General features: G+C 60.5%; 50 protein-coding genes and 1 tRNA gene (1 of these 51 cut by a window edge). 20 read left to right on the forward strand and 31 right to left on the reverse strand.

Going from position 1 to position 56,833, the window contains the following annotated elements:
- The coding region (locus NKJ64_RS02185) for a transposase (RefSeq protein ID WP_352462031.1) at positions 1–170 on the forward strand (170 nt) is incomplete at its 5' end.
- A 123-nt stretch (positions 171–293) separates the two neighbouring features.
- Here the strand turns inward: NKJ64_RS02185 and NKJ64_RS02190 are convergent.
- The 9 genes from NKJ64_RS02190 to NKJ64_RS02230 all read right to left on the reverse strand — a co-directional run bounded on the left by NKJ64_RS02190 (position 294) and on the right by NKJ64_RS02230 (position 10,862).
- Complete coding sequence (locus NKJ64_RS02190; protein WP_348524295.1) at positions 294–1,589, reverse strand: HlyD family type I secretion periplasmic adaptor subunit; 1,296 nt, start codon at positions 1,587–1,589, stop codon at positions 294–296.
- 71 nt (positions 1,590–1,660) lie between these two features.
- Positions 1,661–3,373, reverse strand: coding sequence for a type I secretion system permease/ATPase (locus NKJ64_RS02195; protein ID WP_023825297.1), 1,713 nt, complete (start codon positions 3,371–3,373; stop codon positions 1,661–1,663).
- 334 nt (positions 3,374–3,707) lie between these two features.
- Positions 3,708–4,622, reverse strand: a complete 915-nt coding sequence (locus tag NKJ64_RS02200) for a class I SAM-dependent methyltransferase (RefSeq protein WP_245261275.1) — start codon at positions 4,620–4,622, stop codon at positions 3,708–3,710.
- A gap of 70 nt (positions 4,623–4,692) precedes the next feature.
- Positions 4,693–5,952, reverse strand: a complete 1,260-nt coding sequence (locus NKJ64_RS02205; protein WP_023825298.1) for a polysaccharide biosynthesis/export family protein — start codon at positions 5,950–5,952, stop codon at positions 4,693–4,695.
- Complete coding sequence (locus NKJ64_RS02210; protein ID WP_023825299.1) at positions 5,939–7,216, reverse strand: hypothetical protein; 1,278 nt, start codon at positions 7,214–7,216, stop codon at positions 5,939–5,941. Before NKJ64_RS02210 ends, NKJ64_RS02205 begins: the two co-directional genes overlap by 14 nt.
- Entirely contained in the window at positions 7,213–8,217 is a 1,005-nt protein-coding gene (locus NKJ64_RS02215; protein ID WP_023748029.1) for an SDR family NAD(P)-dependent oxidoreductase, read from the reverse strand. The genes NKJ64_RS02210 and NKJ64_RS02215 overlap by 4 nt, the downstream gene beginning before the upstream one ends.
- 44 nt (positions 8,218–8,261) lie before the next feature.
- The gene (locus NKJ64_RS02220; protein WP_023681043.1) at positions 8,262–8,936 is read right to left on the reverse strand and encodes a sugar transferase; all 675 of its coding nucleotides are present in this window, start codon (positions 8,934–8,936) and stop codon (positions 8,262–8,264) included.
- A complete protein-coding gene (locus NKJ64_RS02225; protein WP_023689783.1) occupies positions 8,933–10,084 on the reverse strand; it encodes a DegT/DnrJ/EryC1/StrS family aminotransferase in 1,152 nt (383 codons plus the stop codon). The genes NKJ64_RS02220 and NKJ64_RS02225 overlap by 4 nt, the downstream gene beginning before the upstream one ends.
- Before the next feature lie 49 nt (positions 10,085–10,133).
- Positions 10,134–10,862, reverse strand: a complete 729-nt coding sequence (locus NKJ64_RS02230; protein WP_023681041.1) for a nucleotidyltransferase family protein — start codon at positions 10,860–10,862, stop codon at positions 10,134–10,136.
- A gap of 633 nt (positions 10,863–11,495) precedes the next feature.
- Between NKJ64_RS02230 and NKJ64_RS02235 the strand changes: the two genes are divergently transcribed.
- Complete coding sequence (locus NKJ64_RS02235; RefSeq protein ID WP_023681040.1) at positions 11,496–12,173, forward strand: LuxR C-terminal-related transcriptional regulator; 678 nt, start codon at positions 11,496–11,498, stop codon at positions 12,171–12,173.
- Positions 12,174–12,274: 101 nt separating this feature from the next.
- On the opposite strand, the gene NKJ64_RS02240 is transcribed toward NKJ64_RS02235, so the two are convergent.
- On the reverse strand, positions 12,275–13,993 hold the full coding sequence (locus tag NKJ64_RS02240) for a PAS domain S-box protein (protein ID WP_352461901.1): 1,719 nt from the start codon (positions 13,991–13,993) through the stop codon (positions 12,275–12,277).
- 254 nt (positions 13,994–14,247) lie between these two features.
- On the opposite strand from NKJ64_RS02240, the gene NKJ64_RS02245 reads away from it, so the two are divergent.
- Together NKJ64_RS02245 and NKJ64_RS02250 are read left to right on the forward strand one after the other, a co-directional pair.
- Positions 14,248–14,925 (forward strand): helix-turn-helix transcriptional regulator, encoded by a 678-nt coding sequence (locus tag NKJ64_RS02245; RefSeq protein WP_023689781.1) that lies wholly within the window; start codon positions 14,248–14,250, stop codon positions 14,923–14,925.
- A 159-nt stretch (positions 14,926–15,084) separates the two neighbouring features.
- Positions 15,085–16,221: an NAD-dependent epimerase/dehydratase family protein gene (locus NKJ64_RS02250; protein WP_352461903.1), complete on the forward strand. Its 1,137-nt coding sequence runs from the start codon at positions 15,085–15,087 to the stop codon at positions 16,219–16,221.
- A 49-nt stretch (positions 16,222–16,270) separates the two neighbouring features.
- Here the strand turns inward: NKJ64_RS02250 and NKJ64_RS02255 are convergent, their stop codons facing one another.
- From NKJ64_RS02255 to NKJ64_RS02280, 6 genes are all read right to left on the reverse strand, one after another.
- Entirely contained in the window at positions 16,271–17,476 is a 1,206-nt protein-coding gene (locus NKJ64_RS02255) for an acyltransferase family protein (RefSeq protein WP_352461904.1), read from the reverse strand.
- A 215-nt stretch (positions 17,477–17,691) separates the two neighbouring features.
- Complete coding sequence (locus tag NKJ64_RS02260; RefSeq protein ID WP_031244362.1) at positions 17,692–19,860, reverse strand: polysaccharide biosynthesis C-terminal domain-containing protein; 2,169 nt, start codon at positions 19,858–19,860, stop codon at positions 17,692–17,694.
- 69 nt (positions 19,861–19,929) lie between these two features.
- Positions 19,930–22,131, reverse strand: coding sequence for a GumC family protein (locus NKJ64_RS02265; protein ID WP_023830094.1), 2,202 nt, complete (start codon positions 22,129–22,131; stop codon positions 19,930–19,932).
- 1 nt (position 22,132) lies between these two features.
- Positions 22,133–24,130 (reverse strand): asparagine synthase (glutamine-hydrolyzing), encoded by a 1,998-nt coding sequence (gene asnB, locus NKJ64_RS02270; RefSeq protein ID WP_023754517.1) that lies wholly within the window; start codon positions 24,128–24,130, stop codon positions 22,133–22,135.
- A 1-nt stretch (position 24,131) separates the two neighbouring features.
- Positions 24,132–25,391 carry an O-antigen ligase family protein gene (locus tag NKJ64_RS02275; RefSeq protein ID WP_023691498.1) on the reverse strand — a complete coding sequence of 420 codons (1,260 nt, stop codon included), beginning with the start codon at positions 25,389–25,391 and terminating at the stop codon, positions 24,132–24,134.
- On the reverse strand, positions 25,388–26,614 hold the full coding sequence (locus NKJ64_RS02280; protein WP_023727383.1) for a glycosyltransferase family 4 protein: 1,227 nt from the start codon (positions 26,612–26,614) through the stop codon (positions 25,388–25,390). Before NKJ64_RS02280 ends, NKJ64_RS02275 begins: the two co-directional genes overlap by 4 nt.
- 850 nt (positions 26,615–27,464) lie before the next feature.
- Here NKJ64_RS02280 and NKJ64_RS02285 point away from each other — a divergent pair.
- On the forward strand, positions 27,465–28,943 hold the full coding sequence (locus tag NKJ64_RS02285; RefSeq protein ID WP_023670890.1) for a M10 family metallopeptidase C-terminal domain-containing protein: 1,479 nt from the start codon (positions 27,465–27,467) through the stop codon (positions 28,941–28,943).
- Between the two features lie 87 nt (positions 28,944–29,030).
- The gene (locus tag NKJ64_RS02290) at positions 29,031–29,243 is read left to right on the forward strand and encodes a DUF768 domain-containing protein (protein ID WP_023670889.1); all 213 of its coding nucleotides are present in this window, start codon (positions 29,031–29,033) and stop codon (positions 29,241–29,243) included.
- Between the two features lie 79 nt (positions 29,244–29,322).
- Here NKJ64_RS02290 and NKJ64_RS02295 read toward each other — a convergent pair whose 3' ends face one another.
- Entirely contained in the window at positions 29,323–30,048 is a 726-nt protein-coding gene (locus tag NKJ64_RS02295; protein WP_023670888.1) for an AAA family ATPase, read from the reverse strand.
- A gap of 341 nt (positions 30,049–30,389) precedes the next feature.
- Here NKJ64_RS02295 and NKJ64_RS02300 point away from each other — a divergent pair, with 341 nt between their 5' ends.
- From NKJ64_RS02300 to NKJ64_RS02320, 5 genes are read left to right on the forward strand one after another with little or no spacing between them, the layout of a single operon-like run.
- On the forward strand, positions 30,390–33,140 hold the full coding sequence (locus tag NKJ64_RS02300) for a non-ribosomal peptide synthetase (protein WP_023815051.1): 2,751 nt from the start codon (positions 30,390–30,392) through the stop codon (positions 33,138–33,140).
- A complete protein-coding gene (gene nadE, locus NKJ64_RS02305) occupies positions 33,137–34,117 on the forward strand; it encodes an NAD(+) synthase (protein ID WP_280790677.1) in 981 nt (326 codons plus the stop codon). The genes NKJ64_RS02300 and nadE overlap by 4 nt, the downstream gene beginning before the upstream one ends.
- A gap of 6 nt (positions 34,118–34,123) precedes the next feature.
- Positions 34,124–36,151, forward strand: a complete 2,028-nt coding sequence (gene asnB, locus NKJ64_RS02310) for an asparagine synthase (glutamine-hydrolyzing) (RefSeq protein WP_352461905.1) — start codon at positions 34,124–34,126, stop codon at positions 36,149–36,151.
- Positions 36,141–37,697 (forward strand): class I adenylate-forming enzyme family protein, encoded by a 1,557-nt coding sequence (locus NKJ64_RS02315; RefSeq protein ID WP_352461906.1) that lies wholly within the window; start codon positions 36,141–36,143, stop codon positions 37,695–37,697. Before asnB (NKJ64_RS02310) ends, NKJ64_RS02315 begins: the two co-directional genes overlap by 11 nt.
- Positions 37,698–37,752: 55 nt before the next feature.
- The gene (locus NKJ64_RS02320) at positions 37,753–38,019 is read left to right on the forward strand and encodes an acyl carrier protein (protein WP_023670883.1); all 267 of its coding nucleotides are present in this window, start codon (positions 37,753–37,755) and stop codon (positions 38,017–38,019) included.
- 53 nt (positions 38,020–38,072) lie between these two features.
- Here the strand turns inward: NKJ64_RS02320 and NKJ64_RS02325 are convergent, their stop codons facing one another.
- The gene (locus NKJ64_RS02325; protein WP_023727390.1) at positions 38,073–38,765 is read right to left on the reverse strand and encodes a N5-glutamine methyltransferase family protein; all 693 of its coding nucleotides are present in this window, start codon (positions 38,763–38,765) and stop codon (positions 38,073–38,075) included.
- A 692-nt stretch (positions 38,766–39,457) separates the two neighbouring features.
- Between NKJ64_RS02325 and NKJ64_RS02330 the strand changes: the two genes are divergently transcribed.
- A complete protein-coding gene (locus tag NKJ64_RS02330; protein WP_023670881.1) occupies positions 39,458–39,829 on the forward strand; it encodes a response regulator in 372 nt (123 codons plus the stop codon).
- 749 nt (positions 39,830–40,578) lie between these two features.
- Here NKJ64_RS02330 and NKJ64_RS02335 read toward each other — a convergent pair.
- Together NKJ64_RS02335 and NKJ64_RS02340 are read right to left on the reverse strand one after the other, a co-directional pair.
- The gene (locus tag NKJ64_RS02335) at positions 40,579–40,764 is read right to left on the reverse strand and encodes a hypothetical protein (RefSeq protein ID WP_023697125.1); all 186 of its coding nucleotides are present in this window, start codon (positions 40,762–40,764) and stop codon (positions 40,579–40,581) included.
- Positions 40,765–41,402: 638 nt separating this feature from the next.
- The gene (locus NKJ64_RS02340; RefSeq protein ID WP_023670878.1) at positions 41,403–41,594 is read right to left on the reverse strand and encodes a hypothetical protein; all 192 of its coding nucleotides are present in this window, start codon (positions 41,592–41,594) and stop codon (positions 41,403–41,405) included.
- Between the two features lie 151 nt (positions 41,595–41,745).
- Between NKJ64_RS02340 and NKJ64_RS02345 the strand changes: the two genes are divergently transcribed.
- Entirely contained in the window at positions 41,746–42,069 is a 324-nt protein-coding gene (locus NKJ64_RS02345) for a tyrosine-type recombinase/integrase (RefSeq protein WP_023830102.1), read from the forward strand.
- Between the two features lie 45 nt (positions 42,070–42,114).
- On the opposite strand, the gene NKJ64_RS02350 is transcribed toward NKJ64_RS02345, so the two are convergent.
- A tRNA-Ile gene (locus tag NKJ64_RS02350) sits at positions 42,115–42,190 on the reverse strand.
- A 134-nt stretch (positions 42,191–42,324) separates the two neighbouring features.
- Here NKJ64_RS02350 and NKJ64_RS02355 point away from each other — a divergent pair.
- The gene (locus NKJ64_RS02355) at positions 42,325–43,035 is read left to right on the forward strand and encodes an SIMPL domain-containing protein (protein WP_352461908.1); all 711 of its coding nucleotides are present in this window, start codon (positions 42,325–42,327) and stop codon (positions 43,033–43,035) included.
- Positions 43,036–43,278: 243 nt separating this feature from the next.
- Here the strand turns inward: NKJ64_RS02355 and NKJ64_RS02360 are convergent, their stop codons facing one another.
- On the reverse strand, positions 43,279–43,623 hold the full coding sequence (locus NKJ64_RS02360) for a hypothetical protein (RefSeq protein WP_023672466.1): 345 nt from the start codon (positions 43,621–43,623) through the stop codon (positions 43,279–43,281).
- Between the two features lie 220 nt (positions 43,624–43,843).
- Complete coding sequence (locus NKJ64_RS02365; RefSeq protein ID WP_023672465.1) at positions 43,844–44,290, reverse strand: YcgN family cysteine cluster protein; 447 nt, start codon at positions 44,288–44,290, stop codon at positions 43,844–43,846.
- Between the two features lie 202 nt (positions 44,291–44,492).
- Here NKJ64_RS02365 and NKJ64_RS02370 point away from each other — a divergent pair, with 202 nt between their 5' ends.
- Positions 44,493–46,703 carry an OmpA family protein gene (locus NKJ64_RS02370; protein ID WP_352461909.1) on the forward strand — a complete coding sequence of 737 codons (2,211 nt, stop codon included), beginning with the start codon at positions 44,493–44,495 and terminating at the stop codon, positions 46,701–46,703.
- Between the two features lie 326 nt (positions 46,704–47,029).
- Complete coding sequence (locus tag NKJ64_RS02375; protein WP_023672463.1) at positions 47,030–47,545, forward strand: TIGR00645 family protein; 516 nt, start codon at positions 47,030–47,032, stop codon at positions 47,543–47,545.
- Between the two features lie 130 nt (positions 47,546–47,675).
- On the opposite strand, the gene NKJ64_RS02380 is transcribed toward NKJ64_RS02375, so the two are convergent.
- The 3 genes from NKJ64_RS02380 to NKJ64_RS02390 all read right to left on the reverse strand — a co-directional run bounded on the left by NKJ64_RS02380 (position 47,676) and on the right by NKJ64_RS02390 (position 50,250).
- Positions 47,676–48,542 carry an SDR family oxidoreductase gene (locus NKJ64_RS02380; RefSeq protein ID WP_023697090.1) on the reverse strand — a complete coding sequence of 289 codons (867 nt, stop codon included), beginning with the start codon at positions 48,540–48,542 and terminating at the stop codon, positions 47,676–47,678.
- Between the two features lie 119 nt (positions 48,543–48,661).
- Positions 48,662–49,369: a helix-turn-helix transcriptional regulator gene (locus NKJ64_RS02385; RefSeq protein ID WP_352446398.1), complete on the reverse strand. Its 708-nt coding sequence runs from the start codon at positions 49,367–49,369 to the stop codon at positions 48,662–48,664.
- Between the two features lie 8 nt (positions 49,370–49,377).
- On the reverse strand, positions 49,378–50,250 hold the full coding sequence (locus NKJ64_RS02390) for a S1C family serine protease (protein WP_352461910.1): 873 nt from the start codon (positions 50,248–50,250) through the stop codon (positions 49,378–49,380).
- A 169-nt stretch (positions 50,251–50,419) separates the two neighbouring features.
- Here NKJ64_RS02390 and NKJ64_RS02395 point away from each other — a divergent pair, with 169 nt between their 5' ends.
- Positions 50,420–51,370, forward strand: coding sequence for a S1C family serine protease (locus NKJ64_RS02395; RefSeq protein ID WP_352446394.1), 951 nt, complete (start codon positions 50,420–50,422; stop codon positions 51,368–51,370).
- A 4-nt stretch (positions 51,371–51,374) separates the two neighbouring features.
- Here NKJ64_RS02395 and NKJ64_RS02400 read toward each other — a convergent pair whose 3' ends face one another.
- Both NKJ64_RS02400 and NKJ64_RS02405 read right to left on the reverse strand, forming a co-directional pair.
- Positions 51,375–52,286: an arginase family protein gene (locus NKJ64_RS02400; RefSeq protein WP_023672458.1), complete on the reverse strand. Its 912-nt coding sequence runs from the start codon at positions 52,284–52,286 to the stop codon at positions 51,375–51,377.
- A 94-nt stretch (positions 52,287–52,380) separates the two neighbouring features.
- Positions 52,381–52,806: a VOC family protein gene (locus tag NKJ64_RS02405; RefSeq protein ID WP_023672457.1), complete on the reverse strand. Its 426-nt coding sequence runs from the start codon at positions 52,804–52,806 to the stop codon at positions 52,381–52,383.
- A 66-nt stretch (positions 52,807–52,872) separates the two neighbouring features.
- On the opposite strand from NKJ64_RS02405, the gene NKJ64_RS02410 reads away from it, so the two are divergent.
- The gene (locus NKJ64_RS02410; RefSeq protein ID WP_023701145.1) at positions 52,873–53,499 is read left to right on the forward strand and encodes a TetR/AcrR family transcriptional regulator; all 627 of its coding nucleotides are present in this window, start codon (positions 52,873–52,875) and stop codon (positions 53,497–53,499) included.
- Here the strand turns inward: NKJ64_RS02410 and NKJ64_RS02415 are convergent.
- Positions 53,432–54,388: a LysR family transcriptional regulator gene (locus NKJ64_RS02415; RefSeq protein ID WP_023683802.1), complete on the reverse strand. Its 957-nt coding sequence runs from the start codon at positions 54,386–54,388 to the stop codon at positions 53,432–53,434. The genes NKJ64_RS02410 and NKJ64_RS02415 overlap by 68 nt on opposite strands.
- Positions 54,389–54,497: 109 nt before the next feature.
- On the opposite strand from NKJ64_RS02415, the gene NKJ64_RS02420 reads away from it, so the two are divergent.
- On the forward strand, positions 54,498–55,133 hold the full coding sequence (locus NKJ64_RS02420) for an FMN-dependent NADH-azoreductase (RefSeq protein ID WP_023672454.1): 636 nt from the start codon (positions 54,498–54,500) through the stop codon (positions 55,131–55,133).
- 218 nt (positions 55,134–55,351) lie between these two features.
- On the forward strand, positions 55,352–55,930 hold the full coding sequence (locus NKJ64_RS02425) for a hypothetical protein (protein WP_245263542.1): 579 nt from the start codon (positions 55,352–55,354) through the stop codon (positions 55,928–55,930).
- 47 nt (positions 55,931–55,977) lie between these two features.
- Here the strand turns inward: NKJ64_RS02425 and greA are convergent, their stop codons facing one another.
- Both greA and NKJ64_RS02435 read right to left on the reverse strand, forming a co-directional pair.
- Positions 55,978–56,460 carry a transcription elongation factor GreA gene (gene greA / locus NKJ64_RS02430; protein WP_023683799.1) on the reverse strand — a complete coding sequence of 161 codons (483 nt, stop codon included), beginning with the start codon at positions 56,458–56,460 and terminating at the stop codon, positions 55,978–55,980.
- A 101-nt stretch (positions 56,461–56,561) separates the two neighbouring features.
- Positions 56,562–56,833, reverse strand: partial view of an HlyU family transcriptional regulator gene (locus tag NKJ64_RS02435; RefSeq protein ID WP_023701148.1) — the 3' portion only. The gene runs 22 nt beyond the window's last position; the window shows 272 of its 294 coding nt (coding positions 23–294); its start codon lies beyond the right edge, outside the window; it ends in the stop codon at positions 56,562–56,564.

Raw genomic sequence — 56,833 nt, forward strand, 5'->3', positions numbered from 1 at the left:
TCCGCCGGCGCACCTATGTCGTGCGCATCTTCCCCAACACCGAAAGCTGCCTGCGCCTGGTCAGGGCGTTGGCCGTCGAGACCAATGAAAACTGGATGGAGGCCAACCGATACATCAACATGGACGACCTGCGCGAGCACAAGAAGCTCGCTCTGCCCCAAGCCGCATGACCAGCATCATGGCTGCCCCATTTTGCAGAACTTGACGCACACAACGGCATCACGTCGCCTACCCTAATATGTCAGCAAGCACGCCTGCCGTGTTCCCGCGGTCGACCGCTCACAGCCGCCATGTCATTGCCGGAAAGCCCTCGACATCTGGTCGGTAAGCGGCTTCAGCAGATAAGACCAGACGCTGTGTTCGTCCGTACTTATGTGAACCTCCGCTGGCATACCGGGTTTGAGCACTTTGGCATCGGTCAGACAGGTGGACTTGTCTTCGACATTGATGCGCGCCGAGAAATAAGAAAGCTGGCGCTGTTGATCTTTTATCAGGTCCGCCGAGATGCGCTTGACAGACCCTTGGCAGGCAGGCGTGGTGCCGGCGTCGAAAGCCGGAAACCGGATCGAGACCCGCTGACCTGGACGAACGTCATCTATGCGCGACGGCGCAATCAGCGCGTCGACCACAAGGTTGCCGGTGTCAGGGACGATCATCATCAGAACTTCGCCCGCGGCAATCACGCCGCCGATCGTGTGAATGGAAGATTCCTGTACCGTTCCCGATTGCGGAGCGCGGATGGTGGTTTTGGCCAGTTCGTCTTGTGCCACAACCTTGCGCTCGCTGAGTTCGGTTTGCTTGGCTTCCGTTTCACGAAGTTCGCTCGTTACGTCACTACGCCTTTGTTCATCGAGCTGAAGAATCTGCAATTCGGTCTCGCTGATCCGGGCCTGCGCCTCGGCAACTGCCGCTGCGAGGCGCCCCGATTCTCCGTGCGCCCGGGTGGCATCCAGCCTGATGTTGCTAAGTCGCTCTTTGGACACCAGCTTCTTTGTAAAAAGCGCCTGTACATCGACAAGATCGCCATCCAGCAGGACCACGGATTGTTCTTCCGCGGTCTGTTGCGCCTTGAGGCCCTCAACTTGGCGTTCGAGTTGCTTTGAGCGGCTTTGCAATTGTGCCTTCTGCCCGTTGAGGGCCGTAGCGCGGCTTTCGAACAGCGTGCGCTCACCGTTCACCAGGGCAGCCAGTTCCGGCTCGCCCATTCGCGCTTGAAGGCTGAACGGAAGCTGCATCTCCGACAGGCCTTGCCGCTCTGCCTCCAGCCGCACAAGCCGAACCGTTGCCCGATCAAGATCCTTGCTAATTATCTGCAGATTGGCCCGTGTCAGTGTGTCGTCCAACCGTGCCATCACATCGCCGGCCCGTACATGATCCCCGTCTTGCGCGAAGATGCCACCTATCGTGCCGCCCGTCAGATGCTGCACCTTCTTTATGTTGCTCTCGACCACCACGGTCGCCGGCGCAATTACCGCGCCAGCAATCTTGGTCAGACCGAGCCAGAGCCCGCCGCCGGCAATTAACGTAACCGTGACCGCCGCCCCCAGGATCAGGTTGGCCCTGATTCCATCGCGCGTGCCCGAAATCATCGCGTTGCGCCGGCTCCCATTGCCGATCGGGGCCGATGGAGCCATCGTCGCCTCAGACAAAAAAATATCCCTCATGCATGACCGCTCACCCCTTTGTGCATCGCGACGGCCGCTGCCGGGCGTTCAACAGGCGCAGCAAAGGGGCGGATGACGTTGGCCAGGACCTCCTCGCGTGAGCCGAAGGCGTGAAGCATCCCATTGGACATTACGAGTACCCTGTCGATGTTGGTAAGGGCAGAAGGACGGTGCGCAACTACGATGACGATGCCTCCACGTCTGCGCACTGCCAGGATCGCGCCGGCCAAGGCGGTATCGCCATCGACGTCCAGATTTGAATTCGGCTCGTCCAGAACGACGAGAAACGGATCGCCGTAAAGTGCCCTGGCAAGCCCTACGAGTTGCCGCTGTCCAGCCGACAACGCTGTTCCTCCCTCGCCCATGCGAGTTTGAAAACCGTTCGGCAATCGCAGGATCATTTTGTCGACGCCCGCTGCCTTGGCAGCTGCAAGCACGCCCTTGGCGTCGCCCTTCCCGCCAAATCGCGAAATGTTATCGGCAACCGTTCCATCAAACAGTTCGACGTCCTGGGGCAGGTAGCCAATATGTGCGCCAAGACGTTCTTGGTCCCATTGGTCAAGCGAGGCGTCGTCCAGCCTCACCGTGCCGCGAAGTGGCTGCCAGACGCCCACCAGCGCGCGCACAAGCGTGCTTTTGCCAGAACCGCTCGGGCCGACAACGGCCATTCCCGTCCCTGCAGCCAGGCGGAAGCTGACATTGGCTACCGTCGGTTTTTGCTGGCCCGGTGGCGCTATGGTCAGGTCCTCGACCGCAAGCTCCGCTTGGGGGCGCGGAAGTTCCATATGTTCGTCCCGGTCAGGAAAAGCGGCCAGGGCCGTTGCCAGTTGCGAATAGCTTTGCCGGAACGCGGCGAAGCCTCGCCAGTTCGCGATAGCGGCGTCAACAGGAGCCAATGAGCGGCCCAGCAAGATGGAGGATGCGATGATCACGCCTGGCGAGGCTTCGCCTCCTATCACCAGGTAGGCACCCAGTCCAAGAACGCAGGACTGCAAGGCCAAACGCAGTGCCCTAGAGAGTGCCCCGGTGGCGCCGACGACGTCGGAAAGCTTCTCTTGGTGCCTCAGATATGCGTTATTGATCTCGCCCCAGCGGTGGGCAAGCCGTGCGGAAAGGCCCATCGCGCGTACGACCTCCGCGTTGCGGCGTCCGGATTCGGCGAGATTGCGCTGCGACACCAGCGTCTCGGACGCGCGTGTCACCGATGTGCGGCCAAGAACTTCCGCCATGACCGTGAGCAGCACGACAATGATCGCACCGCTTGTGGACAACACACCGAGCGCGGGATGCAGGAAATAGATGATCAGCAGGTAAAATGGAATCCACGGCGCGTCGAAGATGACAGTCGGCCCCATTCCGGAAAGGAAGCCGCGTAGCTGATCGAGATCACGGAGGGGCTGTATCCGGTTCGCATCCTGCCCGCCAATGAGCGGCAAGGACAGCGAGAGGCCGAACACCCTCTGCTTCAAATTCCTATGGACACGATTGCCCACTCGAACCAGCAGGCGCAGCCGCACGAAATCCAGCAGCCCGTAGACAGCGTAAAGACCCAGCATTCCGATGGTGAACCCGACAAGCGTCGGAACGCTCTGCGAAGGTAAAACGCGATCGTAAATTTGCAGCATATAGACCGAGCCGGTCAGGGCGAGAAGGTTTATGACTGCCGAGAAGATGCCGACGCCTACCAGGCCAGGCACGGTCCCAAGCATTGCGCCTCGCAGATCCGACGAACTCCTTCCACCAGGGTTCATGGGTTTCGACCTCCCGTGAGAGATCGTTGCGCAAGCTCACTGGCCCCACTGGGCACGGACAATCTCTTGCTGTTCAGGAGCGTATCCCCTTAGCCTTCTAATATTACGCCCCACTAACATGATTGGACTTTAGTCAAAATGTAGCAAAATCGTGGCGCTGACCAGAGAAACCCGGAACCCACATATTAAATCGGGGGAAAACTGCCGTTCCACCGTATTTAGACGGGGTTTCATGCCGGGCGAGCCACCCCAAGAAAACCGCTGCCTGCCGTTTTCGGGGCTTTCTCGGGATTTAGCGCTTCCTCGCAACAACCAGGAAGTGTTGCGCCAGCTGGCCAGGAACGCAAAGCCTTCTGCAGGCCTTCTCGACAGGCTGCATCATCATTTCACAGAACCCTGGCAACAGGTTTCCCGGCCGAGGCAGGTAACCGTACGGTATCGTCTGCTCGACCGTGAATCCCGAGGCAGTCAGGAGGGCCTTGAACCTCGCTGCGCTCAGCGTGTGGCGAATTGTGCGTCCAGACACTCGATTGAGCAGCCGGCACGCCAGGCCGACGGGCGACGTCGCATTCATGTGAACGTTGCACACAAGCCGCCCGCCATCTTTCAGGTGCTCATTGATCGCTTTCAGTGCATGCCATTTCAGTTCATCCTCTGCGTTCAGGAAAAAACGAAATGCGGTTACCACATCGAACGTCATACCCAACTGCTCCCTTGTCACGTCGACGTGACGCAAACTCACATTGGGCGGTACTTGAGCGCTGTCGAGCATAGTTCTGGAAACGTCGGCGCCAACCACCTCGCTGAAGAGGCCGGCGGCTACCTCGGCGATGCGACCTGTTCCGCATGCGAAATCGAGGCAGTTTCGGCTCGCTCCGCTCAAGGGGCGAAGAACGTCGAGGATCAGGGGCTTTTCGATGTTCTCCCAAAGCGCGCCATAATAGCCGGAACTGTGCGTTTTGTTGTAATGTAGGCCGTAGCCGGGCGCGCAATGGCTGGTCCTGTAGCCGTCCGACACCCAGCCGCCCTGCGCATTGCTCTCCTTGCTGGACGTAAATTCATGCCAATTTCCGGACTCACCGGCGCGCGACCTGGACCGCACAATTCGCGCTGACGGCATATGGGAAGGATAACTTGCAGACTGCGTCATCTGATCCGCGTTCGTTGAGGGTGTCAGGGTCGCTCCCTGGTTGAAAATGCGCCTCACCTTGGATCTCCGTTCAGTTGGGTTGCCCCCCCGATAGAACAGTAAGCTCCGCACGGACTGCGCTGACGCCCTATTGGACTGCCACACTTTGCAGTTCACTGCTGAATCTGGCTTCGAGAGTATCCCCCGGCAGCACAATCGCATCTTCGTCAACCAACAGCTTGCGCCATTCATTGCCGATCTTGCGCACGATGGTCACCTGGGCCCGTACCGTTTCGCCGGCAATCGGCAATGGCTGTGTGGATGCTCCGGTCGGCTGCAGCTTCTCGCTGGCGGCATGGAGCCTGGCGGTGACATCCGCCAGCCGGGCGTTGGTGTCCTTCAGATCCGTCAGCAGGCCAATCCTCCTTTGATTGTCGTTGCGTTCGTGCTGTCTGACAAAGTCCTCCTGCTGGCGCCGCGCCCTCATCAGTTCGACCGAGGTTTGAAGCGCGCCGCTTGAAGACAGAAGCAACGCGCGCCTGACATCCGCGAGCCGGGTGTTGGTCAGATTGCCTGCATCGAATGCCTTCGTCACTCGCGCCAAATCTTGCTCATCCGCCTTCACGCTCTCGCCCTCGACTCGTTCGCGTTTCTGCAAAACGCCAATTTGCTCGGCAGCGTCCGTCCGGCCCTTCTCCAGAAAATCCTGCTCTTGCCGGAAATCACTCAGCGCAACCTTTAGCGCCTCTGCTTCAGCCTGAGCCATCGCGGCTACAACGCTCGGCGAAAGAGGTGATCCCTGTGGTGTCTTCTTGTCGAAATCCGCCTGGCCCTGAAGCTCGGCGCGAATGCGGGCAGCGTGAAGGTATTCTTTCGTGTAATCTCCCCAGAGCATTTCGTAATCGCGCTTGAGATCAACCGGATCAGGCCCGGCCTGGCCCGCCCGTGATCGCAAAAAACTGAAGCCGCCGGAAACGGCGAGCGCCTGCCGTACAGTCATGAGCGGACGGTAGGCCTGTTGTCCCGGGGTGAGCACATCGCCCGTTACATAGATCGGGCGATAGTCCGCTATGATCGCTGTGACATCGTCGGGCTCGACAGTAACTGTCTGCTCCCGCCCATCAGTCAGACGCACGTGAAAAATCTTGCTTGGCAAGACCTCTTGCATGCGCCTTTGCAGTTGGGACGCCGTCAGGCCTGCGACCATGATCATCCCCGCCTCCGGAAGGGCGATATTGCCATCCATCTGGACTATGGCGCGCTGCGTCCGATCAGGGATCGGCGCTATTCCTATCTCGACCGTATCGCCAGGTGAGAGTTGATAGGGCTCGACCTCGCCTGCGCAAGCCATCGAGGTTAGCGACATCATCACGACTGCGCCAAGAACGTATCGTCTACTGAAGGTCATTTGCGACAATCTCCTTCCGGTCGAACACCGGCTTCAAAGGCCATTCAACACGAGTAACGAAATCGTATACCGGGCCACCGGGCACGCCCCAGTTGCTGGACCAGACCACCTGGGAGCCGTCTGGAGACGGAGAGGCATGCGTCTCGCTCCAGTAGTCGAAGGGCGCGTTGTGCGTGTCTGCGACACGGCGGACCTCTCCACTGCCGTCTAGACGCAGCGCAATGACTTGCTGAGCGTAAGGCGCCCAATCCGGGTGCTGCGATAGTTCGGCTGGCGTGCCGCCATAACTCAGAAACACCCAGCCGGGCCTGCCGAGCGACCTGAGTGACGCATGCATGGCCTCGCCATATTTCATCAGCGAGGTAGCCTTGCCATCAGCCAAGCGGCGCTTGATCACCTGATATTTGTCAGGATCCGATTTGCTGATCCCGACATAGATTTCGCTTCCGTCGGAATCGACCGTCATGTCGCCATGGCCTGGTCGATGGTGCTCCATCCACTTCTGGCGCAATATGCCGTCTATGGAGAAGACGAAACTCGCTTCAATTCCGTCCGGTGATTGCTGGGAACACACTATGTTGATTCCGAGTGGTGAGATCGAGCAGGAGCCGGTCGTTCCCGGGAATTCGGCAAGATCGATATCCGGGAATTTCCGCCGTTGCTTGAGATCGTAGCCAAAAACCACCGCTCGGCCGTCATTGTTCGTTGCACGCACCGCAATCCGGCTGCCGTCGCGGCTCGGATTGCCTTTGTTGGGTCCAAATTTGAGGTTGGAGTACGCTCCGGAGGCGAACACGACGTCCTCATGATCGGTACGTGGGGCCCATGTCGCAATCTGCCGGCCCCCGACGCAGATCATCAACTCGGGATCAGTGGGATGCCATTCGCATTCGGTCGCGCGGTTGCGGTGGAACAAAGGCAAGTAGGTTTGTCCGTCGAGAAAGCACAGGCCACCGCAGCCATTGGCGATCAGGAGCAGGCTCTGGTCGGCATTCCAAGCCTGTGCGCTTGAGTAACGGTGGGTGCAGTACTTCTTCCCGCATACACCCGCCCGGCCGAGAACGCCCGGTCTGGTGATCCGTGCGAAAACCATGCCAGACCAAGGATCCCTTGTTTGGCGCACATAGCCCGGCAGGTTGTTCACGACCGCTGTGGCCGCCACCTCCGCTGCCTTGCTTTGACGGCCGCCGGCAACGTAGATGTTGGGAGATATGGCACCGGCAGCCAGCAACAGCGCCAACGCATGACGGCCGCCCAGGGTCATGTCATGTAACCCACTTCGCGCCGTACCCGGCCTTCACTAAGGCGCTCGCGCCACCACGTGATTGTTCGCTCCAGCCCATCGCGCAGGCTGGTCTGTGTCCGCCATCCAGTCTCGCGTTCAAAGCGCGAGGAATCGGCGAGCAAGGCGCGAACTTCGGAATTTTGCGGCCTCAGGCGGCTTTCATCACGACGGACCGGCTTTTTGCAATCGGTCAACTCAAGAACAATGGCCAATACGTCCGAGACGGTCGCAGCGCGTTGGCTGCCAGCGTTGTAGGCGTGGCCGAACTCGAGCTGGGCGAGACCTGCGGTCAGGAACGCTGTCGCGGTGTCTTCGACATAGGTCAGGTCGCGGATCGGGCTGGTATCCCCTACCATGATTGCAGGACATTTCGGGTCGAGGACCTGCCGGATAATGGTCGGCACGATGGCGCGTTCACTCTGGCGCGGGCCATACGTGTTGAAGGGTCGCATGATGACCACAGGGACATCGAACGACCTGGCGTAGGACTCCGCCATCATGTCGGCGCCGATTTTGGATGCCGAATATGGTGACTGTCCCTGCAGGGGGTGTGTTTCGCCGATCGGCATGGTTTGGGCAGTTCCGTAGACCTCGCTCGTGGAGGTATGGATCACCCGCTCCGTCTCCCATAGGCGCGCCGCTTCGAGGACGTTCACCGTGCCTAGGATGTTGGTTTCCACATAGGACTGGGCAGCGGCGTAGGAATATGGAATCGCAATAAGCGCCGCCAGATGAAAAACCGCGACTTGGCCGCGCATGATCCGGTTAAGGAACGCACTGTCGCGGACGTCACCACGGACGAGCCTCAACTGGCTGCGGATGGTGTCCGGCAGATCGTCTAGCCATCCATGGCTGTCGAAGGAATTGTAAAGGGCAAGGGCTGTGACATCTGCCCCGTTGCGAACAAGCGCCTCCGTGACATGCGAACCGATGAATCCGTCCGCGCCGGTCACCAGGACTTTCTTTCCATTGTAGCTCATCACTGCGCATTCCCTTGGCTGTTTGGAACGCTTCCCTTGGATATTCAAACGTCGATCGGCGGTACCGGAACCCAACCGACCACTGCCAGCACTCCCCGCACCATCCACGCGAGGTCGGAGACGATGGTGCGTCGCGGATAATACGAGAGGTCCAGTGTTGCCTTGGCGGGGAACATGACTTCCCGGTAGAACACGATCGGATCTACGGATTGGGGGAAGTAATGCGCTTCGTGCCGAAAAACGACCTGGGCTGGTCCCAGCAGGCCTGGCTTGTATTGCAGCACGGCCCTAAGCTCGCCCCGGAAACAATCGGCGAAAGCCAGGCTCTCGGGTCGTGGACCGACGATCGCCATTTCGCCTTTGAGGACATTCCACAGCTGCGGTAATTCGTCCAGCTTCGTCGCTGCGAGAAAGCGGCCAACGGTGGTCATGCGTGTATCGCCCACGACCGTCAGCGCAAGGCCTTGAGAGCCGCAGTTCACACCGAATTTGCGAAATTTGTACATGCGGAAGGTTCGGCCGCCGGCCCCGATGCGGGTCTGAGCGAACAAGATCGAGCCACCGCCCTCGAGCAGAAGCGCTCCGGCGATCAGCAGCATCAATGGCGCCAATGCGACGGTAGCGATGCCCGCCACCGCAAGATCGATTGCGCGTCTCGCAAAGCCGTGATCAGGATTTGGAACGAACATCCGGTGAAAGGCAGGGTCTAACGCATTCATGCAGCAGTTCCTCTTTGGGCGCCTGCTTTGAGCGCGCCTGTTTTGAGCGCGGCTGCCAGGGCAGCCACGACTGATTCGGCGGCGGCGGAAGTGACCTGGGGGTGCAGCGGAATTGTGAGCTCTCGCTGAGCGAAATCCTCTGTGTGGGGCAAACTCACGCCGGGAAGGCGCTCGCGGTAGAACGTCATTTGGTGCACCGGCGGGTAGTGGATGGTGGTTTGTATGCCCTGTGTCCGCAACTCGTCGATGACATCCTGCCGGCTCACGTAGCGCGGCAGGACGATCGGCATGATGTGGTAAGCCGACGTCCGGGGTTCGCTGAATGGAATGACAATAGCTGGGCAACGGTCCGCGATCAGGCGTCGGTACAAGACAGCTATGATACGCCTGATTTCGTTCCACTCTTGCAGGTTCTGCAGCTGAACCAGGCCTATTGCCGCTCGCATCTCGTCCATTCGGTAGTTGAACCCAAGCATCGTGACATCATATTGCGGCGTACGACTGTTCAGCCGCTGATGCGTCCCCGTGGTCATTCCGTGCCCGCGGGCCAGGCGAACCCTGTCGAGCAGATCGGGGTCACGTGCAATCACGGCGCCCCCTTCGGCCGTTGTCATGTTCTTGTTGCCATAGAAGCTGAACGCGGCCGCGGCGCCGAAGGTCCCGACTTCCCTAAGCCCGGGCGCGTGCGCAGCGTCCTCGATGATATGCAGCCCGCGAAGCCGGGCGAACCGCTGCCATTGTTCCCGATCGGCGAGATACCCGGCGAAGTGAACGAGAATGACCGCTTTCGTGCGCGTCGTGCACCGCGCTTCGGCTTCCGCAACCGAGATCAACGGCACGTCGACGGACTCGATGTCGACGAAGACCGGCGTCGCCCCTACATACAGCACCGCATTCGCCGTCGCCACGAACGTCAGCGAAGGAACCAGTACTTCGTCGCCAGGGCCGATGCCCAAAGCATGGAGGAGAAGATGGAGCGCTGCGGTGCAGGAACCAACCGCGACGCAATCTCGCGCGCCATGCATGCTGGCAAAGGCCTGTTCGAACTCTCGTACCCTGTCCCCCATCGTAAGCCAGCCGCTATCAATCACCTGCGACAGGGCTGCCTTCTCTGGCACGCCTAGGATCGGGGCGCTCACCAAGAGCATCTTGACCTCCTGAAAGCCTTGTTAGTGGCTAGACCTCTGCATCAGACTTTCATGCGGCTGCAGCGGCAGCCGCGACCTCGATTGAGGACGACTGATCTTCCCAGGCAATTGCCTGTGCATTCTGGAAGTCATCGACACGACCGATGTCGAGCCAAAGACCGTCATGCTTGTAAACATGCACGGTCGTGCCGCCCTGCATCATCTGCAGCATCAGGTCATCGAACCCAAATGGGATCCCGGACGGAATGAACCGCAGGACATCTGGGTTCATGCAGTAAATCCCCATGCTGACGAGATGGGAAAGCGTCGGCTTTTCCCGGAAGAGCTGGACGGTATTGTCGATCTCGTCGATGACCCCGAAGTCCATCTTGATATGACGGCACGCCGTGGCGATCGTAACGGGATCCCTATGCAAGCGGTGCGCGGCTACAAACCGGCTCAGGCTTAGATCTGTGAGGACATCGCCGTTCAGAACGACAAATGTTTCGTTCAGTTCATCCCTAATCAGAGAGAGAGGTCCGACGGTGCCGAGTGGCTCCATTTCCTGGGTATATTTGATCTTCAAGTTCCATTGCGATCCGTCGCCGCAGACGCTCCGGATCAAATGTCCTAGATACCCTGTCGTAATATATACCTCTTCAATGCCGTTGCGCCGCAGCCACTTCAAAAGCAACTCAAGAACAGGCCTGGCCCCTATCGGCATTAATGGTTTCGGCAGGACCGATGTAAACGGTCGAAGGCGCGTACCCATCCCACCACATTGAATCACCGCTTTCATTCGATCCTCCTGATCTGCAGTTGGCTTTGTTCGGGATCGGTGTTCCATTGTCCGGCCAGGGCACACCCTCAAATCCGGCCAAACCTCGGCGGCAATCCGAACATCATATGCGAAAAGGTATGTGACAGCCGGGGCGGCTGTCGTCGTGCATTCGAATGGTAGGGATTCAAAACGTTCAAGGTATTAGATGGCCACGAGATCAACAGCCTACAGAAGCGCGATTGGGCACTGATCATGACGCCGATAAAACGAAAGCAGTTGCTTTCAAGAAAGCTGCGATCCGCCAGGGCCGGACCGGCCTACAGGTCCGGCGACAGCGGGTGGCGACATAACAGATGCCACATGATTACGATGGTCCTGAACAGCTGGCTTGGACCCAGAGATGGGAAACCGGCATCGTTTTGCGGACAGGCACCGCACGCCAGGGTTAAAAATCTATGGATGAGCTTCGCAATTTAGTATTATATTAGACGTTCTGGATGTGCGTGGATGGGACGCTGCGGACATCACTGTGATGCGTTGACCAGTGGATGGCCGCCATTTTAGGACCACCACGGATTGTCGATCATAGGCGAATGGGAGGTTCCAGCGGGTTTTCTCGTCGGGAACCGAGTAACGCGTTGGGGTAGTTGCATGGCTCGGATCGTCATTGCCGACGATCACGGCTTATATCGGCGTGGTCTCCGGCTGGCACTCATGGCTGGAATTCCAAGCGCCGAAATATTCGAAGCTTCGTGTTTCGATGCCGCGGTCAATCTTCTAGAGGAGCAGGCGTCCATCGATCTTGCGATCCTCGATCTGAACATGCCTGGGCTGTTCCATCAGGAAGTGCTCAGCGACTTTATGGCTGCCTATCCTGACACTCGCTTTGCGATCGTTTCCGGGGATGATTCCCGCTCGGAGATACTGACCGCGCTTTCGATCGGACTTCACGGGTATATCGTCAAATCGCAGAGCGACGAAGAAGTCGTGCTGGCTGTAAACGAAATCCTCGCTGGCCGGATCTATGTGCCATCTCTCCTATCTCGAACGTCTGCCGACCAGAGATCGCATGCCCCCCCACCTCCGGTTCAAAATGCCAGCCGCCGGCACGAGGGCTCGGGCGACGTCGCTAGGCTGACGTCTAGACAGAAGGACGTCCTCAAGCTGATGGCAGAGGGGTACTCGAATAAGGAGATTGCCCGCAATCTGGACATTGCCGAGGCGACAACGAAAATCCATGCCGCAGCCGTGCTGCGTGAGCTTGGGGTTAGAAACCGTACCGAAGCAGCTGTGTTGCTCCAAAGCTGGCTGACGAGACAGGCGAGTTGACGTATGCCCCTCGAACCGGCCCGAGTTTGCTTGCAGGAAATCGCAGCAAAGGGCCCACACCATCGGTTAATTGGCCAATTCGGCTTCGACTTGGAGGGGCTCTATTGCAATCCAAATTCCTCAATTTCTTTGCGCGATACACGCAGCGAATATCGAAGGCCATCTTCGGTTATTTCCATATTCGGGGAATGCCCGACAAGCGGCGTGCTGTCCACACCGATTATCAGTGACCCGAACCCGCGGCGTACGACTTTTGAACTCTTCCGTCGGCCCGATTCCACCCAATCGAACACGAGGTCGTCACCTTCGTCCTCGGATGCAAATCGCCACTTAACTTCGACCTTGCCATTCGGGTCACCCAGCGCACCATGTTTCACCGAGTTTGTCGTCAACTCGTGAAGGATCATCGCCAAGCCCTCGGCGGCGCCGCTTGGCACAGTGAGGGAAGGTCCACTGATCGTAATGTCGCGTGTCTCCTTGAAGGGCTGCAATTCCCGGTCCACGAGTTCATGGAGCATCCCTGACAGGTTGGCATGACGAGAAAGGATGCGATGGGTCGCCTCCAGTGTTCGAATCCAATCGATCAACATCTCCTTGTATTTGGCAACATCATTGTCGGGAATATCGATCATGTTGACCAGAGCTCTAATCACTGGAAACACATTGCTGAACCGATGGCGCTCTTCGCGCATTATGCGCTCGCGTCTCTTTACGGCGGCGCGCAGCAAAGTTGTTTGTCGACGTTCGGTCAGATCCGCCGCCACCCCGATGCGCATTTTGCGGTCGCCGTGCTCTTCCTGCCGTCCACGCAATGCAATCCAGCGTGTGTGACCATCCACTTGCCGGACGCGAATCTCGACGTCAAAGTTCAATGCCGATGAAGGCTTTGCCGAGGCGGACAACTTCGGCCAGTCGACGGGATGGATTACGGCCGAGAGTTCTTCCAAGCGGCGGACTGGGGCCGGAGGCAGACCAAGGATGTCCCAGAACTTGCCGGAGCCGGCGACTGTCCCATCCTCAATGTCTATTTGCCATGTGCCCAGGCGCCCGGCAGATACGGCGAGATCGAGCCATTCCTTCTGAGCCCGAAGGGCCTCGCGTGCCGCTTGTCGCTCGGAAATATCGTCAATCACCGCGAATACGCTCTCATTTGGCGCCTCTTCCGGCCGCGACGAAGACAGGGCCAGGTGAGCCCAGAATGCCGTGCCATCCTTGCGCAAAACGCGGATATCCGTAGCAGACGCGGTCCCATTGCCCAAATCTTCCAAAAGTTTCCGCACAGTACCTCGATCGTCGGGGACAATGAGTTCCTCCAGCTTGAGTTGGGCAAGTTCCTTGTGCGCGTAGCCGGTCATCTCCAAAAGCCGTCTATTCGACTGCAGCAGTTCGCCATGGCGATTGGTATTAGCAAAGCCCAAGGCGGCAGCGTCGATGGCACCGAGCCTCGCTTCTGCCACCCTGAGCGCACCATGCAGATCTTGTCGCAGGCGGTGGAACACAGCTGCGATCAGGCTACCCGAACCCAGAAGGAAGACGGCCCCGGTCCAGTCTCCACCATTGAGGTGACCGTCCAACAGGTGTCGCATCCACAAGCCGGCGACCGCCATCAGAAGCGTTGCTGCGATGGCAACAAAACGGCCCTCAAGATACACGATGACAACGGTTATGGGGATAAACGCAACAAGCGGCAACGGCTGGCCGCCATATACCGTACTTATCGCCTCGAATGCTATCGATGCTGCAAACACCAAAAGCGAAGCTAGATGAGCCCACGTAGTGCTCGACACATTCGATTTGAGCCAGCGCAGGTCCGAACCCATGCGCAAAGACTACAACTTTCGGTCTAGTCCGTCGAGACTAGGCCGAAGGGGTGGCACCTAATCCCAATGCCCGATTGCCATGACTTTGCCGGCGAATAAAATCATGGTGTCAGGAGCGCTCTTCAGAAAGATATATCCAAGAGACGCTGCGGAAAAACCATTCGCAGATTTCTCGCAGTATGTGGAAATTCAAGTTGAAGCAGCAACTTCATCAGATTTGATTTGCGTCAGTAGCAATGGGTTGGGTGGAAGCGATGACACTGATTGAAACGCGAAACGATGCGCTTGCAGGCAGGCAATACATTGTATTGAACGATACCCGCCACGAAAGGCCGATAAGCCTTGTGGACCGGCCGGACGCAAGGGTCGGCGGATCTCGACGACGCAGCCTGGAATCCATCACCGGCATGCTTGATCGTATGGGTTGCGGCTATCTCGTCCTGGACCGAGACAAGAAAGTAATAGAATGGAACGCTGCCGCTCGGGACACCCTCGCACGCCAGGGCGAAGCAACTGATACAGCCGTCGAGCTTGCTGCCGGGTTGAGGCGGCTGGTCGCGAATGTTCCGGTCCACCTCCAGCCGGGCTCACTCTCATGGGTAGTGATCCACAGCAGAGGCGACAGGCCGGTGACCATGAACGAGACGGGCGTCGTTACACCGGACGGGACAACCGTCGTCGCATTGCTGGACCGGGATAACAAATCGGCGGCCAACCCTCGCACGTTGCAAAGGATGTTCGGTTTGACCAGCGCGGAAACGCAGTTGGCGCTACGCCTCGCCCATGGCGACGCGCCCTTGGAGATCGCCCGTAGCTGGCATCTCAGTCGCACGACTATTCGCTCTCAGCTCGCCTCGCTGTTCGCCAAGACCGACACGAGGCGTCAGGCGGAACTAGTGGCTCTTTTGGGGCGCATTTCGGTTTTGCCATGAGAAATCGACTGCTGTCTGCATCCGCTTTGATTCAGACAGCGGCGGCCCGCATTGAGCGCGCTGTCGCGTAGATCACAAGGCCGGCGGCGCCATTTCCGATCGTTCAAGCGCTGCCGAGATGGCGCGGAACGCGGAACCTGGAAACGGGAGTGACTTGCCATGGCCGAAGCAGATTCGAAGGTCAACAAGCTGGCGGATATCGTTCACGGGCTGCAGGATGGTGCTGCGTCGACCCTTACGCACACGGGGCCGATCATCGTCACGGGCGCCGCTGGGTTCATCGGATTTCATGTTGCGTTACGCCTTTTGCGGCTCGGCGCCGAGGTCATCGGCGTCGACAACTTCACGCCTTACTACGACCTGAAGCTGAAGGAGGCGCGATTTACACGGCTCTGCGCCGAGCCGAGGTTCACGCCGATGCGCTTCGACCTGGCGGACCGGTCGCTGGTGAAAGCGCTGTTCTGCGAATTCCAGCCATCGCACTTCGTGCATCTGGCCGCCCAGGCCGGGGTACGTCATTCGCTCGTGGACCCGCATGCCTATGTGGAGTCAAACATAGTCGCATTTCTCAACGTTCTGGAGGGCTGCCGACACGCCGGCGTCAGCCATCTCGTTTATGCCTCGTCGAGCTCCGTATATGGTGCCAATCGACGCATACCCTTTTCCGAGCATCATGGTGCCAATCATCCGGTGAGCTTCTACGCCGCCACCAAGGCCGCCAACGAGTGCATGGCGCATTCCTACAGCCATCTGTTCGGCTTGCCCGTAACCGGACTGCGCTTCTTCACCGTCTATGGTCCCTGGGGCAGGCCCGACATGGCTGTCTATACTTTCACCCATGCCATCGCCGAGGGCCGAACGATCGAAATCGCCAATGCCGGGCGCGTATGGCGGGATTTCACCTATATCGACGACATCGTAGAGGGGGTTGTTCGCGTGCTCGCCAAACCACCGTGTCAGGATCCCGATTGGGACGGTCGCGCTGCCGATCCTGCCACCAGCTCGGCGCCGTATCGGCTCTACAATATCGGCAATGATCGGCCTGAAGAAATCAACCATCTGATCGCGCTCATCGAGACGGCCCTTGGCCGCCGCGCCCTTCGCGTCAACGTACCTTTACCACCAGGTGACGTCCTGGAAACCCGCGCCGATGTCAGGGACCTCCGCCGCGCCGTTGGCTTCGCACCGGCGACAACACTGGAGGACGGCGTGCAACGTTTCGTGGAATGGTATCGGGAATTCCATGCATGCCCCGTCGGACAGGTGCGACCAACCGGCCTTACGGCAACGGCATAGTGAGCACAACAGCGGCATTTCCTTGGTGTGGCAGGGTCGCGGCTCGCCTTCAATCTGTCTTGGGATACGCCGGCAATGGAAGGGACCCAAGCTGCCGTCCTGTGCCGTGCCCGACCCCCAAAAGGCGCCGCGCATAGCGGGTGAGCGGCTTCTCGAACAGACGGTGGATGATAAATGCCACGCCCAGGGTGATCGCCAAGGCGGAACCGATGAAGGCCCACGGGCCGAGCACAAAGATCAAGCCTGTACGCCAGAACAATATGCGCATGGCGCGGATCACGAATGGATGCATGAGGTAAAGAGCGTATGACGCATCGCCAACGCCAGCGGCCCACCTCGCCGCCAGGCTGTCATGCCTCAGTTTACCCGGGGGTGCCAAGGCAGCACTCCAAACAATTAGAGACGCCGGAATGCCATACACAACAGAGCGACCAAAGCCGGCCGAGATATCAGGAAACGCCGCCGCAAGCATCAGGGCACCCAGTCCCGTTGCGGCGACACAGGCCCTGATTGGGCCGGAAGGCCGCAGGCCCGAGGCGCACATGACCCCGATCATCGCGCCGAAAGCGAATTCGAGGATGATCGGATTGGTCCAGAAACCCCAAGGCTCTGGCAAAGGAGCCGCAAGAGCGCCCAAGAGCACCATCCCAACCAGGATCGTGAGCAGGACCGTAACTGCCCACCGCATGGGCAGCACGATCGTCGCCGTGAACAGCACATAAAACAGCATCTCATAATTGAGCGTCCAACCCAACTCGTAGAGCGGCTGAACGACGCCGTCAGGGCGACTGGCCGGAACGAATAAGTAGGATTCGACTACAAACCTGAAATCGACGTAGCTCTGGTTGAGAAGATTTGGGGCGGCCACCGCTACCGCAATGTAGAGCGAGGTGAGCGCCCAATATAGCGGGACAATTCGCGCGATCCGGCGGGAAATGAAGAGACGCGCGCCCCCGGGCTTTGCGAACAGCTGTCGCGACGTATGCACCATGATAAGGCCGGAAATCACGAAGAAAATATCGACTCCAGCGCTCCATGGTATCGGATTCCAGCTCTGAAACGTGCGGCCGGCCTGTAATTCCAGGGTGGCCGCATCATGCTGGGCGTGTCGCAGCGCGACCGAACTAGCCGCGAGGGCGCGCAGGACCTGAACTTGGGTGAGGGTTTCGCGTTGGCTGCGCTCGACAGGCGTCGATCTCTCCGAGCGACGGCGCACTGCAGGCGCCGAGGCGCTCGCCATTCGGGCTTGTTCCATGGATGCTCCGCAGATTGTGAGCACACCCTGGGGCGCCTCCGAAACTGATGCATCCTTCAAATGACGGACACCGCCCGCGAAGTATCGGCTGCCCGCGCGGGTGTCCGGAACAGAGATACGCCGAAGCGTCTGTGCAGCCCTATGGCCTTTGTGCGATCCGGGCTTCGTGACTTCCTGCCCGAACGACGGCAATCACCGTAGCCAAAACAGTGCTCTCATTTGCTCGCCCTCAAGAACCAATGCCATTGACGGGCATCGACCGCGCTCGGCCTGATCGACAGCAAGGCAAAAACCAAGCCTGGCATGATTTTCAGTCGCTTGCGGATATAGACGGCCATGGCAATGCTCCAGATGCTCAGTGCAAGTGCCACACCCACCGCAGCGCCAAGCAGGCCGTACACCGCAACTCCGGCTGCACAGGCAATTATATTGGCCACAGCACCCGCTACCATCGTCGTTGCCGCAGCCCATTCATTTCCAGTCATGGTCAGGAGATTCTGTTGGGGCCCGCACAGCGCGACAAAGACATATCCCAAAATCAGAACCCGTGCGATCGGCGCTCCCGCGCTATAACCCTCACCGAAATAGCTCAAGAACGGCTCGACTATCACCATCATTGGGACGGCCACCAGGATGGCACCGCCAGCAGAAAGCAGGGTTGCGCGCGCGAACAGCTGTTGTAGGCCTCTGCGATCGCCTCTGACGTAGAGATCGGCTGCTGTTGGCGAAAACATGGTTGCCACGGCGATACGGGACAGGCCCACGAGCATCGCGACATTCAAGGCCAGCGCGAAAATACCCGCTTCAGCAATATGGCTTGTCCAGCCCAAAACCAGGACTCCTGCCCGACTGACGAAAACATCGAGCCCAGTGATGAGCATGAGCGGGGGGACGGCAAGCCACCATTCCCTCGAGGCATAACTTGGCTTGGCGTGTCCCAGGCCGGGTGGTTCAAACCTCCTCGCGATGATGAACACCAGCGCCGCTGTGAAAGCGGAACTCACAAGCACCGCCATCGTCACCGAGGGCGCATCCACTGTTCGAAATCCCGACAATGCCAGGAGCGCTACCAACACGAGCAGGAGTCCGTCTCGCATGATGCGCTCCGGCAACAACGCCGAGACAACGCCGCCGAAAGCACGCACAAGCGTGGCTCCGAGAGCATAGGCCGTAACCAAGGGCACAGCCATCATGCCGAGCACGATGCTTGTCTCAAGCCCTCTTTCCGATGGATCTGAAAGGAACAGGACGGACGCAGCGCCGATCATCCCGAACAAGGTTGCCGCTATCAGCGATCTCTGCAGCGCAAATCTTATCACCCCGCGGGCTAGATCAAGCCTGCCACTGGCCCTATAGGCCGGGAGGAAACGCAACAATGATACATTAAAGCCAAGCGTTGCCAGATAGGCGAGCACTGACGTCCAAGCCTGAACGTAGGAATAGATACCGTAGTTGTGAGGTCCGATAAGGCGTGCAATTGCCAACTGTGCAAGACTGGTCAAACCAGCGCCACCAATATAGATCAACAAGGCGAATATGCTTGCCCAAGCCAGCCGCGAGCCCATGTCCTTGTTGCGCGGCGGTGCGGTTGCTGAACCAGTTACATCTGCGCGATGAGCCGGCAACTCAATTTGCTTTTCGCCGACCGACCTATCGAAGCGCGACAATGCAGAAAGTATTTGTCTCTCAATCCGACAAATACTTTTAAAGGTCGATGGACCATCGGTGTTTTCGACGGAGATGATTTCCCGGCCAGATGTTGTCAGGAGGTCATGCATCGCTTCAAAAACGGCGAATGAGCGCATGTTAACGCTCAAGTCGGCCTCGAAAATCCGTTCCGCCGGCGGCTCAAGCTCCATCCGCCGACGAAGGCGACTTTCCACGACCGCAGCTGGCACCAAGAGCCTGACGGTGAGATCGGCCGCCGGTGCGAGGCTGAGCGCCTTTTCCAGCGCTCTGGGGTTGGTGCTCCCATTAAACATCGCAAGCGAACCAATCGCTTGAACATATCCTTGATCGAAAATTATAATTTCGGGCGATTGCTCCGCAGACTTCCAGCAACGCGAAAGGTGCAGGATGTATCGCCAGATTCGCGCGCGCCATATTCGGTTTTTTGGCGGTATCATCCTCACTATTGCAAAGGAATTGGAAATATCATCGGCTCGCCCTGCCGAAAAAAGCAGTATTCTGGCTGTTGAAAACATCGCCGATACGATCCGTGATATGAACAGAAAGATTCCGAGATCATATTTGGCGGCCCTGGTGCTTGGCTTGTAGCTGAGAGCGACCTTGGCGTGATAGCCTTTCCCGCGCAGCTGCTGCGCAAGCGCATGTGCGAAGGTTGTTTTGCCGGATCCTGGAGGTCCGAAAAATTCAATGATCATCGTGTAGCTGGCTCGATTTAGGGGCTCGATCGCTCCCTGGAGCTTCTGTTGAAGATCGCACACGCATCTTCAAACCCTCTCCAACAGAAGATCGGCGTTGTCTCCGAGCCTGGAGCCGGCTAGCCTCTTCAGGTTCACCCGGGTGAGCACACTCCCTACTGGAACGGTGGCGGATCCGCCGGCTCCTATTGCATCCAGAGCACCACGGGCAATGCTGCGCCTCGTCCTTGCCCAGCGAACGGCAAAAAGCACCGAATCGGCCCAGCGCTTAAGCAGCCTGGTTTCAGGCCCCCCGAGGCCCAGGGGACCGTTCATGATGACCACGTCGTAGGCCGAACGCAGCTCCTCGGTGAACTGGCATTTGTCGACGGTGGACAGAAGCGTCAGGAGATCATCGGAAGGTGCTGGAGCGGCCATGAGGTCGATACCGATTTCCGGCATCCTCGTAATTGCATCCTTCAGCACGCAACGTTCATTCACATAGTCGCCGAAGGAGTTCCGGGCCTTGTCGGTGCTGAATTCACCACGAAACCCGTTCGTGAGCCGTACATCCTTGCGATCGAGATCGAGGAAAAGCACTCTTCCTCCCAGCCGCGTTGCCGCCAGCGCCAGGCTCCATGCCAACTCGGTCTTGGCATCGTCCTGGATGCTGGACGTCACGAGAATGATATGCGGCGGCTGCCCCTTCCCCTGAGTTGGCGCCGCAGTGACGAGCAGCGAAGTCACGGCGCGGCTGAACGGCAAGTTCTGCTGGCTCAGAACCAGATGCCGCAGCTTTCTGGCATTAAGTCCCGCAACCCTGGGAAGCAGTCCTACGCACGGGACCCCAAGCTCGGCCTCGGCTTCGGCTTCACTGCGCAAGGTTTGGTTGAAACCGTTGCGGACCAGGACAATGACCGCCCCCATGAGACCAAAGACGACCATGCCGGGGGGAATCAGGAAAATCGGCGACAATGTCACGGGGGTCGACGGCGGCCAGGCGGTCGAAAGGACCGCTACGCCTGGCGAAGGAGCGGCGATGCGACGTATCAGATCCTGCTGCCGGCTCAGGAGTTCGTTGTAATGCTGCGTCACGATGGCTACCCTAGGCTCAAGGGAACGCAGCCCCGAAAGTTGGCTCGCCGTGTCGGCCACGGCCGCGTCGAGCATCGCCTTGCGACTTTCAAGAGCCGTAGCCTGGGACCGGTAGACATTTGCCTCGGCAGCGATTCGGGCAACGCTTTGCTCCATTTCGCGGGCGATCGCGTTGCGCAGATCGCCGTCGGCGGCGGCACCCGACTGGCGTGTCACCAGGTCCGTCAACACGGGCGACCCGATTTCTTCAGCGATGGCCGTGACCGGGGCGCCCGCCTTGCGCAGGTCCTCAATACGGCGAAGGCGCGCTTCCGACGCGGAAAGACTGGCTTTCGATAGGAATATCTGCCGGCCGAGTTCCGCTGTCTCACTGGCTGCGTTGTTGGCCGCAGTCTGATCGACGGCGCCATGCGTGAGCCGGTATGTCTCCAGCCGATCTGTCGCTTCGACAAGATCCCTTTGTACTTGCGGAAGGCTGGCGACTATCGAATCCAGATTAACCTGATCCGATGCCCGGCTTTTTTGTACCAGATCTTGAATGTAGACTTGGGCAAACGTGTTCGCGACAAGTGCCGCACGCGCCGGACTTGGATCGGTGAAGCCGATGGTGATGACGCGTGATCGCAGCTCTTGTCCGACCCTCATTCCGTTGCGTAGCGCCTTCAGTTCGGGCGCGTCCGCTGCGTCCGGATTTTCCGCCACCGTGTTATCCTGTCTCCAGGCCCTGCTCAGGAGATCGATGAGGAACGAGCCAGCCGCGGGCGGGACGGCATTGACGACGGTCTTTCCGTTACCGTCGACTGGTTGGGCTTTGCGGAGTGCTGCCAGGACCCGACGCAGGTGGCCTTGCGAGGAGAGCATCGTCAGATGATCATCGATGTTCGATTCCAGCGAGTCCTGGGCGGATGCCACGCCGCCCGAAGCACTGCTGCTCGGGGCATCGATAATGACCTGGGTCGTTGCCTCGAACAGCACCGGGCGGGTGAAGCCTGCCAGTCCGGCCAGGATGCCGCCCAGAAGGGCCATGGCAAGCAAGAACCATTTTCGCGTCGTCAGGATGATGACGAGCTGGTGGAAGGGTGACGATTGCGTTGGCTCGCGTGGCGGCCGCATCAAGCGCAGATTGGTTTCAAGTGTCCCAACTTCCATCTGCTTGGCGCGCGGACGCCGGGCGCGGTTGGCTATGGAACCTTCCATCTCAATCCCCTGTCAGTTCGATATGGTAAGAAGGGTGCGTGGCGACCGTCGATGGCCGCATGGCTTCGTTGCGCCACGCCTGAAACATGAGCACCGGCCACAGGTCGCGGAAATTATCTTGGCTTCCATGCAGATGATTGCGCCAGCATGCGTCGACCTTCTCACGGTCGATGACCCCGTCCCCGGAGCGGCCGATCGTGGCAATGATATCGGTTGCCCAGCCGCGCAAGGGCCCTTTCAACCAAGTCCCGACCGGAACGTCGAAACCTTGCTTGGGCCGGTCGACCAGTCGGCGTGGTACATAACGATCAAGCAGTCGGCGAAGCAACCATTTGCCCTTCCCGTTTCGGACTTTGGCGCGGGCTGGCAAGCGCCAGGCGAATTCAACGACGCGATGGTCCAGGATCGGGCATCGCCCCTCGAGGCTGTTGGCCATGGTGGCTCGATCGAGCTTCACCAAAATGTCGCCCGGTAGATAGCCTGTCATGTCGGCGAATAGGAGACGCGAGAGCAGGCCGTCGAGCTTTGTGGTGTCGGTAGGTGCTGTCGACGGCTTGCGATGAACAAGGTCGTTGGCTGAAGATTTTGTCAGTTGCAGAAAGAGTTCGTCCTCATCTCGCGCCGCGAGCAGGCGGGCAAGGCGAGCCAAGCGGTCACCGCGCAAGCCATGCCGCATATTCGCCGAAAGCGGCAGATTGCCGAAGATATCTTTCTGAGAGGCTTGGGCCAGCAACCCAGCCCCCGATGCCAACAGCCGGCGAAATGACAATGGCAGCTCATGCTGCTTTGTGAGGCGGGTTGCCAGGAAGTGTCGAGAATAGCCTGCGAAGCACTCGTCGCCGCCATCGCCTGAAAGCGCCACGGTTACGTGTTGCCGCGCGAGGCGCGACACCAGCAGCGTCGGTATCTGCGATTCATCGGCAAACGGCTCGTCCCAAATCCGGGGCAGCTCCGGAATGACCTCAAGCGCGGCAGCCGGCGAGAGATGAAGTTCCGTATGATCGGTGCCCAGATGCCGAGCAACCGCGGCCGCATGGGGAGCTTCATCAAACCCACCTTCCCCGAACGCTATGGTGAACGTCCGAACGGGGTTTCGGGACTGTGCCTGCATCAGGGCGACGACAGTCGAGCTGTCGATCCCGCCCGACAGAAAGGCGCCCAGCGGCACATCTGCAACCATTCGTTGCTTGACGGCCAGTCGGAGCAGGCTGTCGAGCTCGGTCGCGAGGTCCTCGTCGCTGGCGGCTATCGGATCGCGCTGTCCCTTGCCGGCGACATCGGCCAGCGACCACCAAGGGTGAATGCGATGCGCAAGCGAACCGGTGCCGCGGGCGTTGGCGAATTGCGCCGCAGTGACCGACAGGACTGAACCAGGCGGCAACTTGAACACGCCCTGCCAAATGCAACGGTCATCCGGCACCCAGCCGTTGGAAACCATCGTCGTCGCCGCATCGACATCGAGTTCCGGGGTGAAGCCTGGGAAGCAAGTGATCGCCTTCAGCTCCGAGGCGAAGACAAGCGCGTCACGTGTCAAGGCGACATAGAGTGGCTTCTTGCCCATTCGGTCGCGGGCAAGCTGAAGCGTTCGGTTCTTCAGGTCCCACAGCCCGAAAGCAAACATGCCAGCGAAGCGCGCGAGGGCTGCATCAAGGCCCCAGCTTTCGATCGCGCACAGCATGACCTCCGTGTCGCTGGCGCCGCGGAAATGATGGCCCGCCCCTTCCAGTTCACGGCGCAGATCGCGAAAATTGTATATCTCGCCATTGAAGGTGATGACATACCGACCGCTCGCGGAGAGCATTGGCTGGCGACCCGCTTCGGACAGGTCGACGATGGCCAGTCGCCGGTGGCCGAAGGCTACCCCCCCTTCACGGCTCACCCAGAAGGCCTCACCGTCAGGTCCGCGATGACGAAGCGTCGTCGCCATCGGTCCGATGGCCCTGAGCGCACTTGCGTTGGCTGCATCGGGCGCCAACAAAATTCCGGCGATCCCACACATTCTAGCATCTCCTCTGGCGAACAATCGCGGGGATCGCTTCCGGCGTCCCGGCGGCAAGGCAGAGGGTCAGACAGAACCACACGATCGGATGGCGGATGACCAAATGCGGAGCACTGAAAACGGCGATCGATGCCACGAGCGCCACGAGAGCGTCCAGCTTCGCCCGCCAGGCGGACAACGCAGCCGAGCCGAAGATCCACATCAGGGCTAGAACCGAAATCAGGCCGCCCTGAGTGTAGAGATCCAGGATGGTGCTGTGCGCCTCGAAGGGCCGCGGCAAAAACTGTTGATTGACCACGGGCGGACTATCTAGATGCGGGCCCGGACCCAGTCCAAGCGATCCCGATCGTGCCCCCTTCTCCAAGGCTGCATTCCAGAGGTAGAGGCGAAGCGCCGCGGTTTGGGCAGTCGCTTCCCCGCCCTTGTCTTTGGTCAGGCTCTTGGCGAAGTCTTCGGCGCTGGAGGCCTCGCTGAGGGCATAGGGCGCTATAGACAGGGCCAGCGGCAGGAAGCCAACGGCCATCAGGACGGCAAGCTGCCTTGAAAGGCTCGCCTTATTGCCGTCGCTCGCCAGCCAGGCCCGGACCCGCAGCCCGAGAAGGATCAGACAAGCCAGGACCGTGGTATAAAGGTAGGTATCGCTTTTTGTCAGCCTTCCGACGTAAACGGTGAATATGAGGCTGCATAGGGCAAGGCATCTTCCCCATTTATTGCTGGTGGTTGTGGCAAGATGCAAGGCCAGTGGACCGAGTAGGGCGCAGTAGAGCGCAAGCTGGTTCGGATTGTCGGACCACCCGCAGAAGCGGTCCCAGTACCAGGGTTCGACCCCAGCCTGATGGAGCCAGCCGAAACCAAGCCCTACCTGAATGATGAAGCCCGCATTCGCGACAGCAACCATCCACCAGGCGATACGACGCAAACGGAAAGACGCGTTGGGCTCCGCAGCGGCCAGACAGGTGACGCACGCCAACAGCACATAGGCCAGCGTGTCGTGCAACAACGGATCCAGGAACAACGTGGTTGTCAGAAAACCGATGATGTAACCCACGCCCATGGCAAGCGCCAGGATCAGCCAGAAAAGCCCAAGCTTGGCCAGTGCCGGCGTAACCTCCAGTTGGCCGCCAGCAAGGATTCGCGTCATCGACAGCATTATCCAGAGCGTGAGGCACAGTTCGCTGTAGCCGAAGGGCAGCCCTGGGATGCTGAGTTGCGCCGCGTAGGACATCGCGACGCCGAAGGCCAGAAGCGCATCACGCATCATTGCCGCGCCTCGCCCAGTCGATGGGGGCTCGGCACCGCCTCTTCCCTCGGATTCGCCTGCGCAGCTTGAACAAGCCTGCTGCGATATCTGCCACCCAGGATTGTCTTGTACAGGTCGCAATACTGGTCGATGACCCACGACAACGAGAACCGCTCCCGCACGAATCCGACGGAACGGCTCCCCATGGTCTTGCCACGGGCGGGGTCGGAAAGAATATCGACTATCCGGGAGGCCAAGCCATCCGCATCGCGCGGCGCCACGAGATAGCCGTTCCAGCCATCCTCAACCACATCGTTGCAGCCCGGCATGTTGGAGGCGACGATCGGTAATCCGGACAATCCCGCCTCCAGCAGGACACGCGGAATTCCCTCGCGATATTGCGTCGGAAACGCAAACAGATCCGCCATCCCCAGGAGGGCTGGAATGTCGCGCCTTGGCCCCAATGCGACAACGTGGGGAACATGGCGCTCGATATCGGCTCTGCTGACGGCAAACGGACCTTCGGAGTCTTGCGGGCCGACAAGTACGAAACGCGCGTTGGGCCTCTCGCGGATAACGCGAGGAACCGCCTCGATGAGGGTTGGAATCCCCTTCTGCCGCGTGAGCCGACCGACAAATATTATGACCTGGGCCGATTGTAGGCCAAGTTCCTCGCGCATCGTGGCAGCCGAAGGACCACGATACCTTGCCATCGAGAATGCATCGGGGTCGATGCCAGAACTCCGGATCAGTCGCCCTTTGCCGCGAGCCACCAGCCGGTAGCGCTCGAAGAAGGCCTGATCATCACTATTCTGGAAGACGGTCATGGCTGTCCAACGAGACGCCACCCCCTGAAGGCCGCAAAAGAAAGGACGCAATGCCAGGGCCCGCGGCTCCCGCGACGAGAATGTCCAACCAAGCCCGTTGATGGTGCGAACGACGGGAACGTGCCCGCGCACCGCCAGTGGAGTTAGGAGATTGGGCTTGGTGTCGAAACTTTGAATGATGTCCGGACGCAGTTCGGACATCAGTTCACGGATCGCGCTGACAGCACCCCATTCTGCACCGCCGCTGCCAAAGCGGTCGAACCCGAATCGGCGATGGGCAATGCCATGGGGTGAAAAGGCGGCTCCGAGATCACTCGAAACGGCAGTGACTTGAAAACCCCTTTCGCGAAGCGCCAAAAGAAACGGGATTCTTAGTCTATGATCCTCGCCTCCAACGCAAACCAGATGCGGACTCATCCTGTCGCTCCTGGATGCGATACCAATCGCTTAAAACAGCTGATCCTATCCGCGGTTTCCATGGCCGGTTTCATCGCCCCTGAACACACAACAGCCAGTCCCACGCTAGGAGGAGGCTTTCGTGCTGTCCTCGTCTGTTTGCATGAAGCAAGCTGATCAACGATGCGGCAATGCAGCCACAATCGCTGTCGCCTCGGTCAGTGCGTTGGATCATCCGGTCTGACGGTGCAAGGACGACATCTTCGCGTACGACACGGCGGGCCGGATATAAAAAAGGGCTGTGTTCGAAAGGTCCGCGCGCCGCGTTCAAAGCAACTTCCGCCCGCCTTCTCTCGCCGGATCAACATCGCGACCAGGCGGTGTGATGACTCGCACCGCCAGTTCTCCCGATCGCTTCGTCTGGAAACAAGCTTTCACCCGGTCTCTGGATATGGTCGGACCACCAGCCGCATCTTCCCGCGGCTAGGCGACCGCGTTGAGGAGCATCGAGCGGCTGCAATGGGAGGCTTCGCCAGGACGCGGTTCCTTTTGCGGTCTGAGCTCGAAGAAATCCTGCGGGAGCGCGCATTTGGGCGGTGGCTCAACCGAAGCGCGCATTGGCCGATTACCGCCACTGCAAACGCACAAGGCGCTCCGGCAGACGTCGCTGCAATGCTTTCGTTGCAGGCTTGAGCACCCCATACTTGGATCATCTACATACCTCTGAGGCAAGCGTAGCATCGAGGCTGTTGTGTTTTTCGGACGCTGATCAAAGATTCTATCAAGGGGCGCCGGTATTTGATTTGTCGCTAATGGATCCTTTCCCTAGGCAGGTGTGGGGCGCCTACCGAATCGGACGAAGGGTATGTCAATGACAACACTCCATTACGCCTCGGGCGGGTCGGCCTCCGAGGTCGCGAAAGCCGGATTCAATCTTGTTGATGTATCTTCCTTGGACCAGCTCAACGCCTTGCCGGCCGGCCAGAAAGGCCTAGTGTGGCTCAATGAAGCCGATGGTGCAACCTCCTCCTTTATCCAGAAGGTCACGCCCTTCATCGGCAATCCGAAAGTGTTTGGCTTCTTCCTAGTCGATGAGCCGGACCCGACCGGCAAATGGGGAACTTATGCCACCGCCGCTGATCTGAAGGCGGAGTCAGACTGGATCCACAGCCACCTGCCCGGCGCCAAGACCTTCATAACCATGATGAACATGGGGTCTTCCGCTAACCCCGACTTTTCAAACACATTCAATCCTGCCAACACGCATATCGACTATTACGGCTTGGATCCCTACCCGGTACGGACCGGAACAAGCACGATTGATTACAACATGATCGACAGGACTGTGGCGGCGGCCGTCGCCTCGGGCATCCCGCTCAGTCAGGTCGTTCCCGTGTATCAGACCTTCGGCGGCGGCGACTGGACGACCGACACGGGCGGTCGCTATGTCCTGCCCAGCGTTGCTCAGGAAAAGACCATGTTGGACCACTGGGCCAAGGTAGCGCCTTCGCCGGCCTTCGACTATGCCTATGCTTGGGGTTCTCAACAGGGCGACACGGCGCTTGAGAGCTCGCCGACGCTGCAGGCTCTGTTCCTTCAACACAACCAGAGCACCGCAAGCGGTCCTTCGGCCAGCGAACCGACGCCGCCGCCTACCAGCACAGTGCCTCCGCCCACAAGTGTCCCTCCGACCAGCACCGGCGATCACATTTTCTACGGCACGGGTAGCGCGGATGTGCTTCGCGGCACCGCTGGCGCGGACACGATGATGGGCCGCGGCTACAACGACACCTACTATGTCAACAACGCCGGCGACAAGGTGGTGGAACTGCGGCACAGCGGCAACGATAGCGTGCTGGCATCGGTCAGCTACGCGCTGTCGGCCGGCTCGCAGGTCGAGCATCTTGCGACCACCAGCAAATTGGGAACTGCCGCCATCAAGCTCACGGGAAACGAATTCGCCCAAACCATTGATGGCAATTCCGGGAGCAACACTATCAACGGCGGTGGCGGGAGAGACGTTCTGACGGGACATGGCGGCAACGACGTCTTTGTCTTCGATTCGGCTCTCAAGGTCGGCAATATCGACAAGGTCACCGATTTCAAAGTGGGCCACGACAAGATCCAACTCGACCACACCGTGTTTGCCGGCCTGCATACAGGCGCCCTTCCCCCTTCGGCGTTTTACGCCGGCAGGGCCGCGCACGACAGCGGCGATCACATCGTCTATAACAGCACGACCGGCGCGCTTTCCTTTGACAGCGACGGCTCGGGCGGCGCACATCAGATCCAATTTGCCACTCTATCGCCACACTTGGCTCTGACGGCGTCCTCGTTCATCGTGACGTGACCGTGGGACGTCAGCCTGAGCAAGATGGTCTGACGTTCTTGAATATGGCTGACGGAACCAAGAAGCCCCGCCGAGCTTGTACTTGGTATGAGCGCGCGCGGCATCGAATTCCTGCAGAAATGGGTAGAGGATAAGATCCCACTCTACACCAAGGCCGATCCGGCTCTTGCGGCGAAACTTGCGGACCAAGCAACGGCGGATGCCATCAGAGCGGGAATCCGCCCCGAGGAAATCTCTGAGGAAGTCGGAAGCATGTTGACGACCATGCTCGAAGTGCTCGATCAGCACGATTCGACATGATTGCGCGCTTGGCGGCAGATGCTGCCCGGCTTGGCGCCAAATGCATAAATGTGTCATGGATCATAGGTCATGGGCCAGCCTAGGCAGCATGACCAACATGCTCTCCCAGAACGCGCGCGACGACCCCGTCCACGTCGTGAGGTTCAGCACCATTGACTTGTATCAACGGCCATCGGTCCTGGCGCAGGCACTCGCCGACCTCTCTTGAGATTTCGGCCTGCCTTAATCCTTTGTCCACGCCAAGTTCGAACAGCATAACCTCGAGGAGCGGTTGCTGCGCATGCCTATCCACAAGACGGCGGCGTAACGTTTCCTGGGGCGCGTCGAGTTGCACAACGAGATCCGGCCGCGGCAGGAACGCCAGGCACTCGCGGACCGCGTCGAGGCTTGGAGTTCTAGCCAGCACACCCAGCGCACACAAAGCCTGAATCATGCCCTCTTCGAAGATGAAGCAACCGGGCGACTCCCGCGCTTGGCGCCAGGACTGGCACAGTTGGGCGATGTCGACCTTCATTCGCCATGACCACACGCGGCTTCGAAGAGGGATCGATGCCAGAAGCCGGGCCGCGACACTGTCCTTTGGCAAGGTCGACAGCAAGATAGGACCGGATGTGGCAATCTTTTTGCCAATTCTTCCTATGCCATGGCGGATTTCCGGAGCGTCATCCTGAGCCGATCCAGGTTCAATCAGGCGATACCCATTTACTGTCTTCACATTGATGCCGTGTCTCGCCAGCCCTTGGCAGAGGCCGCGAAGCAGCGTGGTTTTACCCGCGCCAGGCGGCCCAAACAACTCGATGATCATATGCTCAAGCGTCTCCGAACGAGCAGTCATTCCCCTACGGATCAAGCTTAGCCGGATTTCAGATCACACCAACGTTCATTTGAATGATTGTTCCAGTCAGTGAATCTGGGCACCGAGCCCGGATTCTAGCGGAGATGCCGATCGCTCCGTTCGCCTGGGCAAGCCGTCTTGCGCTCGACGGAGCTTGCAAGGAAAAACGACCGGTGCTGGACACAGATGGCAAAACTTCTGAAGGACGCTCGGGAAGCGCTGGCTAGGCAAGATCGAGGCATCATCCGAATGATTGATGAAAAGATCTCCGCGGCGAGCGATGTTCGACCGTCAGCTTGGCGGGGCCCTGAATGTCCTCAGTGTGTTTGCATTCGGAAGTGGCAAATCAAAACCTACAGGTGGATCTGCGACCCACCCGAAAGTGGTCAGTCGTTCCCGAATATGATCTTGACCAAGGGGGGCCAGTCTGGCGCCGTTACCGACAGATGGGTGCCAAATTTGCGGACACTCCAATCTTCGACCACCTTGGAGATGTCGCCAGGCGGTATCCTGACAAGCTCGCAATCAGCGACGGCGCGAACCGCCTGACTTTTTCTGAGCTTTTCCGGGCGGTCGAGACGCTGGCAACTCATATCGCTGCCGTCGTCCCCGAAGGGCAGGCCATCGGCATCCTGCAAGCAAACTCCGCTTGGTATCCTGTGGCGATGTTGGCGACCATGGCGGCGGGACGGCCTTCGGTCCCGCTCAACACAAGAGATCCCGCCTCTCGCATTTTCGATATAGTCAGTGCCGCGGGGCTCGGCGCGATTATAGGCGCCGAAAATGTTCGCCCGGTCGAATTGGCCCAAGAGATCGTCTGGATCGAAATTGCGGCCGCCGTGGCGTCCAACGATCAACACCCAGAACAGCAGCATAAGCCCCCTATGGTTTCGGTCGATGCGCCCGCATTGGTGCTTTACACTTCGGGCAGCACCGGGCGCCCCAAGGGAATCGTCAACAGCCAACGCAGCCTGCTATGGCGGGTCCGGCAATATGTCGATGCGTGCCATATCAGCGCGGATGACGTTTTCCTGCCGCTGACCGGGCCAGCCACGATCGCCGGTTGCCGGGAGATCTTTGCGGCGCTGCTGACGGGCGCCACGTTGCATCTTCTCGAGGTGGAGGCTGTCGGCCTGCGCGCTACGCGCGCTCGATTGCAGTCCGAAGGTGTGACGATCGCCTATCTTGTGCCGGCACTGCTTCGAGCCCTCCTGGCTGAGGCGCCCGCCGACGCTTCCTGGCCGCTCAGAGTGGCCCGGATCGGTGGGGAGAAAGTGTCATGGATGGACATCGCTTTGCTGCGCAAAGCCGTTTCGGACCAGTGTCTGATCCAGATCGGCTACTCATCGACTGAAACCATCGGTTCGCAATGGTTCTTGCCGCCTGACTGGCCCGAGCAAGACGCGTCGGTTCCCGTCGGCAGGCTGCTCCCTGGTATGACATTCGCTATCGTCGACGAAGCGGAGCGCAATGTAGGGCCAGGCGAAAGTGGAGAGCTTCTGATCAAAAGCCGCTATGTCCTGCTTGGTCATTGGGAGAACGGTGTGGTCGTTCCCGCGCAGCCGGACCCCGACGATCCCGAGGCTCGGCTTTTTTCGACCGGGGACCTCGTTCGGCTCGACGATGATGGCATCTTGAGGATCGTCGGCCGCAAAGGGCGCCAGATCAAGATCAATGGTCGACGCATCGAGCCCGCCGAACTCGAACGGGTCTTGCGTTGCGCGCCTTCGGTGGCGGATGCCGTGGTGATGGTAACGGCCGCGCAGGAACTCATCGCCTTCGCGGTTCCCCAGCGCTTCGCAGGCGGCGCTTTTGCAGACGACCTTCGCCAGCTCCTCAGAATGACCTTGCCGGCACCATTGCGTCCCTTGCGATTGCACCCCGTTGACGCAATCCCACGCCTGTCGGGAGGTAAGGTCGATTTGGCAACACTGGCCGAGATAGATCGTTCGCACGGAAGGAGGGCGCGAGTCGCCCGGTCGTCCACTCTCGATGCTCCGCCCGCCGGAGGAGCAAAGGACACACGTCAAATAGTGCAGCACGCGTGGACGCAGGTTCTCAACACAGGCACTGCCACGGGAAACTGGGATGATGCTGGAGGAGATTCGCTGCAGCTGCTGCACTGCGTGATGGCGATCGAAAACGCCATCGGGCAAGAGCTGGGCCTCGAAGCATTCACCGTCGGCATGAGCTTGGACGAGATGGTTGAGGCGGTCGTCTCTGCACGGTCGGGCGAAGGGCGCGAAAAGAAGCACCACCCCCCGGTTCTTTTCCTGTTTCCAGGGTCCGTTGGCTATGGTCCGAGCCTGGCTGCGTTCGCAGCCGCCATAGGGAAAGTCGCCCGTGTAAACCCGATCCGATATCCGAGCCTTGCGGCGATACTGGACGGACACAACACCCTCAGCGCCATGGCTGGCGCCGCACTCGAGCAGATAAGCCGCATCCAACCTGCGGGCCCCGTGCGACTTCTCGGCCATTCTCTGGGTGGCGCGGTTGCATTCGAGGTTGCCGCACGGCTCATGAAGGCCGGGCGAACGGTGCGGTTCCTGGGCATCCTCGACACGAGCCTTCTGGACGAGCCGAGCAACCATTGGGAGACACTTACCCGTACGTTCTATCGTATTCGCACCAACCGCATATCCGCGCATCGGATGGCTTGCAGAGCCCTTGCGAAGATCACCGTCGCCGTGGGCGGCGAAGCGCGTCTGGCCAGGATTCTGGACAGATTTGCCAATGGAGAGTTCAACCCGACGATCTTCAGGACCAAACTGGAACTGCAGGAGGTTTTAAGGGCGAAGTCATTCTTCCAATGGCTTGAGGCACCGAAACCGGCTCTGCCCCTCTCCGGTACCTTGTTCCGATGTCGCAGGGAGGGAATGCCGCGGGCCTTGGGCTGGGACAGCGTCTTGGCACACCTGGACGTCATTTCGATCACGGGCAGCCACATCGACCTTGTCGTCGAACCAAACCTTGCCACCAACCGTCCGCTTATCGAGACGGCCATCGTGCAGACCTATTCCCCCGCCGAATCTCGCAAAAGGGAGGACTTGTCATCGACATAATTCCGGAATTCAGCAAGGACATGCTGACGCTCGATGCCCGCGCGGAGGTCGATCGCATCGTTGACACCTTGCGCACTCAGGTTCTCGGCACCCTGCATCGTCGCGGCGTGGTTGTCGGTCTTTCCGGCGGTATCGACAGCTCCGTCGTCGCGACCTTGTGCATGCGCGCGTTCGGGAAAGACAAGGTCCTGGGACTGTTCATGCCGGAGCGGGATTCTTCCGGCGACTCCCTGAGACTTGGCCGCCGCGTCGCGGCACAGCTTGGCATTGAAAGCGTCCTTGAGGACATAGCACCGGCACTGGAGGCCATTGGGGCCTACCGCCGGCAGATCGATGCGATCCAGACCGTCGTTCCCGACTATGGGGAAGGGTGGAAATGCAAGCTGGTGATCGCGTCGGTTCTGGAGAGCAGCGGGCTCAATATAACCCGCCTCACGGTCCAGGATCCGCAGGGTAAAGTAGATACCGTGCGTCTGCCGCCAGCTGCCTATCTGCAGATCGTTGCTGCGACAAACTACAAGCAGCGCCTGCGCAAGATGACGGAATACTATCACGCCGACCGCCTCAAATACGCGGTTGTCGGCACTCCAAATCGCCTCGAGTACGACCAGGGCTTTTTCGTCAAGCAGGGCGACGGAGCCGCCGACGTGATGCCGATCGTTCACCTTTACAAAACCCAGGTTTATCAACTCGCGGAATATCTCGAGGTGGATGATGAAATCCGGCAGCGGCCACCGACCACCGACACCTTTTCCATGACCCAAAGCCAGGAAGAATTCTATTTCGCGCTGCCCTATCACCTGATGGATCTATGCCTCTACGGCCTGAACCACGGGGTCGCCAGCAATGAGCTCGCGGCGGTTGCTGGCCTCACCGAGCCCCAGCTTCAGAAAGTGTTCAAGGACATCGAAGCGAAACGAAGGGCGGCCCACTATCTTCACGCGCGGCCTTTGCTGTCCGCCGAAGGCGGAGATTGACCGAGCATGTGCGGCATCGCTGGAATCGTGGCGCTGAATGCCACAGCGGCTTCTCCTTCGCGGCAGGCGCTGATGCAGATGATGGGCGCGCTGGCGCATCGCGGTCCCGACGGGCGCGGTCTCTACCGGGACAGACGCGCGGGGCTGGCGCATGTGCGCCTGTCCATCGTCGATCTTTCCAGTGGCCAGCAGCCGATGGCGGATACAGGCGATACGACGTGGATCGCGTTCAACGGCGAGATATTCAACTACGTCGAACTGCGTGAAAAACTCGCGGCGCTCGGCCACCACTTCCGAACCCGCAGCGACACGGAGGTCGCGCTGCACGCCTATCGTGAGTGGGGAGAAACGGCCTTCGAGCGCATGAACGGCCAATGGGCCATTGCAATCTGGGATTCAGTGGCCAATCGTCTCGTATTGTCGCGCGACCGCTTCGGCATTTGCCCGCTGTATTTCAGCGAGCATGCGCACCGGCTTTATTTCGCCAGCGAAGTGAAAGCCATTTTCGCGGCCGATCGAACCATACCTCGCGCCTTTGATCCCGCCGGCATCGATCAGACGTTCACGCTCTGGACAGTTGTTCCGCCGCAAGGAGTTTTCCACGGAATCAACGAACTCGAGCCGGGTCGTGTCCGCATATATCAGGATGGCACCGTTCGTGAGCGGATTTTTTGGCAGCCTTCCTATCCCGACAATTTCGGATCGCGGCAGGGCGAGTTCCCCGGGTCCTGCAGTGACGCAGTGGACCGCGTGTCTAGCGCTCTTGAGGCCGCGACGGCGCTCAGAATGGTGCGCGCCGACGTGCCTGTCGGGTGCTACCTCTCCGGAGGGCTGGACAGTTCGCTTGTGGCCGCGCTCGCAAGGCGCTTCGCGGGCGAGCGCTTCCAAACCTTCTCCTTGCGTTTTGCCGACACCGAATATGACGAGACCCGCTTCCAGCGAATGGTTGCCGAGACGATCGGCAGTGAGCACCATGAAGTGGTCGTTTCGCGCAGAGATATAGCCGGAATCTTTCCGGAGGTAATCCAACACACCGAACGCCCGATCCTGAGGACTGCCCCGGCGCCACTCTTCCTGCTCTCGCGCCTGGTGCGCGAGCGTGGCATCAAGGTCGTGCTGACCGGCGAAGGCGCTGACGAAATGTTCGCCGGCTATGACCTGTTCCGCGAAGGCAAGGTCCGCCGCTTCTGGGGGCGCCACCCGACTTCGACACGACGCTCTCGGCTCCTGGAACGCCTTTACCCCTATCTCACCCGCTCGCCGGTGCAACAGCAGGCGATGGCGCGTCAGTTCTTCGGGCGAAATATTCAGGCTTACGACGCGCCGGGCTTTGCTCATGAAACGCGCTGGCAAACCACCAGGGCCATCAAGCGCTTGTTTACGGCCGACATGCGCGCTCAAACGCAGGGCCGCGACGCCGTGTCCGAGTTGCTCGCCCGTCTGCCCGCGCAGTTTGCCCGTTGGGGCCCTCTTGCGCAGGACCAGTATCTCGAGGTCCAAACACTGATGTCGGGCTATCTGCTCTCCTCGCAAGGCGACAGGATGCTGATGGCTCACTCCGTCGAGGGCCGCTTCCCGTTCCTGGACGATGAACTTGTGAGGCTCGCGAATTCGCTGCCGCCCTCCTTCAAACTCCGCGGCCTCGATGAGAAGCACGTGCTGAAGCGCATGGCGGCACCCATCCTGCCCTCCGAGATCGTAGCCCGCAAGAAGCAGCCCTTCCGCGCGCCCAACGCGCTTTGCTTCGTCGGCGCAGACGCTCCGGATTACGCTCGCGAGGCGGTTTCGCAGACGGCCCTGCGCGAGGCGAATGTCTTCGATCCAAAGGGGGTCACGCACCTGCTTGCCAAATGCCAGGCCAGAACTGGCGATGGCGACCTGTCCAATGCCGACAACATGGCGCTGGTCGGCGTGTTGTCGACCCAACTTCTTCATCAGCAGTTCGTCGCGGGTTGTCCCAGTGCAACGCTCGAATGCACGCTCAGCGTCGACGTCGACTGCGAACATCGGGAAGAGCGCCTGTATGTTGCATGATGCCGTACCATTGCTGCATGACTACCTCGCCCATTCCGCCGTCCGACACGGAAGTAAGGTGGCGCTGGTGTGCAACAGGCAGCGTGTCACCTACCTCGAACTCGAAACGCGAGCCAACGCGATCGCCTGGGACCTGTCCGCATCCGGAGTCGTTCGCGGTGATCGCGTGATGATCTTCGCCGACAACACCGTCGAGACGGTGGTTAGCTTCTGGGCGGTGCTAAAGGCGAATGCGGTGGTGTGCATCGTCAACCCGCTCACCAAGAGCGACAAGCTCGATTATCTGCTCAACGACTGCCGGCCGACGGCGCTCATCACGGACGGCCATCTGCAAGCGATCTTCCGCGAGCCGGCGCGCGGCTGCCCGTCACTTCTGCGGGTGATCGTATCGGGACCTATCGACGACGTCGAACTCGCCCAGCTGCCGTTTGCCGTGCGCTGGGACGCCGCCCTCGCCAATGGCGCGGATACGCCGCCGGCACGGCAGTGCATCGATGTTGATCTGGCAGCCATCATCTACACGTCCGGGTCGACGGGCGAACCCAAGGGCGTGATGCTGACGCACAGAAACATGATGACCGCGTGCGCGTCTATCGCTTCCTACCTCGCGATTGCCGAGGACGAGGTGATCCTCAATGTCCTACCCCTCGCCTTCGACTATGGACTGTACCAGATGATCATGGCTTTTCGTACCGGCGCCCGGCTGGTGCTCGAACGCTCGTTCGCTTTCCCGGCACAGATCCTCGGGTTGATCAGGCAGGAGGGAGTTACGGGCTTTCCCGGCGTGCCCACAATCTTTGCCGCACTCTCCGAACTCAGGTCCCTCAAAGACCAGGATTTCTCGAGCATCCGCTACGTCACAAACACTGCGGCAGCCCTACCCCTCAAGCATATTTTCATGCTTCGCGAGCTGTTTTCGGGTGCACGCATCTATTCGATGTACGGTCTCACCGAATGCAAACGTTGCACCTATTTGCCGCCAGAGGACCTCGAGCGAAAGCCATTGAGCGTAGGGATCGCAATCCCGAATACGGAGATGTGGATCGTTGACGAGCATGACAGGCGGATAGGCCCAGGCGTTGTCGGCCAACTCGTCATTCGCGGCGCAACGGTGATGAACGGGTATTGGGGCAAGCCCGAGGCAACGGCCAGGAAACTCAAACCCGGCCCGCTGCCCGGCGAGCAGGTCCTATACACCGGCGACTACTGCCGGATGGATACGGAGGGTTACCTCTACTTCGTTGGCCGTGGGGATGAGATCATAAAGTCGCGAGGCGAGAAGGTGGCGCCAAGGGAAGTGGAAAACGTACTCATGGACATTCCAGGAGTCCGGGAAGCGGCTGTCATCGGTGTTCCCGACGAGCTCCTCGGGCAAGCGGTGAAAGCCTTTGTGGTGATGGAGCATGGAAGAGCCATTGGCGAAAGGGAACTGCAGAAGGAGTGCCAGAAGCGTCTGGAAAACTTCATGGTCCCGAAATCCATCGTCGTTGTGGCGAACCTGCCGATGACGGACACGGGAAAACTCAAGAAAACGGCGCTGTCATGATGCGGGGCCAGAACCAAGTCGCTGATTTAATGGTGACGCCACGGAGGACGAATTCATGTTGACCATCAAGGAACGCACCGGAATCTACAGCGAGCAGATTCGTAGTTTCTTGGTTTCAAATTTCTACGTCAGCGACGTCAAGGCATTGCTGGATGACGCATCCTTGCTCGATCAAGGCATTGTCGACTCGACGGGTGTGCTTGAGATTATCGGCTTCATCGAGGAGACCTTTGGCATTACCGTCGAGGATAGCGAACTTCTGCCTGAAAACCTCGATTCCATCCAGGGGATCGAGCAATACATCATCCGCAAAATGAACTGATGGGTAAGCGTTACGCCCAGAGCAGCCCGTATTTGGTCTGACTGTCGCAGGATTCATGCCTGCGACTTGACTTGCCCCAGAACCACCCGGCCCTCGCCCGCTTCGTTCGAGACCGAACGGATGTTCTCGAATGCCTTGCTGCGTTCCAGCAGACCCGCTACCTGTCGGTCTTGGCCAAGCCCGACCTCGAAGAGCAGGATGCCGCCACGCCGCAGGTATCGCGGTGCGTCTTTCAGTACGCGCATATGAATGCTCAGGCCGTAAGGGCCGGCTGCGAACGCCTCGCGCGGCTCAAGCTCGATCAGATGGGCGCGGTCGCCCTCGAGCCGCTTTTCAGAAATGTAAGGCGGATTGCAGACGATTACGTCGATAGTTCCGTCTAGCCCAAGGCCGATGAGAGAGTCGAACAAGTCGCCCTGAAGCACCGAAAGACGCTCAGCCATGCCGTGATGTGAGGTGTTGCGGCGTGCCGTTTCGACGCATTCATCGGTGAGATCGCTTGCCCAGACAAGGGCGCTGGGCACATGGTAGGCGATCGCGCACGCCAGATTCCCAGTGCCGCAGCACATATCAACTATGCGCGGAGCCGGCAGGTTCATCTGATGCAACACACCAAGCGCGGTCTTGCCGAGCAACTCGGTCTCAGGTCTGGGGACGAGCGCACCGGGCGAAACCAGCAGTTCAAGTCCCATGAAGATGGCGCGGCCGGCGCCATAGGCATCAGCTACACTGAACTCTTTGCTCATGGCCGACCCCATCGCTTGATTTCCCCAGTATAGATCTGCGGCGCTCATGCGCCAGCCAAACCTGCTCCGACATCATGAATTCTCAAGCCTTTCCTCCGAGAAACCGCCGGCCCAAACTCGGTGCATCGCACTTCGCACGCTCATTGACCAACCGCAATCTCAAGGTCGCCCCAGACAACTCGAAGCCAAGCCCGGGACGTATGTCCGCATACCAGGCCGAATCCGCTGCTGGTCCATCTGGCACTCAAGTTGCTGGGCGCTATTTGCCCCAACGCATTGGCATTGAAGGCGCTCGAGAGAAGAAGTGCTGCTCATGCTTTGCAGAGCCAATGGCACGGCACTGAGGCTTTCAGATCTTGCGGATCGTGGAGAGGGGTAAACGCCGCTATCCAACTCTCTATGGAACGGAGGCGCGGACCGCAGCGGCCTGTTGTGCTATGGAAGCGCACTTGGCGGCGACCCGGCCGGATTCGACTTTTTGTGCGCAGTCTCCGAGACCTCAACTGCGCCCCGCTCGTAGACGCGCCAATCTTCGGCTCCAGCAGCGAGTGGTCGGTGGAAGCGCCTGCGCTCCAGCATCAGCCTCACCTTGCTGCATGGAGAGGTTACCTATAGGTTTGCGGACATGTCGAAACAACTGTCCGAAGGTCTCGGATCGACATCTCATTTCCGGTCAATCGCAGAGAGGGGCCGTGAGCGAAAGCGTGAGTGTTCTGATTGTTGAGGATCAATGGCTAGTCGCGCAGGACACTGCCGCGCGGCTGCGTCGCGCCGGTTATCAGGTGGTCGGACCTGTGCCGTCGGTATCCGCCGCTCTGCGTCTTGTCGAATCGGACAAGATTGACGTGGCGTTGCTAGACATCCAGCTGAACGGTGAAACGGGTCTGCCGGTGGCGAGGATATTGCAGGCGCGAGGCATCCCCTTTGCCTTCTTGTCGGGATTTGGCCCCGCCGACGTTCCCGCGGCTTTCCGCGACTGCAGATTCCTGCCGAAGCCGGCAACCGATGCTGTCATCCTTGCTGCTGTCAGCGAGTTGGCGTCCCTGCGCACAGCTTCGCGCTGACATTCGCTCCGCCGCATTATTACCGGAGTTGCGCCCTGGCGACCTGGTAGGCCGGACGAGGTCAGTCTCACAAAGGGCAACATTGGCGCTTTGGCCAGGAGGACGGCGGACTACGACCGGCGAGGACGGAAATTCAGCGTTCAAAAAGCGTCCGCCGGGGTTCCACTTCTCGGCCTGTTGGCGGCGATTTGGACTTAGGTCCGATCCCGGTCGCCAGAGGTCGGATTGCGGAACATCTGCCAAGGACCCACGTTCGGGGTTTGAGCACGGAGGTGCCTGGCCGATCTCGAAGCGCAAGTTTCACGGGCAACTGTTGGGGAGTGTCGTAGTGCCGATTTCAAACGATATGGGGGACGAGTACCTGGAACTGGAATGTCCAAACTGTTCTCATGTCATCATAAAAAAGGGATCGTGGTTGAAGGTGATATCCAACTTCAACTGCACCCAATGCCATGCAAAAATCAGAATTGGTTATATGACCAAGCTCGCGCTTTTCGAGAAAAAAAGGCAAAGCATGAACCCGGCTGCGCAGTGAGCGTCCTGGCGGCCCGACAGTCGTTTGGGTGGTGCGTTGAACCGTCGGGCCTGACCGGCCCGATGGCGGGGGAGCCAGGCCGGCTGGGTGAATCGTATACATTAGATCATGCTTATCAAGCCCAAATCCGCGGCGCGACATCGCCTGGTGGAGCAAACGGTGAACCCCGCGCCCGTATACGCGCTAGCAGGAACGTCGGCGGTCAACATGCCGCTCATTCGTAGAGAGTGCGAACAGCTTCATCAAACAGCTCCACCTCGGCTTCAACCTTTTCAGCCGCTTTATCGACCTTCTCGAAACGCTTCAGCATTCGATTGTGGAGCATGGACAAGCGTGCGGCATGGTAGACCACGCTGCGCTTGTAACCTTCAGAGTCGAGTGGTTCGAACAACATTGTCATGGCAGAAATCCTCAATGTTTTTCGTCCTGCAATCCTTCCCTAGTAAACCGCCAATTAACTCTTTCGTTCCGCTGGTGATGCGAAGGCGCCCGAATGAATAACTCGTTGCGCTGTCTCCAGACTGCACGAGCGTGATTCGTCTGTCTGAGGTTAGGCCCCAAGGCTTGCGCTTGCCTCGCCTGTTCGGCTCATGCTGCGTCAGTCACGACATCGACGGCCAGCTTCAGTTCAATCGCTTTGGGCGTGAGTTGAATACCGGCGCTGCCAAGAATTGCCGAATGATCATCCTGCTGTGGAGGGACCGCCGAACCCGTCAGGAGCGACGAACCGAGCCGGCTTGGATAGTCGCCCCGCCGCAAGGACGCGAGCGATCGAAGATCACGTCGGCAGGTGCTCTGCCCTCTCTAGGAAGCCGGCGCCGCGCGCACTTACTGAAAAAACCCAAACAGAATAAGAGCGAGAAAGGCAAACAGCAGCGCTGCAGCCGCTAGCAACACACCTTTGTTGGAGCCGCGCCGAGGTTGAGGGTCAGGCACGAGTTTTTTCCGGTTTGGGAGTTCATTCATTGGACATTAATTTGCGGCTGCAAATTAGGTTCCGCTCATGCTTGAATGCCTACAATGCCGCCCCACAGCGCCCTACAGGCGCACGACCTTCGCTAGCCCTAGGCGTATCCGCTGGCCTTCTGCAAAGGACAACGCGAACGATTCCTGATTGAATGACCGGGCAATTTCCTGATCTTTCTCAACCACGCGGACGAACCATTCGCCGCAGGTTTCTGTCACTTCGACGCAAGGCACGGCCTTGCGGAATGGAACCACGTTATCCATCACAGCCGACCTACGAGCAATGGCAACATCGGTCTTATAAGGCCACCGAATTCGGGATTTCAATAAAAAAGTCGGTACGTGATCATGTAATTTACGGGATCAAGTAATTAGTGAGCAGCGGATCGCATTTGAAGTCCGCTAACGATCACCTATGTGCTCACCGAAGCATTGGGGCTCGGCCGACACGGTGATTTTGAACGCCTACGGCAATTCCTTCTCGGAGAGGTCGCTGACCGGCATGATGGCGCACTGGAGCAAGATGGCGAGCATGGGGCCCGGCTGCACGCTGCATGGACTTCGGAAGACGCTGGGGAAGTACCTGGCCAAGGAGGGCGCGACCCCGAAACAATCGGCAGGCATTCTCGGCCACGACGACCTGGACCACGTAGAGCTTTACAGCAAGGACGGAGCAGGAGCGGCTCGCCGTGGATGGCATGGCGAAGCTTCTGAAGCGGTTTGTCTAACCGATGTCTAACCGGGTCGTCTACCCTCGACGCAAAGCCTTATGCATCAAGGCGACTGGTGGGCCCGGAGGGACTCGAACCCCCAACCAAGCGGTTATGAGCCGCCGGCTCTAACCATTGAGCTACAGGCCCCACGCGCGCTGGATTAGTGTTTTTCCTTGCGCGGCACAAGGCTTTCCGGACGGGCTGGCCGAGATCGCCCAAATCAGCCCATATTCGCGCCCTAGTCGACAGGCGCGACTGGATCGCACACCGAGGAGATTTTCATGACCAGACATATTTTGCCGCTCGCACTTGCCGCCGCGATCGCTTTTCCGGCGATGGCAAGCGCTGCCGATTCGCTGCCCCCGCCCCGCATCATCGTGTCGGGTGAAGGCCAGTCGACCGTGGCGCCTGACCTGGCGCTGCTGACGCTCAGCGTCATGCGCGAGGCCAAGACCGCACGCGCGGCACTCGACGCCAACAACGACGCCATGGCCGCCGTGATCGCGGCAATGAAGTCGGCAGGGATCAAGGATCGCGACCTGCAGACCGCCGGCATCCAGATCAACCCGCGTTACAATTACACCAACAAACCGGACGGCAGCCAGGAAGCCGAGCTTGTAGCCTACCAGGTGACCAACACACTCTCGGTGCGCATCCGCGACATCGACAAAACAGGTGAGATTCTCGACAAGGCTGTGTCGCTCGGCGTCAACCAGGGCGGCGGCATTTCGTTCTCCAACGAAGACCCGAAAGCTGCCGTCACCGAAGCCCGCAAGAAGGCGGTCGCCGATGCCATGGCCAAGGCCAAGACGCTGGCCGAAGCCGCCGGCGTCAGCATCGGCCGGGTGCTGGAAATCACCGACCAGAACGTTGCGCCGGCGCCGATGCCGATCAATGCCAAGGCCTTCGATGCGGCAGGCGCCGCGGTTCCCGTGCAGGCCGGCGAGAATGCCTACGCCGTGCAGGTAATAGTGACATTCGAGCTTAAGTAGCAGGCCACCGGGCCGGGCCGTCGGCCGGAACCGCAGATTTCCGACGTGAAAAACCCCGGAGGACTGGCCTCCGGGGTTTTTTCGAGCCGCACCTTTCCGCGGAGGGAAAGGGGCTCCTGGCTGACCCTAGAAGGGTCATGCCGTTACTCCAGGCTGATCCTCGCAGAGGAGCATGCCTCCGGATCGACCTTCGCAGAAGGTCGTATCCCAGACTGATCTTCGCAGAAGATCAGTCTGGTTCTCTTAGCGATAGATAACCGGGCAGCCGCGCTCATTGGCGAACACGACCACTACGCGATCGCCATACTGGCGGCCGGCGACCTTCACCACGCGGCGATTGACATCGACGATGCGGACGCGGTGCAGGCCCATGCGCTCGGCCTTGTCGAGGGCGCGATCCGGCGAGCAGCGGCGCCAATTGCGGTCACGGCGAAAGCCGTCCTCATCGTCGCCGGTGTAGACGCCGACGCGGCGGTCATGGTTGTTGCCGAAGCCGAGATAGATCGAGTCCGCCTGGGCGGGCACTGCGGCAAGGGTGCCGAGAGCTACGAGACCCGAAAGGGCTGCTGTCTTGAATGAGTTGAACATTGTCTTCTCTCCTTGTTGAGGGCTTGCGCCCGTCTTGGTCGAACCGATGGGGGGAGAATGCTCCTTGCAATCTGAACTCTTCGCGAACCGGCCGTTCATTTTCGGTTAATCTGCCCGACAGGTTGAAAGCAACCGCCCCTTCCACCGCTGCAAACGATCCTGACCGTCAAAAACGTCCAATGGCGCAGAACGCCCTATGGCAGCGTCCGTTCCAGAATGCTCAGGGCTCGTCATCGAGCATATAGTCGAAATAGTCGTCCGGCTCGGCCAGATCGGTCTCACTGGCGCGGACGCGGCCGCGCATGGAGATGCCGGCATCATGAACGGTCTCGGCACTTCCCGACACCAGCCTGTGCCACCAATAGAGATCGTGCCCCTCGGCAACCAGCCGGTAGGCACAGGTTTTCGGCAGCCACGTGATGGTGCGCACATTCTGCGGCGTCAGCCCGACACAGTCCGGCACGCGCGCCAGCCGGTTGGCATAGTCCGAACAGCGGCAGCTTTGCCCATCGAACAGCCGGCAGCCGACTGATGTCCAGTAGATCTCGCCGGTATCCTCGTCCTCGAGTTTAGACAGGCAGCATTTTCCGCAGCCGTCGCACAGCGATTCCCACTCGGTGGGCGTCATCGCTTCCAGCGTCTTGGTCTTCCAGAACGGCGTTTCCATTATGGGTCGAGATGTGGCCTCCGCATGCGGCAAGGTCAAGCTGTTGTGTGACTTCAAATTCCGGCCGCACCATAGGAAAAACATGAAGTTGCCTTCAAAACGCCGGTCAATCGTCCTTGGGTGCGGGTAATGCCCGCAAACCGGAACCAATCCGGTCAAGGACAGTTTGGGCAGGGATGGGACCCCACAAGGAGAATTTAAGATGAAACGCCAACCACGGGTACTGGCAGGTACGGCACTTGGCCTGCTTATGGCATCCGCGCCGTTGGGCGCATCCCCGTTGCAGGGCAACGCCGTTTTCGGCCCCTTGCAGCACACGGCCGCGCCACTGATCCTGGTCCAGGACGACCCTGCTGCAGATGGTCAGCAGACCGACCAGGAACTGCCGCGCAAAAAGAAACGCCAGCAGGCCGAACAGGCAGCGCCGGCCGCCGAGCAGCCTGCACCGGCTGCAGAGCAACCCGCCCCTGCCGCCGAGGAACAACAGCCGCGCAGGAAGAAGCGGGATCAGCAGCAGACCGAGCAGGCCCCGGCCGAACAGGCCGCACCTGCCGCCGAGGAACAGCAGCCGCGCAAAAAGAAGCGCAATCAACAGCAGCAGATCGAGGCGGCGCCTGCGGATGAGGGCGGCGCCCAGGCAGCGCCGGCGACCGATGAGCAGCCGCTCAAGCCACGCAAGAAGAAGCGTGACCAGCAGCAGATCGAGGCAGCACCGGCTGAACAACCGGCCGAACAGGTAGCTCCGGCAAATGAAGAACAGCCGCTAAAGCCACGCAAGAAGAAGCGCGACCAACAGCAGATCGAAGCGGCGCCCGCTGAACAGCCGGCCCAGCAGCCTGCCGAGCAGGCAGCGCCCACCGAACAGGTGGCGCCGGCAAACGACAACAAGTCGGGCAAGAAAAAGCGCAAGCAGGATCAGCAGATCGAGGCCGCGCCTGCCGACAAAGCGCCAGACGTCAAAGTTGCGCCTGCCGAAGAGCCCGCGCCGCAGGCCGAGCCGATTCAGCCCCCGGCCGATCAGCAAGCGGCTCCCGCCGAAGGTGAACAGCCGAAGGATCAGGCGAAAAAGCACGGCAAAAAAACTGTCGGCGAACAGCCGGTGACGGGCGAACAGCAGCCTGCGACCGGTGAACCACAGCCTGCGGAGCAACCGGCCAATGCCGAGCAGCCCGCGCAACGTGAGACGCCGGCGCAAGGCGAAGCCACGGCCAACCCCGACGAAGCACCCATCCTGGACAGCCAGAAGGATGCCAGGCGCAAGCACCGCAAGGACCAGGGCGGCAACAGCCAGAATGGCGACGGCCAAAATGGGAACGGCCAAAATGGGAACGGCCAGAATGCTGGCGGCCAGACGGGCGAGCAGCCCGCGCAGGGCGGCACCGAGGCGCAAGCCCCGAAGCCGGCTCCGGTCGACCAGGGACCGCCGCCCACCGACGACAAGTCAGCTCAGCAGGCAATTCAGCCAGAAAAGATCGCCCCGGTGACGGAGGAAAAAGGCAAACGCGTCGAGCGTGCACCCGATGAGAACGTCCGCGACCGCCGGCGTCCGAAAGGCGTCGACGTCGTCAAGGAACTCGGCGACCGCGTCATCCTGCAGTTCAACAACCAGACGGTCGTGGAAAGCAATGACGCTCCGCGCATGCACCGCGGCGCCAGGAATGTTTACTATGAGGAACTGTCGGGCGATCGCTCTCGGGAAATCGTCGAGCGCGACAATGGCATCCAGATCGTCACCATCCGCAACCGCAATGGCGACGTCATCAGGCGATCGCGCATCACGCCGGATGGGCACGAATATGTGCTGAGCTATGTCGACGAGCGCAGCTATGACGACGACAATGACTGGCGCGATCCCGGTGACGACCTGCCGCCGATGCGGCTCACCATCCCGCGCCGCGAGTACATCCTCGATTCGGAAGATGTCGAAAGCCCGGACGATTATTACGAGTTCCTCGAACAACCGCCGGTGGAGAAGGTCCAGCGCCTCTATTCCATCGACGAAGTGAAGCGTTCGGCGCGCGTGCGCGACATTGCCCGTCGCGTCGACCTCGATACATTGAACTTCGAGTTCGGCTCGGCCTCGATATCCGACACCGAAGTGCAGAAACTGGAAGGCGTCGCCACGGCCATGGAGAAACTGTTGAAGAAGAACCCGGCCGAAACCTTCCTGATCGAAGGCCACACCGATGCGGTTGGCACGCCGGAAGCAAACCTTGCTCTGTCCGACCGGCGCGCTGAGTCTGTCGCCGAAGCGCTGACCAATGCCTTCGGGATCCCGCCGGAAAACCTGACCACTCAGGGCTATGGCGAGGAATACCTGAAGGTCAACACCACGGCGCCCAACCGCGAGAACCGCCGTGTCGGCATCCGTCGCATCACCTCGCTGGTGGCACCGGTGGCGAGTAACAATTGATCTGCTTTCCAATGGCTTGAGCAGCTTTCTGGAATCAGATCGACAACAAGGACCCATCCCGGCAGATCGGGATGGGTCGAGCTGCGGACAGCAATCCCGGTTCAGCAAGAATTGTACTGGTATTAGAACCGGCTCATTGAATAGAGCGGCCGCCCTCCCCAGATTCAAGCCTGGGCGTTCCCTGCCCCGTCCCGACTCCAGCGGGATGCATTGAACCCCGCCGGCCCTCCCGGCGGGGTTTTTTTGCGTCGCAATTTGCCTTGCAAACTGCGGCAAGCTGATCGAAATACCCCAGTCGACCTCAGAAAGCTGACCGGAACCGCTGCATGAAACGTCTCGAACTCGCCATCGAATCGATCATCCTCGCCTCACGCTGGCTGCTGGTGGTTTTCTACATCGGGCTGGCCCTAGCGCTCGCCGTCTATGCGCTGTCCTTCGGCAAAAAACTCTACGAGTTCGTCATGGTCGCCTTCACACTCGACGACACCGACACCATCCTGAAGATGCTCGGCCTCATCGACGCCGCACTTGTCGCCTCGCTGGTGGTGATGGTGATCATCTCCGGCTACGAGAATTTCGTCAGCCGCTTCGACGACCAGGATGGCGGTGTGCACTGGCTGGGTACGATCGATGTCGGTTCGCTGAAGGTCAAGGTCGCCTCGACCATCGTCGCTATTTCCTCGATCCACCTGTTGCAGGTGTTCCTGAATTCGTCTTCCTATACGATCGACCAGCTGATGTGGCTGACCATCATCCACCTCGCTTTCGTCGTCTCGGCGCTGATGCTGGCCTATATCGACCGGCTGATGGGACTGAGCAAAGGCAAGAAGGGCGAGGAGTGATGAGCCCCTTTCTCCCCGTTCATGGGGAGGTGAGGCTGGTCCGCACAGCGGGCGAAAAGCCAATTGCTTGGTTTTTCGAAAAACGCCGGCAGGTGGATGAGGAAGCAGCGCCGTCGGCCCGTGATTTCCGTCAGTAGATGCTTTTGACGTTCGTCGGCGAATTGGCAAATACCGCGTCCGGCACGAAAAAGTCGCCGGCCAGCGGCCCGGTCGCGCCCGGCGCATAGACCGCGAAATCGGTCACGCCCTCGGCCCGCAGCACCTCTTCATCGATGTAGAAATTGCCTGATGTCTCGCGCGATGGCCGCAGGAAGATGGCGTGTGCGGCATCGGCCATGATGTCGGGTAAGCGGCTCATCGCCGCCACCGTCGCGCCGCCGAGCAGATTGCGCACCGCAGCCGTGTCGATGGTCGAGATCGGCCACAGCGAATTGACCGCGATGCCGTCCTTGGCAAACTCGGCGCTCATCCCCAGCGTGCACATCGACATGCCGAACTTGGCCATGGTGTAGGCGACATGGTTCTTGAACCATTTGGCCTTCATGTCGAGCGGCGGCGCCAGATTCAAGATGTGAGGATTGCTTGCCAACTTCAGGTGCGGAATGCACATTTTCGACACCAGGAAGGTGCCGCGCGTGTTGATCTGGTGCATCAGATCGTAGCGCTTCATGTCCGTCTCCAGCGTGCCGGTGAGCTGGATGGCGCTGGCATTGTTGACGCAGATATCGATGCCGCCGAACTTTTCGACGGTCTTGGCAACCGCCTCAGCCACCTGCGCCTCCTCGCGGATGTCGCACAAAACAGGCAGCGCCTTGCCGCCGGCCTGCTCGATCTCCTCAGCTGCCGAGTAGATCGTGCCCGGCAGCTTCGGATGCGGCTCGGCGGTCTTGGCCGCGACCGTCACATTGGCGCCGTCGCGCGCAGCTCGCAGCGCGATCGAAAGACCGATGCCGCGCGACCCGCCGGAGATGAACAGCGTCTTTCCCTTGAGCGACATGTCTTGGCACCTCCCTTGCTACATCACTGACGCGAACCATTGCGCGGCGGCAATGCACTGCGCAAGGCCTCGGCAGCCTGCAACGGGTTACGCAACGTAGGCTCAAACGGAAAAGGGGGTTAGACCAGCACCAGGCCCTGCCGCATCGCGATCGCGATGGCATCCGTGCGGTTCGCAGCACCCAGCTTGATCAGGATCGCGGCGACGTGGAACTTTGCCGTGTGCACGGAGATGTTCAGCCGCCGCGCGATCACCTTGTTGGGTGCGCCTTCGGCCAGCAGCGCCAGCACTTCGGCCTCGCGCGGCGACAGCGCCGGACGGGCGGTAGCGCCATCGTCCAACGGCTCCTCGCCGAACAGCCCGCTATGGCTTCCGCCGTTGGCGGCGGCATCGAAATCGTCGTGGCGAGCGGGCGTCGAACGCCCATCCCTGGACACCCGGTAGCCGGCCGCCGCCAGTCTGACGGCAGCCGCGATCAGATTCGCATCCGACGCCAAAGGCAGCACGGCAAGCACCCGGTTTTCCGGCCGGCCAGCGCTCGCGGATAGCAGCACCCGTGGGATTGCGCTGTTGCCACCATCGGCCCGATCGAGCCAGGCCGCACTGTTCGCAACAGCGTCATCGACGACAGCGACGTCGGCAATCCCGCTGCCGGCTACGACCGGAAGCAGATCGTCCGCCATGGCAAGCGAAGCTGACAGGCGCTCGGCACGCGCGGCATCGTGCAGCGCGATCAGCACCACGAGCTGGCGTCCGCCGCCCGCCACCTCCGGCCCACCCACCTCCGGCCCACCCGCCTCCGGCCTTGTCAGCGTGTCGCTTTCCATCGGCCCTCTCAGCTCAGCGGTTTTTCACCGACGGTCAGCGCGACGTCGCGCTGCTCGCCGCCGCGCACCACGCCGAGCGTCACCGCAGCGCCCGCGCTATCCGGCCCAAGCTTTCGGATCAGTTCGCGCGGGCCGTGCACGGCCTCGCCATTCCACGCCACGATGATGTCGCCCAGCGCAAGGCCGGCGGCTTTGGCCGGACCATTGTCGTCGAGGCTCATGACCATGGCGCCGCGCGCCGCGCCGTCACGGATCGGGTGCAGGCCGGCGCCGAGATAGCCGCGCGCGACATGGCCCTTTTCACGCAGCGTCGCCACGGCCCGCTCGATCGTCTCATAAGGCATGACCAGCGCACGACCACGTGGCCCAAACAGCAGCATGCCGATCAGCGCGCCCTTGGCGTCAAGCACCGGCCCGCCCTCGAAACGGCCGCCGGCATTGACGGCGAGATTGATGCGCCGATCGATGGTGCCGCCGCGCATCGAGCGCCAGGCGGGGCCGACCTCGCCGACCGAGCCCGAGACAGCCAGCGCCGAGCCCTGACTGCTGCCGACAGCGATGGCGACGTTGCCCGGCCGCACCCCATCCGCCTTGGCGAGCGCAGGCGCCGCGGCCGCGCCGGCCGGCTTCAGAAGCGCTACGCCGGTCGACGGATCGCGACCGACCAGTTCGGCCTTCACCGCTTCGCCCGAAGCCAATGTCAATTCGATCTCCTCACCGGCCTCGACAGCTTCCTCGGCGGTGACGAAACAGCCGTCACGCCAGTGGAAGGCGCTGGCGGTGCGATGGTGATGGGTGGTGAAACTTGCCGTTGCCGGCGCAGCCTTGGCGGCGAGATCGGCGATGGCCTCGGAAAATGCATTAAGGTTGAAGTCACTCATGATGATCTCCTGGGTTTTCTCATGCCCCAGATATCGCTCGGCAGTGCGCCCGGAGGTACTCGTCTGACGGCTAGTTACTGGTTTGACTGGCCATCTGGTCAGGTCGCGGCAGTTCGAGCCGCTCCGCACATATAGTCATCATCGCGCCTGAAAACACGGAGCCCCGCCAATGGCCCTCGCCGCCCACAAGTTCGAAACCGACGACACACTGCTCGACGCCTATTCGACGACAGTCGCCGACGCCGTCGACCGCATCGGCCCAGCCGTCTGCCGCATCGAGCGCGTCGGTGGCCAAGGTGGCCATGGCTCCGGCTTCGTCATCACCCCGGACGGGCTGGTCGTCACCAATTTCCATGTCGTTGGCGATGCCAAAACGGTGCGCGTCTCTATGCCCGACGGCGCCTCCAGCGAAGGCCGTGTGCTAGGCCGCGACCCCGACACCGACATCGCGCTGGTGCGCGCCGATGGCAGCTTCACCGAAGTCGCGCCGCTCGGCGATTCCAAGCGGCTGCGGCGCGGCCAGATCGCCATTGCCATCGGCAATCCGCTCGGCTTCGAATGGACCGTAACGTCAGGCGTGGTCTCCGCACTTGGCCGTTCGATGCGCGCCTCGACCGGGCGGCTGATCGACGATGTCATCCAGACCGATGCCGCGCTCAATCCCGGCAATTCCGGCGGACCGCTGGTGTCGTCGGCAGGCGAGGTCATCGGCGTCAACACCGCCATGATCCACGGCGCGCAAGGCATCGCCTTCGCGGTCGCTTCCAACACCGCCAATTTCGTCATTTCGGAGATCATCCGCTTCGGCCGCGTGCGCCGTGCCTTCATCGGCATCTCGGCCGACACCACCAGTTTGCCGCGCCGCGCCGCCCTTCTGTCGCAGGTGACCACCAGTACGGCGGTACGGCTGCGCAGCGTCGAGAAAGACGGACCCGCGGCGAAGGCCGGCCTCAGGGAAGGCGACATCATCGCGTCAATAGACGGTCGCCCGGTCACCGGCGTCGACGACCTCGTGCGCATGCTCGACGCCGAACGCATCGGCCGCGAGACGCTGTGCACCGTGGTGCGCCGCACCGGCGTCAGCCAGGTGACGGTGACGCCGGTAGCAAGGGCGAGTTGAGCCCTTATCGAGGGTTGAGCACCCGCCCGAGCAGCGACACCAGCAGTCGCGCAAGGTCACCGGTCGGGTCGAGGTCGGGATCGTAGATCGTCATGTCCAAGCCGGTGCAGCGCTGGTCCGCTGTCAGCGCCGACAGAATGGCAACGAGTTCATCGGGGTCGATGCCGGGGCTGCCGGGCGAATCCACCGCCGGCATCACCGTCTGGTCGAGCACATCGACATCGAGATGCAGCCAGTAGGGACAGCCGGCGCGCGCCAGCGTCGCTCTTGTCTTTTGCAACACTCCAGCCGCGCCGAGTTCCTGCGCGGCAAAGACGTCGATGCGCGTCACGGCGGTCGCATTGATGTCGGGCCAGGCAAAATCGGCATCGCGGCTCTCGCGTTCGCCGATCTGAACCACCGCCTCGTCGGCGACGAGCGGACCGACAACACCTGGCCATTGCGCCAGCAAAGCCTCGCCGCGTCCGGTGGCAAGTGCCAGATCCATGCCGGCAACCGAGCCGAGTGAGGCATTGACATCGTAGTTGCCGGGATGGCGGAAATCGCTGTGGCCATCGACATGGACCAGGGCGACCGCGCCCGAGCGCCGCGCGGCGACCAGTGCGCCAAGCAGGATCGAGCAGTCGCCGCCGATGATCAGCGGGAACTCGCCTTGCCCAAGCGCACCGGTGACGATCTCGGCAAGATCGAGGTTGAAGCAGCGGATCGCCGGACCATTACGCAGCCTAGTGCCCGGTTGCGGTTCGGTACTGTAGGCGGGTCTGTCGAGATCGACCACCCGCCCCGGCGCCAGCGACTCGATCAAACCAGCTTCGCTCAGCGCCTGCGGCGCACGCCAGGTGCCGGGCACATGGCCCGGCTCCAAGGGCCGAAGGCCGAGATTGGATGGCGCACGAACAAGGCAGATGTCACGCATGCGGCAGGCCCAGCTTCAACATCACCAACATAGACCGCATGGTGCGGGTCCGGCCACAGCGGCCGGAGCCGCTGCCGACATTTGCTGCCATTGTTCAGGCGCCCGCCGCGCCCGCCGCGAATTGCGCCTGAAATTCCGGGCTGAGCGGGATCGGCTTGATGACGTCGATCAGCACGCCATTGGGATCCCTGGTGATGAAATGGCGCTGGCCGAAGGGTTCGTCGCGCAGCGGGCACAGGATCGGCAGGCCGGCCGCAACGATCCGTTCATAGACAGCATCAGGATCCCTCACCTCGAAATTGATCAGCAGCCCCGATGTGCGGCCGCGCCCCCCCTCGGGGATCGTCTCGTGGTCGCCCTGGACGATACCGAGATTGACCCGGCGATCCTCGGCAGACTGCAGATGCACATACCAGTTGCTCGCAAACAGCGGCTTGAAGCGGAAGTGATTGATATAGAAGGCTTTTGTGCCGGCTACGTCGCCCGTCATCAGCACCGGATAATAGCTCGTCGTCTTCATCTTTCTTTCTCCCGTTAGCCAACATACAGTTTGCATGTAATTCGAAATAACATACAGGCTGCATGTATGCAACGAGAAACCCCGCGCCGCTCCAACCGCGACCGCACCGAAGCGACGCGCGCCGACCTGATCGCTGCGGCGCGCAAACTGTTCATCGAAAAGTCCTATGCCGAGACCGGCACGCCGGAGATCGTTGCGGCCGCCGGCGTCACCCGCGGCGCGCTCTATCACCACTTTGCCGACAAGCAGGCGCTGTTTGCCGCCGTGGTCGAGCAGGAGGCGGCGGCGGTGGCGCAAGAGATCGAGCGCGCCTCGCCGCCTTCTTTGTTTGCCCGCAATGCGCTGATTGCCGGCTCGGACGCCTATCTCGCCGCCATGCGCGCGCCCGGCCGCACGCGGCTTTTGCTGCTCGACGGGCCGGCCGTGCTTGGCCGCGCCGCCATGGATGCGATCGACAATCGCCACGGCAACCGGTCGCTGCGCGAAGGCCTGGTTGCGGCAATGCGCGAACAGTCGATGACCAGACTGCCGGCCGATGCGCTGACCGCTTTGCTCGCCGCTGCCTTCGACCGCGCAGCACTTGCCGTCGAGGCCGGCGCCTCGGCCAAAGACTATCGCGCCGTGCTCATGGCTCTGATCGATGGGCTGTCTCCGGCTCATCCTCAGGCAGGTCGTCCGGGTCGAACTCGTTGAAGCAGCCGAGCTGGCGTTTGAACTGGTCGATCAGCCAGGCCGCCGCCGGTTTCGGGCTGCGGTCGGCGCGGTGCATGGCATAGAGCGATGAGCGCACCTCGCTAAAGGGTTCAAGGTCGAGTTCGACCAGCCTGCCGCTGGCCAAATCGTCCGCGATCAGCCAGCGCGGCAACCCGCCCCAGCCCAGCCCCTCGCGCATCAACGTATGCTTGATACGCACATCTGTCAGCCGCCATGTACGATAGGCAAAGACGCCGAAGTCGCGTCCCTTGGTGCGTTCCGACTGGTCGCTGACAACCAGCTGGGTGTGCTCTCGCGCATCCTCGAGCGCCACCGGTTTCGGCAGCAGTGCCAGAGGGTGGGTGGGGGCGGCAGCCAGCACGATCGACATGAAGCCGATGCGCACGAGATGCACGTCGACCTCGCCCAGCAAGCCACCGATGCCAAGATCCGACTGTCCGCTGACGACATGGTCGGGGATCAGACCGAGCGTGCCGATATGCAGTCGCATCATCACGGTCGGGAACTGCGCCTCGAACGCCTTCAGCACCCGCACCAGCACCGGCGAGGGCAGCGCCGCGTCAACCGATAGCGCAACTTCAGCCTCCAGCCCCTGATGGTGACCGTCGGCACGCGAACGGATGCGCTGCAGCACGCCGACCATGCGCCGGGCGTCCTCCAGCATCGCCCGGCCGATTTCGGTCAGCTGCGGCTCGCGCGTGCCCTCGCGCTCGAACAGTTTCAGGCCAAGCTGCGCTTCAAGATTGGCGATGCCGTAGCTGATGACGGACTGCGCGCGGTTAAGCTTGCGGCCGGCGGCTGAGAAGCTGCCGGTGTCGGCGACCGCAACCAGGATCTGCAATTGGTCGAGCGTCGGATTGGGCTGCACGGCATACCTACTTTATGGATGGATCGTATAGAAAATATACCAGTTTTTTGAATGGGTCGGTAGGCCCATATCAGGCGGGAGAAATCAATTCCCACTGGAGAGAACCGCTATGTCTATCCTGCTTGTAACCTCGAGCCCGCGCGGCGCTGCCTCGCACTCGACCCGTATCGCTACCGAATTCGCTGAAAAGCTCGTCGCCGCCGACCCGTCGAATACGCTCGTCGTACGCGACCTCGTGGCCAACCCGCTGCCGCATATCGACACCGATTATGCGACCGGCATCTACACCCCCGTTGAAGCCCGCACGCCGCGCCAGGCCGAAGTCGTCGGCGTCTCCGACATCGTGCTTGACGAACTGTTCGCAGCCGACACCGTGATCCTGGCCACCGGCTTCATCAACTTCAACATCTCCTCGACCCTGAAGTCCTGGGTCGATCACATCTCCCGCTCCGGCAAGAGCTTCTCTTATGGCGAGGGTGGTCCCAAGGGCCTCGTCACCGGCAAGAAGGTCTATATCGTACTCGCCTCGGGCGGCATCTATTCCGAAGGTGCGGCCGTGCAGTTCGATCACGCCATCCCCTATCTGCGCGGCGTGCTCGGCTTTCTCGGCATGACCGACGTCGACGTCATCCGGATCGAAGGCGTCGGCATGGGTCCCGACGCCGTGACCGCCGCGCTCGCCAATGCGACCGCCAAGGTCGATGCCGTGGTGGCCAAGACCGCGAGCGCGCAAATCGCCGCGTAAGCACACCCCGTCATTCGCATTGAAAAGGCAGGCGCTTCGGCGCCTGCCTTCTTGCTGTCCGGGGCCGAGAGCAGGGTCCACCGGCAGATGGCGTGGTGTTCGTGGCGGGGTTTTCGATGGCTGCCAACTATTCTTGCCCGTTCATCAGCTGGCCCTCATAGGCTTGGAGCCCCCGGCATCGCCATCGGATTTGCCGTTGGTCCACGGCCAATCTGTTTTTGCACCGACGGATCGGGCTAAACTCGTGCAACCCTGTCAAAACAGAGAGGCAACTTATGGCCGAATGTCCGAGTGGAGGAGAGAACAACGGAATTGTCGCAAGCGCTGTTGCCGACGACGATCCGCGTCTCGCGTTCATCTATCAGGAGGCGGTGAGAGGTCTCACTCAACAGCAGACGCTTGTGGAGAACATGAGCACCCGCGCCGGCAGCCTTGTCTTGGCCACCGCATTTGCCAACTCGCTACTCGGCGGTGCGGCGCTTTCCAACGGGCTTGGGCTTTGGGATTGGACCGCAGTGGCCCTGTTGTTCGGCATCGGCGGGCTGATCGTCTTCATGCTTTGGCCCTATCACCAATATACATTCCGCTTCGATCCGGAAGATCTGCTTGATCAATATGTCGACAGCGACAGGCCGACGACAATGTCGGCCATGCGCCGCGCGCTTGCCCTTCGGATCAAGGCGGACATGGCCGGCAACTGGCGAATTATCCAGCGGCTCCGGCTGGCGTTGCAGATTGCGCTGGTTTTTCTGCTGCTCGACATCCTGGCTTGGCTTTTGGCAATTGCGGGCATCTGATCACGTCTCAAGGTGCACCGGCCTCGGTCGCGCATCATACCTGCGTCCTAGGAAATGGACAGGATCTCAAGTTCGCGCGGCCCTAGCTGGACAAAGTCGCCAACGGTTTTTCCGGTCAGCGCGATGGCAACCGGCGAACCATGCGATATGGAAGCTTCAGACGGGTTGGCCTCATCCTCTCCGACGATGCGGAAGGTCTGAGTGCGGCCATCATCACGTTTGAAGGTAACGGTGTGCCCGAAGGCGATCACCTCATTAGAGGTGGGCACCGGCATAAGCTGTGCCGTACGGACGCGCTCGGCATAGTAACGCATATCTCGAACCGGAACCGCTGACTGGCGTCGCCGCTCATTGACATCTTCCAGCACGCTAGCGGCCTCGAGAGCTTGCTGGGCGCGAGTCAATTCAACCTGCAGCGTCTTGAGGCCCGCTTCCGTGACAAGGTTGACCCGATCGGAGACAGGGCGAGCCGGCAGGATGGTTTCCGATGCTGCCTCGGCGCTTTCCTCCTTGGCAAACGCTACGCTCAATTGTCGATACTTTCTGCTTGCCGCCCACTGCCGTTATTCGAGATTCTGGCGACGGATGACCGGCGCAAAACCTATGTTCGGCGCCTCGACCAGTTCGGCCCTTACCCGAACATCCTCTCGCCTTGCTCGTCGACCAGTTGCATGCCCTTCTTGATCGAGATGTCGACGGCGTCGCCCAGTCCGGCAAAGCGATCGGCGCGGATGAATTTGTGTTCCTTCATCACGCCGTCGACTTCCTTCGAAACCACGCCGCAGGTCTGGTATTGGCCCCCCTCCGCCTTGTAGGGCGTGGCGCTGATCAAAAATCCCTTGTGCTCAACCTGCTTTGCCGGTGCTGCGCTCTTGGGCTCGCCCCCCTCACCGCCACCACCGA

The sequence above is a fragment of the Mesorhizobium sp. M0062 genome (genome assembly GCF_040323125.1).
Lineage (GTDB): Bacteria > Pseudomonadota > Alphaproteobacteria > Rhizobiales > Rhizobiaceae > Mesorhizobium.

Excerpts from the sequence above, each read along its gene's own strand:
- NKJ64_RS02190 (WP_348524295.1), bottom strand. The coding sequence starts at position 1,589 with ATGATTTCGGGCACGCGCGATGGAATCAGGGCCAACCTGATCCTGGGG.
- NKJ64_RS02195 (WP_023825297.1), bottom strand. The coding sequence starts at position 3,373 with ATGCTTGGGACCGTGCCTGGCCTGGTAGGCGTCGGCATCTTCTCGGCA.
- NKJ64_RS02205 (WP_023825298.1), bottom strand. The coding sequence starts at position 5,952 with ATGACCTTCAGTAGACGATACGTTCTTGGCGCAGTCGTGATGATGTCG.
- NKJ64_RS02210 (WP_023825299.1), bottom strand. The coding sequence starts at position 7,216 with ATGACCCTGGGCGGCCGTCATGCGTTGGCGCTGTTGCTGGCTGCCGGT.
- NKJ64_RS02215 (WP_023748029.1), bottom strand. The coding sequence starts at position 8,217 with ATGAGCTACAATGGAAAGAAAGTCCTGGTGACCGGCGCGGACGGATTC.
- NKJ64_RS02220 (WP_023681043.1), bottom strand. The coding sequence starts at position 8,936 with ATGAATGCGTTAGACCCTGCCTTTCACCGGATGTTCGTTCCAAATCCT.
- NKJ64_RS02225 (WP_023689783.1), bottom strand. The coding sequence starts at position 10,084 with ATGCTCTTGGTGAGCGCCCCGATCCTAGGCGTGCCAGAGAAGGCAGCC.
- NKJ64_RS02230 (WP_023681041.1), bottom strand. The coding sequence starts at position 10,862 with ATGAAAGCGGTGATTCAATGTGGTGGGATGGGTACGCGCCTTCGACCG.
- NKJ64_RS02235 (WP_023681040.1), top strand. The coding sequence starts at position 11,496 with ATGGCTCGGATCGTCATTGCCGACGATCACGGCTTATATCGGCGTGGT.
- NKJ64_RS02240 (WP_352461901.1), bottom strand. The coding sequence starts at position 13,993 with ATGGGTTCGGACCTGCGCTGGCTCAAATCGAATGTGTCGAGCACTACG.
- NKJ64_RS02245 (WP_023689781.1), top strand. The coding sequence starts at position 14,248 with ATGACACTGATTGAAACGCGAAACGATGCGCTTGCAGGCAGGCAATAC.
- NKJ64_RS02250 (WP_352461903.1), top strand. The coding sequence starts at position 15,085 with ATGGCCGAAGCAGATTCGAAGGTCAACAAGCTGGCGGATATCGTTCAC.
- NKJ64_RS02255 (WP_352461904.1), bottom strand. The coding sequence starts at position 17,476 with ATGGAACAAGCCCGAATGGCGAGCGCCTCGGCGCCTGCAGTGCGCCGT.
- NKJ64_RS02260 (WP_031244362.1), bottom strand. The coding sequence starts at position 19,860 with ATGATCATTGAATTTTTCGGACCTCCAGGATCCGGCAAAACAACCTTC.
- NKJ64_RS02265 (WP_023830094.1), bottom strand. The coding sequence starts at position 22,131 with ATGGAAGGTTCCATAGCCAACCGCGCCCGGCGTCCGCGCGCCAAGCAG.
- asnB (WP_023754517.1), bottom strand. The coding sequence starts at position 24,130 with ATGTGTGGGATCGCCGGAATTTTGTTGGCGCCCGATGCAGCCAACGCA.
- NKJ64_RS02275 (WP_023691498.1), bottom strand. The coding sequence starts at position 25,391 with ATGATGCGTGATGCGCTTCTGGCCTTCGGCGTCGCGATGTCCTACGCG.
- NKJ64_RS02280 (WP_023727383.1), bottom strand. The coding sequence starts at position 26,614 with ATGAGTCCGCATCTGGTTTGCGTTGGAGGCGAGGATCATAGACTAAGA.
- NKJ64_RS02285 (WP_023670890.1), top strand. The coding sequence starts at position 27,465 with ATGACAACACTCCATTACGCCTCGGGCGGGTCGGCCTCCGAGGTCGCG.
- NKJ64_RS02290 (WP_023670889.1), top strand. The coding sequence starts at position 29,031 with ATGAGCGCGCGCGGCATCGAATTCCTGCAGAAATGGGTAGAGGATAAG.
- NKJ64_RS02295 (WP_023670888.1), bottom strand. The coding sequence starts at position 30,048 with ATGATCATCGAGTTGTTTGGGCCGCCTGGCGCGGGTAAAACCACGCTG.
- NKJ64_RS02300 (WP_023815051.1), top strand. The coding sequence starts at position 30,390 with ATGTCCTCAGTGTGTTTGCATTCGGAAGTGGCAAATCAAAACCTACAG.
- asnB (WP_352461905.1), top strand. The coding sequence starts at position 34,124 with ATGTGCGGCATCGCTGGAATCGTGGCGCTGAATGCCACAGCGGCTTCT.
- NKJ64_RS02315 (WP_352461906.1), top strand. The coding sequence starts at position 36,141 with ATGTTGCATGATGCCGTACCATTGCTGCATGACTACCTCGCCCATTCC.
- NKJ64_RS02320 (WP_023670883.1), top strand. The coding sequence starts at position 37,753 with ATGTTGACCATCAAGGAACGCACCGGAATCTACAGCGAGCAGATTCGT.
- NKJ64_RS02325 (WP_023727390.1), bottom strand. The coding sequence starts at position 38,765 with ATGAGCAAAGAGTTCAGTGTAGCTGATGCCTATGGCGCCGGCCGCGCC.
- NKJ64_RS02335 (WP_023697125.1), bottom strand. The coding sequence starts at position 40,764 with ATGACAATGTTGTTCGAACCACTCGACTCTGAAGGTTACAAGCGCAGC.
- NKJ64_RS02340 (WP_023670878.1), bottom strand. The coding sequence starts at position 41,594 with ATGGATAACGTGGTTCCATTCCGCAAGGCCGTGCCTTGCGTCGAAGTG.
- NKJ64_RS02345 (WP_023830102.1), top strand. The coding sequence starts at position 41,746 with ATGTGCTCACCGAAGCATTGGGGCTCGGCCGACACGGTGATTTTGAAC.
- NKJ64_RS02355 (WP_352461908.1), top strand. The coding sequence starts at position 42,325 with ATGACCAGACATATTTTGCCGCTCGCACTTGCCGCCGCGATCGCTTTT.
- NKJ64_RS02360 (WP_023672466.1), bottom strand. The coding sequence starts at position 43,623 with ATGTTCAACTCATTCAAGACAGCAGCCCTTTCGGGTCTCGTAGCTCTC.
- NKJ64_RS02365 (WP_023672465.1), bottom strand. The coding sequence starts at position 44,290 with ATGGAAACGCCGTTCTGGAAGACCAAGACGCTGGAAGCGATGACGCCC.
- NKJ64_RS02370 (WP_352461909.1), top strand. The coding sequence starts at position 44,493 with ATGAAACGCCAACCACGGGTACTGGCAGGTACGGCACTTGGCCTGCTT.
- NKJ64_RS02375 (WP_023672463.1), top strand. The coding sequence starts at position 47,030 with ATGAAACGTCTCGAACTCGCCATCGAATCGATCATCCTCGCCTCACGC.
- NKJ64_RS02380 (WP_023697090.1), bottom strand. The coding sequence starts at position 48,542 with ATGTCGCTCAAGGGAAAGACGCTGTTCATCTCCGGCGGGTCGCGCGGC.
- NKJ64_RS02385 (WP_352446398.1), bottom strand. The coding sequence starts at position 49,369 with ATGGAAAGCGACACGCTGACAAGGCCGGAGGCGGGTGGGCCGGAGGTG.
- NKJ64_RS02390 (WP_352461910.1), bottom strand. The coding sequence starts at position 50,250 with ATGAGTGACTTCAACCTTAATGCATTTTCCGAGGCCATCGCCGATCTC.
- NKJ64_RS02395 (WP_352446394.1), top strand. The coding sequence starts at position 50,420 with ATGGCCCTCGCCGCCCACAAGTTCGAAACCGACGACACACTGCTCGAC.
- NKJ64_RS02400 (WP_023672458.1), bottom strand. The coding sequence starts at position 52,286 with ATGCGTGACATCTGCCTTGTTCGTGCGCCATCCAATCTCGGCCTTCGG.
- NKJ64_RS02405 (WP_023672457.1), bottom strand. The coding sequence starts at position 52,806 with ATGAAGACGACGAGCTATTATCCGGTGCTGATGACGGGCGACGTAGCC.
- NKJ64_RS02410 (WP_023701145.1), top strand. The coding sequence starts at position 52,873 with ATGCAACGAGAAACCCCGCGCCGCTCCAACCGCGACCGCACCGAAGCG.
- NKJ64_RS02420 (WP_023672454.1), top strand. The coding sequence starts at position 54,498 with ATGTCTATCCTGCTTGTAACCTCGAGCCCGCGCGGCGCTGCCTCGCAC.